Origin of the sequence: Streptomyces carminius, assembly GCF_002794255.1 — a bacterium.
GTDB classification, from domain to species: domain Bacteria; phylum Actinomycetota; class Actinomycetes; order Streptomycetales; family Streptomycetaceae; genus Streptomyces; species Streptomyces carminius.
The window spans coordinates 1-57,084 of sequence record NZ_PGGW01000049.1; the positions used below are offsets into that span (position 1 = coordinate 1).

The following is a 57,084-nucleotide window of genomic DNA, read 5'->3' on the forward strand; positions in this document are numbered from 1 at the left end:
GGCATGAGCCCACTCGCCGGACCAGAACCAGCGAGACCCGCGCTGTTCGCCGAGCAGATCGAGCGGGACTCGGTCACTTCCACTGGGAAAGGACATCTGAGCTGCGGATTCGGCTTGACTTCAACCCGGAAACTTGATTGAATTAGCAGTGTTGGAAGGGGGCGGGAATCCCCGACCGGCGCCCGGGCCCACGGGTCCACACCGATCAACCTCAACGAAGAAGGAATTGCGATGACCAGCACGCCACGACTCGACCGCATCACGGCCGGCGGGACCAACGAGGTCTTCGACCGCATCCGTCTGGCCGACGGTCACACGCTCAGCCTCAAGACCCGTCCCGGCGCTGACACGGCCGACGAGGTCTTTCTCTTTCCAGGCCTGACCGTCCCCAACACGGAGGCCTGGGAGAACGAGGACCAGTGGGAGGGGTGGCTGACCGGCGGCGACCTCGGCGGGGAACCGCTGTACCTGGACGTCCCGATCGACGCCGTGCGCGACCTGATCCTCCAGCACGGCGGCGAGCACGAGGACCAGGAGAGCGAGGAGCCCGCGCCGGGCACCGAGGAGGCTGCGCCGGACCTGCTGCCTCAGATCGCCTACCTGCACGGCCGGTTCAAGGACGGTTACACCCCCGACGACGTTCGGAACGTCTTCGAATGCATCTACACGGCGGGCGGCCCGTACCTGGTCTGCGTGTGGGACTACGCCGACGAATACGGCTTCGGCGGCGACTCGCAGTTCTACGCCGAGGACGAGGACGGCGACCTCTTCGAGGTCCAGCCCGACATCCATCAGTGGCTCAGCGGCCAGCAGGAGACGCCCGGCCGGATGGACACCTGGGTGTGCGCGCCCGTCACCGAGCCGACGGAGTTCCCCGTCGGCGACGACTTCCACAACTACGCCCGACTCGACCGAACCGGCGGCTGACCGGCCGTCGCTGGCCGGGGGAGCGGGGCGGGAATCCCGCTCCCCCGGCCGGGGCCTCCCAGCCACACCGATCAACCTCAACGATCAAGGACAGGGCATGGAAGACACCTGTATGCGAAGCGGTGCCGACGGCGCTGCGGCGGATGGACAGGGGCGTCCGTACGCGAACGGGTTCCAGCCGGCCGTCTTCGAGTGGGACGGGTGGACGTGCGCCGACTGCGCCGTGTGCGGCACGGGCGCGGCGTGCGAGGACTGCGCTCAGTGCACCGCGTTCGCCGCACCGTACCCGCCGCACTGGGCGCGGGACTGGCAGGAGGGCGAGCCGGAGCGCGGCGTGGAGATCTTCGGCGGCCCCGGCGGCATGTCCGCCGGGCGGGGCCTGGTGGACGGCGGCGGCGACTGGGTGCTCATCGAGTGGAACCGGGACGCCGCGGCGACGGCGCGGGCGGCCGGTCACTGGGTGGTGGAGGCGGATGTCAGGACGCTCGACCCCCGCCACCCCGCCTTGCGCTGCACTCGCCGGTTCCACGGCTCTCCGCCGTGCCAGACCCTCTCCGGCGCGGGCAAGCGCGCAGGGTGGAACGCCGCCGAGATCTCCGAGCTCCAGTCGGTCATGTGGCAGGCGAGCGAGGCCTTCGGCTTCCTGGAAGTGGACGATCTGTGCAGCCTCTACGGCGGCCCGCACCACTACTTCGGCGACGTCATCAACGGCATGGAGGACCACCCCGACGCCGACGGCTGGGGCGAGTTCTGCGGCAGCGGCCACCTGCCTCCCTGTATGACCCCCGCGGACTTCCGCAAGTGGGCGGCGAGCGTGGTCTCCGACGACCGTACGGCGCTGATGGCCGAGATGCTGGTCTGGCCGATGTGCCTGGTGCAGATCGGCGCCCCGCTGGTGTCCATCACCATGGAGCAGAGCGCGAACCTGCTCAGGCAGAGCCCGGCCTTGGCCGAAGCCATTCAGTCCGAGATCACCAGCGTGGAAGGGTTCGGCTGGTCCTGGTGCTCGTGGCAGGTGGCGGACGCGGCCGACTACGGCGCGGCCACGCACCGCGAGCGCGCCTGGATGGTCGCCACCCGCTACGAGGAGCCCCGCTACGCGGACCACGTGGACGGCGACGAGGCGGCCCGCGCGATGTGGGCGCACGTCCTCAAGCGCACCGGCCGACTGCCGGACTGGGCGCCGGAACTCGACCGGAGGATCGAGCCCTACCAGGGGCGCCCCGTCCTGCCGACGGTGACCGTCGCGGCCGCGCTCGACCTCCCGGCGGACTGGTGGGCCGACACCCGCGGCAAGCGCGGGGTGAACCCCGCCACCGGCAAGCCCCTGGGCGGCGGGTCCTTCCCGCTCAACGAGGTCGGGCAGTGCGTCACCGCACCCTGGTACGGCATCAAATTCCGTCCCGCCGACGTTCCCCAGGGCGAAGGCACCGCCAAGATCACTCTGCCCGATCTCGGCGCGCTCGTTGGCTTCCGCCGCGACTACCCGTGGACCTACATCCCCACCCGCGCGGGCGCCCGGGGCGTGCGGAACATCGCACAGATGATCGCCGACGCGGTGAGTCCGTTCATGGGCGCGGCCGTCTCCTCCGCCGTCCAGGGCGAGGACTGGTACCGGCCGGTGGCCGCCTACCAGGCAGCGCTCTACCGGCTGGACACGCCAGGCCAGAAACCGAGCGACCGCCCCGCCGACGGCGGCCGCCCAGCCCCGCCCGCCCTGCGCACCGCGCGCCGGGAGGTCGAGCAGCTGGAGCTGTTCCCCGCGGCCTGACCGACGCCCACGGCGAAGCCCCGGCGGGCCGCTGATCTCCAGCGGCCCGCCGGGGCTTTCGGTCTCCTTCGGGTACTCGATTCAGTGACCGGTACTCCCGGATGCTCACGCACCGGTACCGTCCTGAGTGCGACGTCAGAACGGAGACCATCATGGCGTACGACGCTGAACATGGCCCGCGCACGTTCGGCCAGCGGGTCCGGCAGGCACGCGAGCGGCAGGGGAAAACGCGGCCGGTGCTCGCCGGTCTGGTGGGCCGCAGTAGCGAGTGGGTCAAGTCGATCGAGAACGACCGTCTGGCTATGCCGCGCCTGCCGCTCCTGCTGCGTCTGGCGGAGGCCCTCGGCGTGGGCGATCTCTCCGAACTCACTGGTGACGAGCGGCTGGCGGCCACCACCTACACCAAGGCGGCACATCCCTCGCTGCTGCGGGTGAAGGAGGCGCTGACCGACTACGAGTTGCTGGCCCGCGATGAGGAGCCCGCGCCGGCGGCAGCGCTGGCGGCCCGGGTCCGGCAGGCCTGGCAGGCCTGGCACGGTTTCGGTGACCACCGCAGCCGTGTGGCCGACATCCTCCCGGCCCTGCTGGCAGATCTCCGGCACGCCGCCCGCACACACGAGGGAGTCGAGCGCCGACGGGTCCAGGTGAGTCTCGCGCAGGCCTACCACCTGGCCCAGCTCTACCTCAGCTACCAGCCCGCGCCGGAGCTGGTGATGCTCACCGGCGACCGGTCCATGACGGCCGCCCAGGACGCCGACAGCCCGCACGCCATCGCCGCCTCGGCGTGGTACCTCAACCACGTCTACCGCGACGCCGGAGAACGCCACGAGGCCCGCGTGGAACTGGCGATGGACTCCCTCCAGCTGCTCGACGCGGACCGCGGGCACGAGGACATCGCGCTGGGCGGGCTGCTGCACCTGGCCGCCGCCCTGTCGTACGCGAAGGTGGGGCAGAAGGGCAGCGCCGAGCGGCACTGGGACAAGGCGGATGAGGCCGCCCGCCGTCTCGGCGACGGCTACGCGCACCCGTGGCTGATCTTCGGCCGGGGCATGGTCGACGCGTACGCGATCACGATGAACACAGATCTGGTCCGGTCCGGCGCGGCCGTCGACGCGGCCACGCACATCGACCTCGGCGCCATGCAGTCAGCCACCCGCCGCAGCTTCCACCTCGTCGAGACGGCCCGCGCGTACAGCCTGGAGGGCGAGCCCGTCGCGGTCGTGCACCTGTTGAGGAAGGCCTACGAGGTCAGCCCGGAGACGGCGCGCTTCAACCTGTTCGCCCGGGGCACGGCCGCCGAGTTGGTGGACAGCGGCGGAGCCCTGGTGCGCGACGACGCGCGTGACCTGGCGCGTCAACTCGGCGTTGCCGCATAGGGGTACAAGCTGTACCCCTTCGAGGGGTACAGCTTGTACCCCTCCCGCAGGGGGTAGCGACTGTACCTGTCGCTGCCCCCTACGGCATTTACGGTCGTGGCTTCGATCCACCACCGACCCGAGGTCTGGCGATGCCCGGCATGACCGCAGTACGGCCCCGCAGAACGGGGCACCCCGGCTACAACGTGACCAAGACGCGCACCCCGCAGACGGCCCAGGACGCCCGCCGCCTGGCGCGCGTGGCGCTGTGCGCATGGGGGCTGGAGAACGCGGCGGAGACGGCGGCGCTGCTGCTGTCGGAACTGATCGCCAACGCGGTCCGGCACGCCTGCGGCCCGTCGATCCGCATCGTCATCGACCGCCCCGCGCAGGACCGGGTCTATGTGGCCGTGGTCGACCGGGCGCCCCGGCAGGTGCCGGAGGTGCGCGCGCCCGGGCCGGAGGCGGTCAGCGGGCGCGGCCTGGTCCTGGTCGAGGAGCTGGCCGACCGGTGGGGCTGCGAGGTGCTGGGCCCCGTACGGCGGCCGTGGGGCAAACGCGTATGGGCTGAGATGACGGTGAGCCGATGAGCGGGCACGAGGACCTGCCGAGGGTGGGTGATGAGGTGCTGGAGAACCAGGTCCGCGCGATCGTCACCGACATCCGCAGCGGTGTGATCTGGCTGCGCGCCGCCGGGCGGGAAGAGTGGCCGGCGGAGGACCCGGGGAAGCTGCGGGTGAGGAGAACCCGCACCGAACTGATCGCCGCGGGGGAGTTGTGAGCACCTGCCGCCGCAGCGGGCCGTAGCCCGCCTCGAACCCCGTTGCCCGTGCCGCCCCCGTCACGGGCAACGGCTGGAAGCGGTGCCCCGGGACCACCCCGTGATGGGTCCCGGGGCACCGCCGCGCCCCAGAGACTTCCCGGCCTTCCAACCCCCCACCGGGCGGCAGCCGCACAACCCACCCCGGCGGGTGGCGGGCCCAGGGGCGCCGACCCTTTTTCCTCCCTCCCCGTCAAGGCCCTTTCCCAGGCCGGGGGACGGAGTGTCAAGGTGGAGCGCCCGCACCGCAGACGCGTCGCGAGGAACGAGCGACGCGGCGAGGAGCGGACGTACGACCTTGACACGGAGGAGACCGGCCGGACACTGAATCGGCCGGGGAGGGAAGTCACCAGATGCCAAAGGGGCCCCGCGAAGCGGGGCCCCTTCTCTGCGTCTTGTTGCTGTCAGTCGGACAGGTTCCCGGCGGCCGCGGCCACAGGGCCGCCGGTGTTCTCCTGGGCGGGAATGGCCGGAGCCGGGGCAGTGGTCGCCGAAGTCGCGGCGGCCGCCTTCCTCGTTCCGGAGCGCCGGGTGCGCGGCCGCCCCTTCGGGCGCTTGGCCGGTTCGTCCGCGCCGAGCGCCTTCAACTCCTCCGCACTCCAGCCCGCCGCTTCCGCGGCCGCGAAGGCCTTGCCGTACGGCTCATCCAGGGCGGCCAGCTTCCGCTGGAGCTCGCCGCGTTCCTCCAGGATCTGAGCCAGAGGCTCGATGGCCTTTGCCCGGGCCGCCTGGATCTCTTCCATCCGTCGCAGGATCTCGTCTGCACTCGCCATGCCGGGCATGGTAGCCGCCCCGGCTCTGGGGCAGGCATTGCGGGATGCCCAATCGCCGCAGCTCACGAGGGTTTTGACCATCGTCCAGGAACACCCGGCACTTTGATCAGATGCAGTAACCGCCGGAAGCGAGTTAGTGCCTAATGGAACATTAGGCATCGTCATGCGGCGGATCTTGACGCTACGCTGTCCGCCGCATGACGGGGTCCGAGCACGGACCGGAGGCGAGAAGCTACGGGGGTTTTGGTGGCTGCCAAGCAGCGTCCGCGGCGCCGGGAGAGACAAGAAGAGGCGCCACGGAAGCGGCGCGTGAACCTGGCGTTCAACGACGCTGAGCTCGCGATCGTGCAGGAGGCTGCAAGCCGAGAGAACATGGCGCCCGCCGCATGGGCGGCACGCGCAGCGCTGGCTGTGGCTGCGGAGACTGTGGTGCCGGTGTCAGTCGACGCCAAGGAGGTACTTCAGGAGTTGATCCAGTCACGCGGTCAGCTGCGGCGTATCGGCAACAACCTCAACCAGGTCGCCCACGTTCTGAATGCCGAGGGTGAGATGACCGACGAGCAGGTACAGGCGGTCCTGGCGCGTGTCCAGGCGGCGGTGCGGCGGGTGGATGAGGCCACCGTGCAGCTGATGCGTGAGCGGCGGCCGCGGCTGTGATGCCGAAGAAGGCCCGGGACGGCAACGACACCTCCGGCCTGCTGCACTACCTGTACGGGCCGGGTAAGCGGGACGAGCACGTGGATCCGCACATGGTAGCCGCCTGGGATCCCTACATCGAGGACCCGGCACGCTCCCCGAACATGACGATCACCGACCTCGCGCTGGTCCTGGACGCGCCCGTGCACGCACTGCTGGGCAAGAAGCCCGCCAAGCACGTCTACCACGTGGCGGTGCGCAATCCGCCGGAAGACCGGCAGCTGACGGACCAGGAGTGGGCGCGGGTGGCGTGCGAGCTGATGCACGCCGCCGGCGTCGACCCGCACGGCGACGGCCACGGGTGCAGGTGGGTGGCGGTCCGGCACGCCGAGGACCACATTCACATCGTGGCGACGAAGGCCAGGCAGGACGGACGGCAACCCAACCTGCGGCAGGACATCGTGCGGATGCACGAGGTTGCGCGCCGCTTCGAGGTGGAGCTGGGGCTGCGCCGCCTGATTCACGGCGACAAGACCGCGCGGAAGTGGCCCAAGACCGGAGAGGCGGAGAAGGCGGCCCGGCGTGGACTGCCGGAGACCGCTCGCGAGGTGTTGCAGCGCACCGTTCGGGAGGCGGCCGCGGCCGCCGCGAGCGATGCCGACTTCTTCGCCCGGCTGAGTGCGGGCGGGGTCCGGGTGAAGCAGAGAATCGCGCCGGACGGCAACCTCACCGGCTACGCGGTCGCCCTGCCCGGAGACCGCGACGGGCAGCAGGAACCCGTGTGGTTTTCCGGGGCCCGGCTGGCAGCGGACCTGTCGCTGCCCCGGGTCCGCGAGCGGTGGCAGCACCCCGTCTCGCCGCCGACCGCCGCGCCGACGGAAGCGTGGCAGGCAGCGGAGGAGAAGGTGCGGCGGGCGGCCGAGCAGCTGGGCGCTGGAGGGCTGCACCAGGGCGCCGGGGACGTGGCCGCGCTCGGGGACCTGGTGGTGGTTGCGGCCGTGGTCTCCCCGCGCCTGGTGCGCGACCGGATCCGTGAGGCGGCGCGCGAGTTCGAGCGTGCCTCGCGGGCACCGACCGCCCGCAGTCTGGAGGGCCAGGCGCGCGGGCTGTACCGCGATTCGTCGCACCTGCTGTCGCAGTCCGCGGCCGCGGGCCGCCCCAGCACGGCGGCCGTGCTGGGACTGCTGCTCGCTTTGGTGACGGCCGTGGAGGCCTCCCGACGCTGGCACGAGGCGCAGGAGTACCGCGCCCAGGCGCACGCCGCCGGACGGGCCGGGAAGCTGCTGCGGGAGGCGGTAGAGGTGACCGCCGGAGCGGCAGCGGCTCGGGAGTACAGGCCCAGCCCGAAGAAGAAGGCACCGGCCCGGTCGGGCACCGGGCAGCGGCTGGCGGCCGCAGCGGGCGGGCGGCCGATGGCGGGCGCCGTCCAGCAGGCCGTCCCCGCTCACGCCCGGGCCGTTTTGGCGGATCCGGCCTGGCCCGCCCTGCGCACGCGCCTGGTGGAGATCGAGCGGTCGGGCGAGGACCCGGCCGAGGTGCTGGCCACGGTCGCCGCCCGGCGGGAACTGGGCTCAGCGGACTCGGTGGCGGAGGTGCTTTCATGGCGCCTGGACGGATGGCGCAGGCAGCGCGGTGCGGCCGCGGCCGCCACCGGCCCGCGCCCGTCGGCGACGTCCGCGGGCGGCACCGGGCGCGGCGGCCCGGCCCGCACGACAGGGGCGCCCGCGCCGACTCGGCGCACGCCCGGCGACGAGCAGCGCAAGGGCCCAGGCCGGGCCCGTTGACGAGGGGAGAGCACGATGGCGACACCCACGGGAGATCCGGTCGGCGACGCGGCAGGCGAGGCGGTGCAGACGTCCATCATGGCGGTGCGTCTGGCCCTGGCCATTGCTGATGCGGTGCGGCGGCAGCAGCAGCGGAAGCAGGACGCGGAGGAGGAGTTGCCGCCTGCCGAGCAGGCGGTGAACGAGACGGCCGCCGAGGTGAAGACCCTCGTCCCGCCGGACATCTCCGCCGCGCTGATGACGGGAGCGGACTGGCCGCAGATGGCGCAGCAGCTGGCAGGGCTGCGCCGCGCGGGCGTGGACCTGGGCGAGTTCCTGCCGCGCGTCGGGGAGATCGCGGTGACGGTGCGGGACGCGGTCGCCGCGAACACCGCCCGGGTGGCCGAGGAGGGCACCAGGGAGTGGGAGCGCATGCTGCGCGAGACACTGCCGGCGGGGCCGGTACGCGAGGCGATCTTGTCCTCCCCGACGTGGCCGGACATCGCGGCGACGATGGCACGGCTGGACGAACGCGGTGCCGACGTCAGGTCGATCCTCGCCTCCGCACACGACGAGGGGGTCGGTGTCGACACCGCGGTGGCGCGGGTGCTCGCGGCGGATGCGGCACCGGCCACGAGCCGGGACGCGATGCTGTCGTACGGGCCGCTGACGACCGGGCTGGACATCCCCAAAGATCTGGACCTGGGCAACCGGGCGCGGGCGCTGCGGCAGCTGGCCATCTCCCCGGCGGAGAACGAACGCTACGGGCGGTGGATCCGCGAGGCGATGCCGGGACGCGAGCGGGAGGCCGACCTGCTGCTGTCGGCCCGGCAGTGGCCGCTGGTCGCCGCGCGGATGGCTCACATGGAGTCCAACGACGTGCCGGTGCGCGAGCACCTGAACCGCCTGATGCAGGACACCTCCTGGGAGCAGGGGCCCAAACCGCAGCTGGGTTCACGGCTGGTGCAGGCCGCCAACGACGCACTGCGCCGGCCGCTGGGAGATGCGGCCGCCTCGCGGGTGACGGTGAACACGGCGGCGGCCCGGGCGCAGTCGGCGACGCTGGACCCTACTAAGCACCAGGCGGCCAAGGGCACAACGCCTGCGGAGGCCGGAGTCACCCCGCACCGGCAGCAGGCCGGACCCGCGCCGACGCGCGGCAAAACCCGGTAGCCCCCGGGCCCGGAAGAGACGAGCGCCGCAGACCCGGCCCGGGGCTGCGGCGCTCGCCGCTTAGCGGACCGCTTCGCTCAGCTCGAACATCTGCTGGGTCATGCCGCGCATGTCCTCGCCGGTCGACAGCAGGGCGTGGACGAGGGCGAGCGTCGCGTTCACGCTGGCGCGCTGGCCCGGGTCGGTGATGCTCTCCAGGTCGTCGGCCGCCCGGTGTGCGTGGTCCAGGGCGCTGGTGTAGTGGCTGTCCTGCACGGGTTCCTCCTTGGTCGCGGCGGAGTTCAGGGGCGGGTGGCGCCGAAGTAGTCGCCCTCGGGCATGGCGGAGGTCAGGGGAGCGACCTTCACGTCCTGCCCGGTGCGCGGGGCGTGCACCACGTTGCCGTCCCCGGCGTAGAGGGCGACGTGGTAGATGCCGCCGGATCCGCCGTGGCTCCAGAACAGCAGGTCGCCCACTTTCAGGTTCTTGCGGGAGACGGGGCGGTCGGAGGTGGCGCCGTACTGGGCGGCCGCGACGCGCGGCAGTTTCAGGTCCGGCCAGTAGGCGTACTGCACGAGAGAGGAGCAGTCGAAGCCGACGGTGGAGGAGGCGGAGCACCGCCCGCCCTGGTAGCCGTTGGTGCCGTCGCAGAAGCCGGTGCTGGGGCCGCCCGGTCCGCCGCCGCCCCAGGCGTAGGGGGTGCCCAGCCGGGCGGCCGCCTTGCGCAGGGCGTCCGCGCCGTGTCCGGAGCCGGAGACCTCCAGCAGGCCCGGGCCCTGGAAGCGGGGCATGGTGGCCAGGATGGTCCGCACGTAGTGGTAGGTCTCGCCGCCCGCGAAGGACTTCGGCGGCACCCCGCGGAACTGTTCCACCCGCCCCCACCCGGCGTTGTATCCGGCCAGCGCGAGCGCCCGTGCGTCCCCGCCGTAGCCGGAGGCCTTGGCCTGCTTGAGCAGGGAGCACATCATGCGGCCCTGCGCCATGACGGCGTCGCCGATGTCCCAGGGGGAGGCCTCGCCGTTGCCGTCGGCGTCCCGTCCCCAGGTGGCCCAGGTGCCCGGCATGAACTGGGCCGGTCCCTGCGCGCCGGCGGAGCTGGTGGCCGCCTCGCGGCTGGTGGCGAACCGGGACTCCTGCCAGAGCTGGGCGGCCAGCAGCGCCGGGGTCAGCTCGGGATGGCCGCACTCCTCGGAGGCCTTGAGGATCCAGGGCCGGAACTCCGCCGGGACCCCTTGCAGTCCGCCGCCCCCGTCGGAGGTCTCGATGGCTTCGGCGTCGCCGTCGACGAGCACCATCGCCACCAGGCCGACGGCCGCCAGTAAGAGCAGGGCGGCGCCGCCCGCGGCGGCTCGGATGAGTACCTTCACGCGTCCCCCCGCGGCTGCGGTCTTCTTCGCCGGTGTGCCTGCGCTGCTGCTGCGACTTTCTGTCGTACTAGATCACGGGATGCCTGCTGTGCGCTCACCCATTGGGTGAGCGTCAGCCCGTACGCGGCTGCCCAGGCGGCCGCCGAGCGCACGCCGGTCACGCCGCGTTCGACCTGGGAGACCATCTGCCGGACCACGCCGATACGGGCGGCCATCTCAGCCTGGGTCAGTCCGAGGCGGCGCCGGGCGTCGCGTAGGGTCTGGGAGGGCCCACTGGGAGTGAGTTCGCTGAGCGGCACGGCCAGGGCCCGGGCGAGGGCGACGGCGACACGGGGGCGCGGCTGGTGAGTGCCGGATTCGGCGGAGCGGACGGTGTTCGGGCTCACCCCGGCGGCGGTGGCCAGGTCCTCGATGCGGATGCGGGCTTTGAGACGCAGGGCCCGGGCCCGCGCACCGTCGTACGACGTCACCTCTTGCTCGACCTTTCACCACGCAGAAAATGCCACTCAGATTTGCCAGCGGATCACGCTAGCCTCAGTAGTCCCACAGCCCAAGATCTTCGCTGACAAATGCAGGCAGACAGGGGGGAGTTGTGGCGATCACCCAGCCGGGGACAGCGGTCCCGCCGGCCGGTGCGGGGGTTGACCTCCGCTACGCACTGATCCCGGTCCACGGATACGGCATCGCAGGGGCGACGGTGGCCCGGATGCTCGACCCCGAGGGGAGGGGCGCGGCCCGCTTATTGCACCCTGGCGAGCCCGTCCCGTCCGGGGCGTGGCCGGTGCTGCTGGCCGATACCACCGTGTACGGCGCGACGTGCGTGGAGCACGTGCTGCGCAGCTGGCCCGCCGAACTGCCGCGCCCGTGGCTGGTGCTGGTCTCCGACGCGCCCGCCGCGCCGGTGCCCGCCGCGCGCTACCGCATCCGGGCCCTGGGGGGCCGACTGGCAGGCGCCGCGACAGTGCCCTACCTGCCGGTCCTGCGCACGGTCGAGGGGGCTGATGAGGCCCTGGAGCACAAGGACGTACGGGTCGCGGCCGAGAAGCTGCGGCGTCAGATGGAGGGCAAATGATGATGGACATGGCCGTGGAGCTGGTCACGCTGGCTGACGGCATCCCCGGGGCCAAGCCCACGGAGATTCCCGGGCTGAGCGGGCCGGTGTCCAAGTTGTTCGGCTACGGCCTGTGGCTGCTGATCCTGGCGGGCGCCGGGGGCACGGGGTTCGGCGTCTACAAGCTGGCGGTGGCGGACAAGTCCCGCCACGGCGGCGGATCCGAGCCGTTCAAGTGGATGGGGGGAGGAGTGGCCACGATCCTCCTGGCCGGTTCGCTGATCACCATTCTCAACGGCATCGCGGGCTGAGGCGGCGGAGATGTCACGGACCAGGGGAACGTGGAACACCAAGGGCATCTGGCTGGTGGGCGCGGCGCTGGCGGCGGTGCTCGCCCTGACGGGCTACGTGCTGCTCGGCGGAGACGAGGACGGCTCGGACACCTCGGGCAAGGGCGGCGCGAGCCCGTCCGGGTCCGCCAGTGCCGCGCCGACCTACAAGGCGCCGGAGCAGTGGACCGAGCCGGAGCGCTGGACGGCGCTGCCCCGAGGAGAGCGCACCGACGACCGCGGCAGCGCCGTTGGTTTCCCGCGCACCACCGAGGGCGCGGTGGCGATGGCGGCGGCCGCCAACACCACCACCGTCGAGGCCGATCGCAGCAACGTCGACGAGCAGCTGCGGATCTACCACTCCTACCTCTCCGAGGCCGACCGGACCGGTGAGAACGCCGAGGCCGTCGAGCTGAACGCGTTGCAGACCGACAAGATGCTGCGCAAGCAGATGGGGGTCGGCGCCGGGCAGCCGCTGCCGTCCGGCGCCTATGTGCGCAACTACGTCGTCGGCTACCAGGTCGTCACCGAGACGGACGGCGAGGTCGGCGTGTGGCTGCTGACCCGGGTGACGCAGAAGACCGGCGAGCTGGAGAAGGAGAGCAGCTCCTACACCCGCACGCTGGCCGGCGTGGTGTGGGAGGGCGGCGACTGGAAGCTGTCCGCCGCGGCCACCGAGCGCGCCCAGCACCAGGCCCAGACCCAGGGTGAGCCGGAGATGGTGGCCCCCGGCGACGCGGAGTTCAACGCGGCCGGGTGGACGGCCATCCGGGAGGCGTCGTGAGGCGTCGGCTGGCAGCGCTCCTCCTGGCGCTCTTGGCGGTGCTGGGCCCGTCGGCGGTGCCCGCGGCCGCCGACGACGGGCCGGTCGACAAAGGCATCGAGGTTGCGTGCCGGATCGGGACGGGCCCGGTCCTGGGCACCATCATGCGGGGCGCCACCAAGGCCACCGGTTCGGAAGTGTGCGCGGCGATCGGCGAGGTCGGCGAGGAGAAGATCAAGCAGGAGTGGAAAGGCGTCTGGGAGAGCGTCCTGGGCGATGTCATCAACACCTCCGCCGACGTGGTGAAGTGGACCATCAAGAAGGTTCTGACCGTCGCCCTGCTGGGGCCCAGCCTGGATCTGAAAGCCACCGGGCTGTTCGGAAGGGACGCCACGCTGGCGGGCATGATGACCTGGCTCGGGCTGGTGGTCGCCACCGCCGGGGCGATGTGGCAGATCGGCAAGATGGCCCTCACCGGGCAGAGCAAGCACGTCGGGCGGGCGATGCTGGGCTGGGTGGAGAACACCGTCCTGTCCGTGGCCGGTGTCGCCATGATCGCGCTGCTGCTGGCTGCCGGAGACGCCCTGGCCGCCGGTCTGGTCGAGGCCACGTTCAAGGACGACGGGAAGGCCTACGAGCGGATCGTGGCGGTGATGGTGCCCACCGCGGTCTCCAACCCCATCACCATGCTGGGCATCGTCGCGGTGCTGCTGCTGGTCGGCTTCATTCAGCTGATTCTGGTGTTCTTGCGGCAGAGCGCCATCCCGATCCAGTGCCTGCTGCTGCCGGTGGCCGGCGGCGGCCGGGTCGGCGGTGACGCCACCCGCCAGTGGGCACCCCGCCTGATCACCTCCATCTGCGTGGTGATCGCCTACAAGCCGATCCTCGCGCTGATCATCTGCACCGGGTTCGCCGAGTTCGGCCGGGCCCAGACCCTGGCCGAATGGCTGCGCGGGTGCGCCACCCTCATCCTGGGAATCCTCGCGCCCGGCCCTCTGACCAAAATCTTCGCCCCGTTCGGCGAGGCCGTCGGAGCGGGGATGACCTCCGGTGGCATCAGCGGGGCGTTCGCCGGGGCCGCGGGCTACTTCACCGGCAAGCACCGCAGTGACAGCGGCGGCGACGGCGCCCGTCCCATGACCCCCATGGAGTACGCCCGGTACGTGGAGCAGTCCATGGGCAGCCAGGGAGGCCGGGACGGAGCCGCGGGGGAGAGCGGCGGCGAGGCGGGCCGCGACGCCCAGACCCAGGCAGCCCGCAACGAGTCCGGCCGGGTGCCCCGGCAGCCCGCCCCCGGCGAGGGCCCGGCCGCAGGCACCGGGACCGCGGCGGCCGGCGGCCAGAGCGCAGGCGCCGGAACACCCGCAGCCGCAGCCGGTGCCGGGAGCGCGGGCGCGGGCGGTGCGGGAATGGCCATCCAGGTCCTGGACGGCGTGAACAACACCGTCCAGGGCGCGAGCGGACAGATCGGAAGTGGGGGGCAGTCGCAGTGACCAGCCAGCACGAGGTACCCGGCGCCCTCATGGTCGACGGGTTCCGCACCCGCCGGAGCTTCGGCTTCGGCGGGCTGTCCAAGACCGCCACGATGGTCGGGGCCGCGGCCCTGGTGGCGGAGGGCATCGTCGGCACCCAGGCGCCGGTCACCTTGCTGGTCACCGTCCCGGTCACCCTCGCGGTCCTCGCGCTGGCCGCCTCCCGCCGCCACGGCATGTCCGCGCTGGCCTACTACTGGGCCAAGCTGTCGTGGCGGCGGGCCGCCCGCATCGATGCGACTTCCTACCGGCGGGTGCTGCTGCCGCACCCGTACGCGCTGGACCTGCCCGGCGTCGGCGCCTCCTCCACCCTGATCCGGGCCTACGACCCCACCACCGGCAAGCGCGTGGGCGTCGTCCACGACCGCGCCAGCGGCCACATGACCATCACCACACTGCTCGCCCCCGGCGGCAGCCTGATGGCCCCCACCGGCGCCGTGCAGAGTTCGCTGCGCACCTGGTCGAGCGTGCTGGACGCCATGTCCACCGACGACCAGGTCAAGGGGGCGAGCGTGACCATCCAGATCACCCCGGGTGCGGGGGAGGCCCTCGGGGACGACGTGCAGGCCCGCCAGGACCCGGACGCCCCCCGGCTGGCCAAACGCATCGTCAGTGAACTGGTGCGCACCACCCCGCACGCCACCGCCTCGGTGGCGCCGTGGATGTCGGTCACCGTCGACCCCGCCGCGTCGGCCAACGCGCCGACCGAGCTGTCCGACCAGGTCGCCGAGGCGCTGAAAGTCGTGGACTCGCTGGACCTGTCCGGCACCGGCACCGACATCGAGCGCCGCGCGACCGACGTCGACCTGCGCCGCCTGGTCCGTGCCGCCTACGACCCGGCGGTCTTCAACGCCCGCGACCAGGAGTTCGAGGACCTGTCCTGGTCGGAGTGCGGGCCGATCGCTGCCGACGACGGATGGGAGGAGTACGCGCACGACGGCGGGGTGTCCATCAGCTGGGTGCTGCGGGAGATGCCGCGCCGCCCCATCGCCTACAGCGTGCTGCTGCCGCTGCTGGCCCCGGGCCGCTTCCAGCGCCGCATCACCTTGGCCTACCGCGTGCTGGACCCGCACGAGGGTGAGGCGGTGCTGGAGCGGGAGATCAGCCACGCCCACCAGCGTGCGCAGGCCACCGCCGAGGTCAAGGGCCGCGCGAAGTGGTCCCAGCGGGCCGATGCCCAGCGCGCCGAGCAGGCCGCCGCCCAGATGGCCGGAGGCTCCCAGGTGGCGGACTGGACGCTGATGGTGACCGTCACCGCCCGCAGCACCGCCGAGTTGCCCGCTGCCCGCCAGGAACTGGAGCGGGCGGTGAAGGCCACCCGCGGCATCCGCATGCGTCCCGCCTACGGCGCCCAGGCCGCCGCCTTCGCGGCCGGGCTGCCGCTGGGCTACAACCCGCTCGTGAAGGACTGACCATGGCAGCACGCAAGTCCCGGCCGCCGGCGGTGACCACGCCCAAGCGGCTGGTCCGGCAGATCGAGCAGGCCCCCACCCGCGAGGAACGCCGCGAGCAGCGGCGGCTGCGGGGCCGGTTCGCTCCCCGGCTGGGGTGGGGCGGCCGGTTCGGCGGCCGCGCGGCGGTCGAGGACCCCGGCACCGTCTACACCGGCCCCACCAGCCAGGCCGGCGGCATCTACCCCTTCCTGCTCGGGTCCGGCCTGCCGCCGCGCGGCGTGCCGGTCGGGCGGGACGTGCTCACCGGGGAACTGGTGTGCATCGACCCCTCGGGCTGGACGGGGAAGCTGACGACCAACCCGGGCGTGTGGGTGATGTCCCAGCCCGGCGCGGGCAAGAGCGCGCTGGTCAAGCGGATCTGCCTGGTGTACTGCGCCTACGGGCATATGGTCGTGGTCCCCGGCGACGTCAAGGGCGAGTACACCGAGCTGGTCCGCGAACTGGGCGGCTCGGTGGTGCGGATCGGCGACGGCACCGGCCGGATCAACCCGCTGGACTCCGGCCCCCTCAAGGGCCGGGTGCAGTCCCTGCCCGTCGAGCGGCGCGAGGCCCTGCTGGACGTCCTCAACGGCCGCCGCCTGGAGACGCTGGTCGCTCTGCTGTCCACCAAGCACGGACTGGGCCGCAGCCCCAACGAAGTCGAGCGCAGCGCGCTGGACACGGCCGTCCAGGTCGCCTCCGCCGCCCAGGAATCGGGCAGCGACCCCGTCGTCAAGGACGTCGTCGACGTCCTGCGGGCCGCCCCGGAGGTACTGCGCACCAAGCTCGCCGCCGAGGGCGAGCGCTACCAGGACCTGACCCGGTCGGTCATCGCCGGACTCGACAACCTCATCGGCGGCCCCCTAAAGGGCCTGTTCGACGGGCCGACGACCACCCCGCTGGACATCAACGCCCCCGCGGTCTCCGTGGACATCTCCGCCCTGCGGGCCCGCGGCAACGACGTCGTGTCCGCCGGGATGATCGCCACGTGGGCGTACACGTATTCGAGTATCGACTCCGCCCGCAGCATCGGGCTGATGGACCGCAAGTTGGTGCTGCCCATGGACGAGATGTGGCGGGCCCTGCGCAGCGGCCCCGGGCTCGTGGACGCGATGGACGCGATCAGCCGCCTGAACCGCACCACCGACGATGTGACGATCTACGTCACCCACAGCTTGCTGGATGTCGAGGCCCTGCCCACCGAGATGGACCGGGCCAAGGCGCGCGGGCTGATGGACCGGTGCGACACCTGGGTGCTGGGCGCCTCCACCGCCGAGGAACTCGGGCGGGTGACCGGCAAGAGGATGCTGACCGAGCAGGAGGTCATGATGGTCAGTTCCTGGGCGTCGGCGACGTCCACCGGGCTGGACATCGACCCCACCACCTACGACGGCGAGGACGGGGCCCGCCCGGCGGAGGAGGAGGCCGCCCGGCACCCGGGCCGCGGCAAGTATCTGATCAAGCTGGGCACCCGGCCGGGCATCGCGGCCGCGCTCGACCTCACCGCGACCGAGCAGCGGCTGTACCGCACGGACACCAACCGGCGCCGGGTGACCACCACGGGGGGCGGCAGCCGATGATGATGACCGAGTCCGACCGCGCATGGGCCCTGGGCGGCATCGTCTTCGGCAGTGCGGTCACCTTGTCCGCCGCCAGCTGGGCCGGGGCCGCCGCCGGTGCGGTGCTCACTGGCGCCGAGGTCGCCCCTGCCTCCCCGCTGACCGTCTACCGCATGGCCGCCGACTGGTCCGCGGTGTGGCCGCACTCCTCCACCGCCTCCGCGGTTGGCGCCGTGCTGGTGGACGTGGTCGCCGTCGCCCTCCTGGCGTGGGGGCTGCGCTGGGCGTTCCGCTGGTTCCGGAACCCTTCCCACCTGGCCACGCTGCACCAGGTGCGCGAGCTCACCCCCAAGCACGCCGCGCGCACCGCGACTCGGCTGCGGGCCTCCCTCAAGGGGGCCGACCCCAAGAAGATCCCTGCCCGCGACCGGGGGGTGCTGCTGGGGGACCACCTGCCTTCCAGGGTGGAGCTGCGCGGAAGCGACGAGGACACCTACGTCGCCATCATGGCGCCCCGCGCGGGCAAGTCGACCTCGTTGGCCATCCCCGTGGCCGAGGAGGCCCCGGCGAGCCTGCTGATGACCTCCAACAAGCCGGACGTCTACGCCGCCACCCTCGCCTCCCGCTCCCGGGTTGGGCACGCCTGGATCCTGGACACCCAGGGGGTCGCCCAGGCCGAACGCGAGATGTGGTGGGACATGGTCGCCCAGGCCGAGACGCTGGAAGGCGCCGAGCGCCTGGCCTCCCATTTCGTCGTCCAGATCACTTCCGAGCAGGCCGACCCGTTCTGGTCCCAGGCCGCAGGTGACCTCCTGGTCGGCCTGTTCCGGGCCGCGTGGTGGGACGGCGGCAGCGCCCGGGACGTCATGAAGTGGCTGTCCGACCCCAACGAGAAGGCGCCCATGCGGGTGCTCTACAACCACGAGCCGGTACTGGCCGAACAGGTCGAGTCCTCCGTCAACATCGCGGAGGAGACGCAGAGCGGCATCTATCAAAACGCCCGTACCGCGGTGTCCGCGCTGCGCGACGAGAAGGTCCTCGCCTGGGTGACGCCGGACAAGCACCGGCCCCGCTTTTCCCCCGAGGCCTTCGCCACCTCCCGCGACACCCTGTACCTGCTGAGCAAGAAAGGCGGGCCCGCGAGCGCGGTCATCGCCGCCCTCGCGGACGCGGTCTTCACCGCCGGCACCGAGGCGGGCGAGCGCCACGGCGGCCGCCTGCCCGAGCCGATGCGCGCCGTCCTGGACGAGGCCGCCAACATCTGCCGCATCGCCGACCTGCCCGACCTCTACAGCCACCTCGGCTCCCGGGGCATCACCCCGTTCGTCATCCTCCAGTCCTACCGCCAGGGCGTGAAGGCGTGGGGCGAGGTCGGCATGGACGCCATGTGGTCGGCCGCCACGAAGAAACTCATCGGCGTCGGCCTGGACGACGCCAGGTTCGCCAGCGACGTCTCCACCCTCACCGGCGCCCACTACGTCGGCCGCAGCTCGTACTCCAAGAGCAAAGAGGGCTACTCCTACAGCGTCGGCGAGCAGCGCGAGCAGGTCATGGACCCCGCCGAGATCCGCGCCATGAAGAAGGGCACGGCCCTGCTGATGTCCACCGGCATGCCCGTCGCCCAGATCGCCCTGCGGCCCTGGTACGCGGAGAAGGTCATGGCCCACATCGGTGAGCAGATGAAGACCGAGGAGCAGGCCATCACCAAGCGGGCCGTCGCGGCGTATGAGGAGAGGAGGGCAGCGCGCGGTGGCCGATGAGCCGGACGGGGTGCCGGAGCTGAACGTGCCGGTCGGCATGTTCGAGGACATCGAAGACCTCAAGACCCAGCTCACGGCCCTGACCGCCCAGGTCAGGACACTCACCGGGGACGCCGGGGCCGACCCGGGCGAGGCCTTGGCTGACGAGGAGGCAGCGGCCGGTGGGGAAGCCGCCGACGCGGAAGAGGAGTGGCAGTACCCGCCGTTCATCCTGCTGCTCGACCCTCCCCAGTACGACGACGAGCTGCGCGCCCTGATCGAGTGGGTGGAGGGCGTCCTGGTGCCCGGCTACCTCGCCGAACCCTCGGCCGATGCCCGCTGGTGCCACCTGTGGTTCGAGCACCCCGTCGCCATCGCCCGCCTGCACGCGTGCTGGCTCGCCTGGCAGGAGCTGACCGACCCCGCCACCTGCGGCTACACCGGGCCCAGCGTGTGGCACCGTGACCACCTGGACCCCTGCATGCGCGAGCTGCGCGCCTCCACCGGCCCCTTCGCCGGGTGCACCAAGGGTGAGCACCAGATCGACCACCGCATGCCCGGCACCGTGCCCAGCGCCTGGCGGCACGGTGACGACTGACCGGGCCTCGGAAGCTCCCACACAGAGGCGCCGCCTGACTTGCCATTCTGGCCAGATAACCCATGGGCCCCGGCTCCCTGTTCAGCAGGGAGCCGGGGCCCATGTCACTCACCCAGCATGTTCACCCGTTCTCAGGGCAGGGCCAGTGGGTTTCAGGTGTCGGCACGGTCGGCGGGCGTCATGCCGAGGACGCGGGTGGTGGTCTCCTCCACCGCGGCGTGGATGGCGGCCACCAGCTCGGTGCGGGCGTCCTCGGTGAGGTCGGGATGGGTGGCGACCTGCACGGCGACCTCGTAGCCGCAGGTGGTGGAGCGGACCGCGAACGGTTCATGCGGCTGGAGTCCGGCGGCGCCGAGGCGGACGGCCCAGGCGGAGGTGTCGGAGGCCTTGCGGGCCAGCTCGAAAACCTCCTCCCGGGCCTCCTCGTAGGCGGTGAGGTCGGCCCAGTCGTCTTCCTCGTCGTCGTCGAGGAGTTCGTTCCACGTGGCGGGGGCGCCGGCCGCGACGGTGGACGGCACGGTGCGGTCGGCCATCAGGTCGCCGAAGTCGGCGAAGTCGGTGTTGCGGGCGATGGCCTGGCGTAAGCCAGTGGCCGCGTCCACGAGGTCGGCGTCGGTGTAGGCGCGGGTGTTCATGGCGTGATCTCCTTGGGTGTTGTGGGGCGGCCCGCCTGGTTGGGTCAGGCAGGCCGCTCCCGGCTTCCGTGGCGGATCAAGCGGGGGTGTCGTAGCCCCGGCGGGGCCCGTCGGGCACGGACTCGGTGCACGGCTCGCCCTCGCTGATTCCGGCGGGGCTGGTCACAGGCTGGCGGCCACCAGGCGGCGGATCATCTCGGCGCGCGGGATTCCCTCGGCCTTGGCTCGCTCGTCCAGGGCCGCAAGCACGTCGTCCGGGAGCCGGGTTTCGACCTTGGTGCCCACCGCCGGGCGTCCGCCGAGGTTCGGACCAGCCTCCTCCTCCAGCTCGCCGAACCACTGCTCGACCGCGTCGTCCTCGTCGTTGCGCAGCAGCCAGTCCTTCGCGGTTGCATCATCCACGAACTCGTACTTGCCCTCCGAGCCCTCCCACTGGGACCAGGTGTTGAGGACCCAGCGGCCACCCTTGGTGCGGTAAAGGGCCTGGTGGCCGAACTGTCCAACAGGGTTGACGGAGACGTTGTTGTTCCCGTCCCACCGAGTCCCCTCGTCGTACTTGATGGCGGAGTCGGGGTTGAACCAGCCGACAAGCTGGGGGCCGTCTTGGCCGTATTCGCTGATCGGGTAGGCGAAGACGTTGACGCGCGGCATACTTCCTCCCTTGCTGCGGAATTTCCGCATGCCTAAACCATTGCATAGGTTCCAGCATGCGTCAACCAAGTCTAGTTTTCCGCATGCGCATTCAGGAGTGAGGGCGCGAGGCTCCTCGGCGGGTGCGTCGAACAGGGGGTGGGTCCGCCGCCTGCCGTCTGACGGCGCGATGGAGGTCGGCTGGGCACTGGAAGCCGGTCGCCGGGAAGGGCTTGCAACCTTGCATCACGTGATGCATAGTTGTGGCTGTGAGGCAGAGGGAACAGCCCGAAGCCACGGAGAAGGAGCCTCCGATGATCACCCTTGTCAAGTCCGACGTCACCGGCCAGACCGCCACCTTCCACCGGTTCGAGGGCGGCGCGCTCTACAAGTTCACCGACGCCGACGAGACCATTCACGTCCAGCCCACCTACCTCGGGCAGCCGGAGCGGGAGGCGGTCACCATCAGCCTCGGCTCTCCGACGGACCGGAGCGGCTACCGCCTTACCGGGCTGAGCGTGGGTGACTACCTTCTGACCGGTGTGGTCATGTGTGCTGGCCCCGGGCTGACCCCCTGCCCGCACCCGCAGGCCCCGACCGACTACCCGCTCCCCGACATCCAGGACGAGGCCACCCGCGCCGACGCCGCCGACCTTCTGTGCGAGATCGCCCAGCACTTCTACTCTCTCGCCCGGTAACCCCCTACCTCCACCCATGCGAGCGGCCCGCCACCGGATGCCCCCCGGCGGCGGGCCGCTCCGGCACGAGAAGGAGCCCCGCACCATGACCGACGATAACGGCCGCGAGTGGTGGACGATCGCCCAGGTCGCCGCCTACCTCGGCGTCAAAGAGGCGTCCGCCCGCGGGCAGGCATCCCGCTGGGGCATCACCCGCGCCCATGTCACCGGTGCCAGCGGGCGCGCCGAGGCCCGCTACGACGCTGCCGAAATCCGTGAAGCGCATGCCGCCCGGCCCGGCCGCGGCGCTCGCACCGACAGGCGCCCCCGACAGGGCTGACCACGCAACCACGACGGCGCCCCCGCGTCTCCATCACAGCGCGGGGGCACCGCCGTGTCCCAGGGCATAGCCCTTGTGGCCGACTACTCCATCCGCGCCGCTTCCGGTGCTCCCATATCAGCGGGTGCGCCTTCGCTGCGGGGATTGCTGCCCTGCCGGGAGGTGCGCCGGGCGGTTTTCGGACTGCGGGGCTGTTCGGCGCTGGTCGGACACGGTGGTGGACCTGGAGCGGGCCGCGGCCGCTGAAACCCTGACGCTTGCCCCCTCGGCGGCGGCAGGAGGAGGCGGGGGGGTCGGCGCATGCTGGACGGCCGCGTCGAGCCGAGCGCGGAGCATCTCGGCGCCGCTGCCGTGCGCGATCGTCACCAGCTGGTCGGCAGCTTTTTGAGCGGCCCGAGCGGTGGGCGTATACGTGTCGGTGAGCGCGTTGAGCTGTTGCACGGTGGGCGGGTAGAACCGGCCGTGCGTCTCGCCCACATGGAGCGGACGGCGGTCGATGTCGTGGGTCACGAGCCCTCCCGCGACGTGCTGCACGTGGTGAGGGCCCGCTTCGGCGAGGGCCCGACCGGTGGCCGGCAGCCGGTAGAGGCCAGTGAGCAGAGGTTCCAGCCCGCCGACCTCATCGAGCATCGCCGCTACGTCCCGGGCGGCTCGGGGACCGTTCTCCGGCAGCCAGTCGGATCCGTAGAGGAACCGGCCGATCCGCACTGCCATGGCGTGCGCGTCGGCGGTGACCGGATGCGGCTGAGTGCGCGGCAGCAACCCGGCACGCCCCAGCCGCTTCACGTCGTAGGCGTAGCGGGGCAGGGACGGATGCTCGCGGGGATCAGCGGTGTCCACGAACCAGCGCCAGGCCTGGGCGGTGTGCTGCCACGCCTGCGCGGCGGTGCGGAGCCGGGCCGCACCGTCGCCCAGCGCGGCGGCCACCGGCTCGGTATGCGCGGCGCCCATCTCCAGCAGGACGCGCCCGGCCAGCAGATGCCCCATCGCCATGGACCGGGCGATCTGCTGGAGGTCGGAGCCGCTGAAAGGCCGTTCCTGCCGGGAGGCCTGGAAGGCGGCGCGGACGAGCCTGTCCCCGTCCTCGGCGAGCCCGTCGAGAACGGGGGTGGTGTCCAGCTGATACTGGCGGGGCGTCAGAGCAGGCGCGAAGGGCAGAGCCGCCATCTCCGCGGGGGCATCCTGATTGGCCTGGCGGCCGAACACCGCGGCCCGGTCGAGGGCATCGCGCGTCCCCTCCAGCGCCGCACGGACCGTCGACGGCGAAGTCCGGGAGGCCAGCTGGTCCGCGTACCGCCCCGCCGCCCACGCCACATCGGCGACCCGGCGCAGCACATAGCGCTGTGCGCGGGCCTGGGCGATCACCACCACGTACGGGGTGGTCGGGCGGCCGTCGGGATCACGGTGGCTGCGCAGCAGATCCCGGCTGATGGCCAGGCGTTGCCCCGCGGCCTCCAGAGAGCCGGAAGGGGAGAAGGGGACGACAGGCCCCCCGCTCAGCTCAGCCGCTTGCGCCACCCGCTCCGCAGCGGTACTCAGGTAGGCCCGCAGGTCCGCACTCGTCTCCGACATGACCGTGTGGACCGCGCCGGACGCACGCGGCAGGTGTCCGGGGTCACGGGCGTACTGCTGCGGGTACGCCCTGAGCTGATCCACCAGCTCGCGCAGCGAGGACACCAGGGCGCCCAACTGCTCGGGCGCGAGGACAGGCGGAAGCGTGCGGGCAGCGGATTGGACCTCTTCTGCGGCCGCGTCGAAGGTCTCGCCGAGCGTGAGAGGCATCAGGCCGCCCGCGCGGTCCGCAGGCAGCGCGCCGCACCGACGGCGCGAGCGGCCGCCGCCCGCAGCGCCTCAGCGTCTTCCCCGCCGCCTTCGGCCAGCGCGGCCAGACACCGCCCGGCCTTCTCCAGGACGCCGACGCACTCCGGCAGAGCCGCCTCATGGTCGAGCAGGGCCACCGGCCGGCCGGCGGGCAGCGGCAGCAACGCCCGGCCCGCCGTCGCGGCCTCAGCGGCAGCCAGAACCTGGAGCTCGTCGTACCCCGGCTGCCAGGCCACCGCGTCGGCGACCTGCTGCCCGGCGTCGAACGCATCCCACGAGGCTGCCAACACCGCGAGGCGGTCCCCGCCATCCAGCGCGGCGGCGACATCAGCGAGTGAGGATGTACCGGTAGACACTGTGCTCCCCCTAATCGATCCGGTTGCTGCCTGCATGCTTACACGCGCCCGGGACGCCCGGCAGGAGGGTTTGCGGCCCTGTGGATGAAACCGGGGCTGTGGACAATGCCCCGGAGGTGGCGGCCAAAGCCCGGACCGCGCGAAGTCGGGCCAGCGGCTGGCCCGATGCCTCTGCCAGGCAGGGAGAGGTCCGGTGTGCCGTATAATGGGCCCTCAGGCCTGTGGCCTGTCCGCCGGTTACGGCATCCGGGGCACTTCGCCGGGACGCTTAAAAAAAAGCCCTACCGGTGTGACCCGAATCACGGCAAAGTACAAAAAGACCTGATGGCCGCCTACGTAGGGCTTACTACTCGTCGAGTCGAGGCCCCGGCTGTAGCAGCGCACGCCAACCAGGTGGGGCCTCACGGATCAAAGGCCCTCAGTTGAACCTGCACATCGACCCCGTGAACGGCCTGCTCGTCGCCGTCGGCTGCATCGTTGGGTACCTCGTGCACCGCCGCCCCACCAGAGGAGCGGCCTTGCAGACGCCGCAGCGACCGGACGGGGATTTTGTCGGCAGCGCCACCGCAGCACTGACCACGATCCTCATCCTCGCTTTCTTGTTCGGGCTTGGAAACGGCGAAGGCAACCATGTCCAGGACGTCAGCCCGCGCCCCGCGCCGACGGCCTACGAGACACCCACTGTCGAGCAGTCCCAGACTTCTCTCCCCGCTCCTTGAATCACTGGACTGCTGGTGGGCGCGGCGCCTCGACCGTCACGCCCGCCAGCAGTCCAAGACGGCATTTGCCCTGCTGTTCCATCCTGCCCGAAACTCGATACCGCCCTACCGCTGAAACTCACCTCTTAAGAGGTGAGTTTCAGTTAGAGTCGGGCTATGCCCACAGAAGCCATCGCCGTCACCCCCGAGCCCTCACCCGCCCTGTCACTGGAGGTCGTGCCCGATCCGCCCGCCGGATCCGTTGCTGAGATCGCCGCCGGGGTCACCGGCGCCCTGGTAGGGGCCTGGAACGCGATCCGCGCCCAGCACCCGGACGTTCCTGAAGCCGTTATCACCATGGCCACCGGCGGCCGGGAGAGTGCAAGGAAACTCGCCCACTTCGAACCCCGGCGGTGGCGCCTGCGTGAAGGCGACGACGTCCACCACGAGGTTTTCGTCACCGCTGAGTCACTCCAAGGCGGAGCGGAGGAAGTCTTCAGTCATCTGCTGCACGAGGCCGTGCACGCGGTCTGCGAAGCCCGCGGCGTCGACGACTGTTCGGCCAGCCAGTACCACAACAAAAAGTTCCGCGACGCGGCCGCCGAGCTGGGGCTCAGGCAGAAGGGCGACGTCAGCGCGTACTTCAAGAAGAAGTACGGCTTCGCCGGTACGGAGCCGACGGAGGAGACCGCCGCGGCGTATGCCGAGCAGGTCATGGCGCTGGACGAGGCGATTCGAGCCACTCGCGTGCCCTCCTTCTTCGCCACTCGCACCCGCGGGGATGGTGCCGGGGGAGGGGTGGCAGGCGACGACAACGCCGCCAGCGACTACGACGACCAGGACGAGGACGAAATCCCGACGGTGAAGGAGAAGGAGGACCGCAACTACGCCAAGGCAACTTGCGGCTGCACACCGCCCACCGTCATCCGGGTGTCACCGCGGACGCTGAGCCGGAAGAACATCATGTGTGCCGACTGCACCACCGTCTTCACGCGAGACGACACTGCCTGATTGGCAATTCTGGCCAGATAACCCGTGGGCCCCGGCGATCCCCTCGCAGAAGGGAAGTCGGGGCCCACGTTGTTATGCGGCTGTACCACTGTGGTGCACCGGGAACGGCGCCTACGGCATGACGTTCCCCTGTTCAGCGATCCGTAGTGAGGTCCGGGAGGCTCAGGCGAAGTGGCGCGCGGCGGCCGCGACGAACCGGTCCGCAGCGGTCACGGCGCCCTCGCGAAGGGTGTCGAGCGTCTGCTGGTCGGGGGCGCCGCGCAGTGCGAACACCGCGCGGGTCGCCTCCTCGGCGGCTGCGGCGAGCGACGGCACCAGGATCGACACCTGGACCCTCGGCGCCTCGATGGCGGACCGGGTGGCGTGCGACTCGGCGCAGGCCGCAGCCACGGCCTCCGGGTCGGCTCCGGACAGCCGGAGCCCTTCCCGTACAGCCATGGCGCGGAGGTGGCCGGCGACGGCGGAGGCGAAGGCAGTAACGGCCTCCAACTTCCGGTCGCGCCGGTAGTCGTCCCGGGCCTCGCTGCGGATGGTGCGGGCGGTGCGGTGCTGGATGAGCCCGGCGACGACCGCACCGAGCAGCGTGCCGACGACCGCGATGAGGGTGCTCAGCACGAGCCCTCCCCGGCGGGCGGCTGCGAGAGCACGGTGTCGCGGCGGGCGTCCCAGCCGACGCAGTGCGTCGTCTCCCGGCCGTCCTGGTCGTAGCGTACGGTGATGTCCCACACGGGCCAGACGCCGAGCGGGCGCGGGCCCCGCTCGATCGCGAGGACCTCGTACGCGCTCGCGGCGTCGCCGTGGTTGTACCGGCCGCCGACGACGCGGGGACCGACCTGGGTGGCGATCCACTCCTCCCAGGTCATCTCGAACCCCTCCTCGCGGTCGCCCAGCAGCTCAGCGGGCATCGCGCCGTCGCACTCGTTGCAGGTGCTGTATCCGGAGGGGTTCACGGTGCCGCAGGTCGCGCACGTCCACGACGGACGGCCGCAGTCGTGGCAGGCGTCGTACGTCGCCGGGTTGTCGCCCCCGCACGTGCAGCCCCACGCCGTGCGCGAGCGCTTCGCGGCCGCGAGGTCGGTCTCATAGGTACCCATAGGTCTCCTTCTCGTACGGGCCGGGGGTCCCGGCTCTGATCGTTGTCTATCTGGCCAGATAAATCGCGCCTACATGGCCCGCAGGCGGCGCGGGGAGCGGGCCGGGGGCGGGTTGCGCGGGTTGGGCCAGTCGTCGGCGGAGAGGCCGTACGAGGGCGGCTTCCAGCTCGCCGGGGCGTAGTGCCGGTAGACGTCCTCCCACGGCGCCTTGAAGTACGCGGGCAGGAGGCCGCCGCGGTTCGGGATCGGCTCGGGCGCCGCCGCGTTCTGCTCGCGGACCTGCTCGGCGACGCGCTCGGCGTGGTCGACGTGCCGCTTGCAGAACCAGTGCGCGAGCACCCAGCCGGTCCGCGGGTCCAGCTCCAGCACCCTGTGGTGGGAGTCGGCGCCGCAGATCTGCCGCTCGTTGCGGAAGTCGACCGGCGGGACGTAGCCCGGGCCGACGTGCACGACCGGGGCGGGCGGGCGCCGCAGCGGCACCGCGGCCGCCTCGTCCCCGCTTGTGGCGGGTCGGCGCGGCCGGTAGACGTACGGCCGCAGGCGCGGTGCCTCGCAGCCCGGAGCCTGCCCGGGGCCCCAGTCGGCGGCCGCGCGGGGCGGCTCGTAGCGGGGCGCGTCGTCGGCGACCAGGGCGTCGAACCGGGGGCGGCCGGTCGACGGGTTCCAGCCCAGGGCCCGGGCGGCGGTGTTCAGCACGCGCCCGGGGTCGCCGGGGGCGACGAACAGGGCGTAGGCCACGGCCAGCAGCAGCTCCCGCGCCGGCGGGGTGGCCCGACGGTCGCCGTAGATCCGGTGCACGGTCTGCGCGTACGTCTCCGCCCGGTCCAGCCGGGGCGGTTCGTCCGGCGCGCTCACTCCGGCTCCCCGTCGGCGGGCCGGGCGACGAACGGCAGTCGCGCGGCGCGCTCGGCGTCGCTCTCCTCGGGCGCGCTCACGCGAACACCTCCACCAGCCGGACCGTCACCGCGTCCTCGTGCAGCCGCTGCCGCTTCAGGTAGTGGTTCCAGGTGCGGTTGTCGCAGCGCTGCGGCACGCCGTCGCCCGGGTCGAAGTCGACCAGGCAGTCGAGGTGCACGTCGCGGGTCAGGACGGCGGCCAGGGCGTCGGCGTCGTACATCGGCTCCAGGCCGTGGAAGACGCGCTGCCGGTCGACCCGGACGCGGGTCGCAGCGGTGCGCACTTCCATGGCGAGCGGGGAGAGCGCGGCCCACTCCAGCAGCACGTCGCCGTGGCACGGCTCGCCGGGCTCGCACGGGCAGGCCAGGTCCATGCCGCGCAGCTCCGGCAGCCGGGTGAGGATCTTCTCCCGCCGCCGGTCGCTCTCGTCGGCGGTCCAGTTGGCGCGGCTTCCGCGCAGCCACGGACGGAACTCGGCGATCACCGTCGCGCGGGCCTCCGGCTCCTGGTAGCCGATGTCCACGAGCTGCGCGACGGTGAACGGGTTGCCGAAGTCGGACGTGCGGTCCACGATCATGCACCGCTCGGGCTTGCGCCAACCGCGGTTGCGGCGGCGCTGGATGCGGGTGCAGGTACGCATAGGATGCGATCCTTTCTTGCTGGTCAGAGGGCGGTCGGCCGCGCGTGGATCGGGATGTGGACCTCCCCGCCCCCGCAGTCGAAGTCAGACCACTGGTACTCGGGGTCGAGCCTCCATCCGTTGTCCGTCGCCGCGCGCACGGCCTCCCGGATCGCCTCGGATTTGCTGGCGTAGGAGTCCCCGAGAGCCACGGACGCGAGCGGCAGCGCAAGGTCGGAGGTGTAGGTGTCCACCGAGGCCACCCAGCCCCCGCACTCCAGGATCAGGAGGTGCGTTGCCACCAGCCCGGCGCGGGCGGCGAGTTCGAGGTACCGGGCGTGATCGGTCTGCATCACCAGCCCCTCGTACTCCGGAAAGTACCCGGCGAGGTCTCGGTGCGCGGTCTGGTCGCCTTCCTGCGCCTTCCGCAGTACGGCGACGGCATCCGCGATCCGCTCGGGGGCAAGGACATCGTTGGACACGGTGGCTCCTGTCGGGGCGGGTTCGATGTGGTGCACGGCGGTGAAGCCCTCCCGGAGCAGGGCGTCCGCGGTGGTCTCTCGCGTGAGGTCGTGCTGCCAGCGCAGCGTGTCGTCGGGGACGCGCCGGTTGGTCGGCCGCAGCCCGTTCCGGGTCAGGCAGGTGCCGAGGTCGGGCAGAAAGCGCAGGGCGACGACGGGGCGCCCGTGCCGGCGGGCCCGCTCCACGAGCTGCGCCCGCACGTGGGGCTCCACGTTCGTGCTGTCGAGGAAGACCGTCGCCCCGGCGCTCAGGTGCTGCTCCAGGAGGGCGTTCTGCCGCTCCACGGCGGCCGGGGTGACGGACTGGTCGCCCGCGTCCCCGCCGATCTCGCGCCGCAGGGAGTCGAGGCAGACCACGACGTCGACCGCCGCGGTGTCGGCGTACGTCGACTTGCCCGAGGCCCCGGGGCCGACCGCGACCAGCAGCGTGCCGGGCGCCAGGTCGAGGGCAGGGATGACCAGGAAGTCCGTGGGCGCCGTCATCCCTGCCTCCCGGTCATCCGTTCCACGGCGGCGGCGAGTTCACCGCGCTCGGCGGCCTCCTCCGCCTCGGTCAGCCGCCGCAGGGCGTCCGCGACGGTGGCCTTCGGGTCGACGCGCGCGGCCTCCGTGAGCAGCTGGTTCAGCGCCTCGTAGCCGGCGGTGTAGCCCTCGTGGTAGCGGCAGAGCTGGTCCGCGACCTCGCCGCAGGCCGGGCAGTCCTCCCAGTCGGCGGCGTCGTACGGCTCGATCTCCATGGGCACGTCACCGGTGGGAGGCAGCTCCAGCGCGGCGTGCGGCCGGGCCAGGCCGAGGACGCGCTGCGACCAGTCCTCGGGCAGCGCGCGTACCTGCATGGCGAGCGCGGCGGCCACGGCGGGCTGGTGCTCGATGAGGTGCTGCCACAGCGTGTCCGCCGTGGTCAGTGGGTCGGGCGATAACGTCATGTCGTCTCCTTCTGGACGGAGTTGGCGATGACCATGCGGGCGATGGCGGACCGGAAGACCGGCACGTTCTCGCGGCTCATCTCGTAGGCGATGGCCTTCTGCCACGAGGGGTTGTCCGGGTCGTACACCACGGTGATGGGCGCCGCGGTGCCCTCCGGCCACCAGCCCGCCTTCACCCCGCGCGGGATGGCGCGGGATAGGGCGACCGTCGGTCCGTTGAGCTTGCCGAGGACGCTGCGCAGCTGCTCGGCGTCGATGTAGCCGTCGCCGTCGACCACGACCATCTCGGCGAACCGGCGGGCGCCGGCGGGCAGCGAACGGAGGTAGCGTTCAGCCCGCTCGACCGTCCACTCGGTGTCCGCTGCGACGGTCAGCTCGTGGCGGTGCTCGGCGAGCAGATCGAGCAGTTTTCGCTCGAACTCCGGTGAGGCACCTTCAATGGTGATCTTCATTAGGCCTTCCGACAGATACTTGCCCGGTTCTCCGGGGCCTGCATGGCGAGTGTGGCCCGCTGAACCCCCTTCCGTCTAGACCCGGGAGAATTTGGCGAGATTTCTGCACTCGTTCGGGTGATGTGGTGGCACGGCGCGTATCACCTCGGATAATGTGCCATATCCGAGGCGATAAACCGGACATGACGCCAGGTCAGCGAACCGGTCCGCCGACCCGAAAGGAGTCGCATGCCCGTTCGACGCAGCGACGCGGTGCCGATCGCCACCCTCCACCGGTGGCAGAGCAACGGACAGCGGCAGCTCGCCGCCTTCCTCACGCACGGCGCGAAGACCGACCTCCCGCCCCTCATGTGGACGCTCGCCCAGACCGGCGCCCTCACCGGCGAGGCCGACGGTCTCGAATACACCCCGGAGGGACAGCGCGCCGCGGTCACGCAGTGGGCCGCCCACGTCGGCGCCATCGTGACCAGCCGGACGACCAGCGACGGCCGTGAGGAGCTGTACGCCGGGTGGAAGATCGGCAAGGGCATGGAAGAGGTCGGCGGCTGCTTCCGCGCCACCATCTTCCTGGACGACGAGGCCCCGCAGCCGGGGAACCGGTGAACGCGCCGGCGGCGGAGGCAACTTCTCTGTGCCCGGGGCAGCTTGAACTGTTCCGCGTGCGGACCCGCCCGCACCTCACCATCGACTACGCCCGCCCCGACGGCGGCCCGCTCACCGGCGCCGACTTCGAGCACCTTGCCCGGATCGCCCGGGCCGCCACCACACGAAAGGGTGACTGACCGCATGCCGTTGTCCGTACCGCTCCTCCTCGTACCGGGAGAGCCGGACCGCCACTACACCGTCCATCTGCACCGCGTGCGCTCGGACGCCGACGCCGGGCCGCTCACCGCGTACCACCTCACGGAGCTGGAGGTGAAGGCCCAGCAGGGCCTGCGGATGGTCTCCGAGTGCATCGCCGCCGAGCTGGAGGCCGCCGACGTCGAGGTCACCGAGCACCCCGACGGCTCCGCCGAGGCCGTGGCCCGCGTGCTGTGCACCGAGGACGACTGCGCCGCCGTCGCCGAGCGCTACCGCCGCGACACCGACGAGGACGTCGAGGCGGAGGCTGCCCGGAAGTGGGCCGCCACCCAGCTCCAGGACCAGACCGTGGAACTCCTCCAACTCCGCGCCGAGCTGGAGAAGACCACCCCCGGCAAGACAGCCACGGACATGCTCGCCGTCCTGCTGGCTGTCCAGCAGGAGCGCACCGGCGGCCAGGGCGACCGCGCGGACGGGAAGTGACCGCCATGATGCTCACCTCCGTCACCCTGCCCGACGGCACCGCCGCCGTGGTGCACACCGCCACTCTCGGGTGGGGCGAAGACCTCATCGAGGAGCGCGGACTGCCCGCCCTCTACCGGATCGTGCTGGACGAGCTGAACGAGGCCGCTACCTGCACGGCCGTACGGGAGCACGACGGCGGTGTGCTGGTGGAGTCGCTGCACGGCGGACCGGGTGTGCTCGCGTACGCGCTGGCCCTGTGCACCGCCCCGGAGTGCCGCGCGGCCGCCGAATCCTACGAGAAGGAGATCGGCGGCCCGCACCCGGGCATGGACTTCGAGCGTGCCTGGGCCAGCAAGCAGGCCGTCGGCGACCAGGACGACCAGGAGATGCTCCAGGAGTACCTGTCCGCCGAGATTCAGGACGTCAACCTCCACTGGCTCCAGCAGACTGACCCCGACGCGGCCCGGATCTTCCGGCCCGGCTGTTTCACCGACAGTCTGCTCGACCTCGCCCACCCGGTGCACGGCCACGCCGCATTCGACCTGGGGCGGGCCCTGGAGCAGTACGCGGCCGCCAAGCGCGACGAGGGCCGAATGGACCGCTACGGCGCCCTGTTCGCCGGGACCGCCGACTACCAGTGGGACGCCTTCCTCCCCGCCGGCGCGACGACGGAGGCCGCCCGATGAGCAGTTCCGACGCCATCGCCGCCCACCTGGAGTGGCAGCCGTTCGCCCACCGGGCGGACTGCGCCAAGCCCGTCTGGGAGGTCGACCAGCAGAACGAGAACGACAAGCGGCGCCTGCGCCGGGCGGGGCCGGAGCACTCCTGCCCCAACGAGGAGTGCGGCCACCGCGGCCACTACGACCGGATTACCCTGCGGGTGCTGTGCCGGTCCTGCGGCACGGTCCACCTGATCAGCGGTGAGGAGTACACCACCCAAACGACCACCACGGTGCGCACCGGGTACGGGCAGCCTCCGAAGCGGGTGGCCGGGCTGTGGCTCTACCCCGGCCCGCCCATGCTCGACCTGCGGGGGTACGACTCGCCCGGCGCCTACCTCTGCTCCCGCCAGAAGGTCGACCGGCTGTCGGAGGCCGACATCGTCGGTGTCGTCACCGAGGGCCGGGGCAAGCGCGGCGGCACGGTCTGGCACGCGGCCGTCGGGCCCGACTTCTTCCCGCCCTCCCGTGGCTTCTCGGGCTACGCGACGTGGGCGAAGAACAGCGGCGAGAAGCCGTTCACGTCCGTCGCCGCGGCGGCGAAGTGGGTGGCGGCGGAGCTGGACGCGGCCGCCGCCGAGACCAAGGAGGACCAGGAGCAGTGAGCGCCACCGAGCAGGTCGACGGCGCGGCCGTCGTCGCCACGTACTTCGAGGACCAGATCACGGAGGCGGAGAAGGAGGTCGAGGCGGCCCGAGCGGCGCTCGCCGCGGCTGAAGCCAAGGTCGAGCAGCGGCAGGCCGAGCGGGACACGTTCGTCCGGGACGGCTCGCTGCCCCCGGCCGCGTACAACAGCTCCACCGGCCAGCCGGAGTGGGCTCTGTGCCAGTGGGCGCAGAACCGCATCGCCCACGTGGCCTTCGAGGACCTGTACGCCGATGACAGCGCCGTCTACAACCGGCTGCGCGCCGAGGAGAGCGCGGCCCATGAGTGGCTGCGAGAGAACGGCCACACCGTCCCCGAACCGTTCGGAAGGAAGGCATGAAGGAGGAGCGCACCGAGTCGATCGCGGCTGCCGCAGGGCAGCGGGCCGCCGAAGCGGAGGCTACGGAATGACTGCTGTTGAGGAGGCGTACGGGACCGCGCTGGAGCCGGTGGAGGTGGTCGACGCCGAGCTGGTGGAGGACGACGCCTCCGGCGCCGACGCGGTCGCCGTGCCCGATCCGGTGGCAGCCGTCCTGGCGGCCCTGGACACGGACGCCAAGGCTCACCTGGACGACATCCGGCCGAAGAAGACTAAGGACGGTTACGCGCGGGACTGGGAGATCTGGGGGGAGTTTCACGACTGGCTCGCTGAGCGGACCGGCACCCGCCTGCCGCTCAGCAAGGTCACCGTGGGCACCTTCGTGTCGTTCGTGACGTACCTGGACCAGGTGGTCGAGGCGCCGCCGAACACGATCGAGCGCAGGATCACGGGCGTCACCTCGGAGGCCCGCAGGTTCGGCTACAGCGTGCCCAAGGAGGCCACCGAGGCGGCCCGCCGGGCGCTGAAACCGCTCAAGCTGGACGAGAAGCGGATGAAGCGCGGTCGCGGCAAGGCGGCCGCCGTCACCCCGGCGGATCTGCGGAAGATGGCCAACGCTCCGCGCGAGCGCCAGCCGCAGCCGACCGCCCGGCGCCGCCGCGTCTTCCATGTGTCGGAGCTGGCCCGGCTGCGGGACCAGGCCCTGCACGCCTTGAAGTTCGCCGTGGCCGGGCGCAACGAGGAGATGTCCATCATGGACGACGTGCACGTTCGGCCCGTGGAGGAGGGGCTGATGGTGCACGTGCCCAGTGTGAAGGGCCGCCCGGCCCGGGACGTGCCTGTCACTTACGGAGAGGACCGTGCCACCTGTCCGGTGCGCTGCTGGCAGGCGTGGCAGGAGGCCAAGCTGGCCGCTGGTGCCGAACCCGGCGGCCCAGCGTTCCTGCCGGTCGACCAGTGGGGCCACCTGGGCACCGCGCGGCTGTCGCCCGACGGCGTCGGCCGCGCGCTCGCCCGCAGCGCGCAGTACGCGGGTCTGACCGGGCGCCGGATCACCGGCCACTCCGCCCGGCGCGGGCTGGTCACCACCGGCCGCAAGAAGGGCAAGCGCGTCGAGAAGCTGCGCCGTCAGGGCGGCTGGTCCGCCAACAGCCCGGTGTTCTGGGAGTACGTGGACGAGGGCGAGGCCTTCGAAGACGCCCCGACCGAGGGCATCGGCCTTTGATCGAGACGGTCACTCACGGCGGTGGCCGACGGGATTCCCGTCGGCCACCGCCGTTTCGGGTGGCTCTTGGTGCGTTCTCAGCGCCGCTGTCAGCCCCGGCCGCTACCGTGTTGAGCACGGCCCGCGCACGGGCCCAAGCCCGCCTCAGCCCATGACTGGGAGCACTGAGGCGAAGGTGCCAGGACTTCGATCCCAGCGCATCAGTGCGTACCGCACCACCTCGCCGCCCGGCGGCGAGCACCGAATGCCCGCGCAGCTTCACGTTCTCGCTCGCGTGCATCGGGTCATGGGTAACCGCTGCACGCTCCAGAGGAGAACTGCTGTGGTCAAGGGACATGGGAAGAAGCAGCGCGCCAAGAAGAGGGCCGCGCGCACCGGAGCCTCCCACGCATCGGCGGCCGCCGGCACCACACACAACCACCCCACGCCCGACACGGACCTCTTCACCGGGATGCTTCCGCACGTCGACGGCTGGGAAGCCAATCACGACCTGGCCACCCGGCTGGTCAGCGCTGCCTGGGCCGGGTGCCACCCCTGCCAGGCCTCGCTGTCGAGGAAGGTCCTGGCGGACCGGGCCACGCTCGCCGGTCTGGCGGGCGCCTGCTACCTGAACCCGCTGGGGGCCGGTGTCCAGCACTCGGCTGCGGTCAGCCCTGTCACCCGCGCGTGGGCCGCGAAAGCGCACGGCAAGGCGTTCTCCGCGGACGCCGAAGCGGCGTTGCGGGCCGTCGCCGAGATGAGCGAGGACGAGGCCAAAGAGCTGCTGGAGGACACGCTCGACCACTGGGCAGGGGTGTCTCTGGCAGCGCTCGGGCTGGGGGACCGCCTCACCGACGCCCCGCCGAGCCAGCCGCCGGGCGAGGCGATGGACCGCTTCCGCGAAGCCGGAATCAACGTCATCACACTCGACGACCTGGACCTCGAACTGCCCGACGACATCGACGGCGTGGCGCACTACTCGGTGCTGCTGGCCCGCACTGTGCTGCCGGACGGGCGGCCGTTCCCCATGCTGAGCCTGGAGTGCGAGACGGCCGGGGCCGGGATCGAGGACCTGCGCCGCCGCACCGACTGGCAGAGCTGGGACGGGCGCAAGATGCCCGCGCTGGACATCACCTGGCGGGTACGCGCGGACATCGCGACCCGCTCGCTGCGCTGCCTGGCTCAGGTCGACACCGAGGGCTGGGACATCGAGCCCCGCCTGTGGGACGCCAACGAGACCGTGTCCCTGCCCGAGCACTGGTGGGATCTGCTCGACCGCGCCCAGCACGTCCTGGTGGCCGGACCACTCAAGGGCGCACCTGACGAGAGCGGGCTGACCCGGGCGGCGGACTCCGGCGAGCTGCTGGCCGTCATCGCCCGCGTGTCCTTCTCCTGACCCTCCCCCACCCGTCCAGCCGAGGCAGACACGGCCCCGGTGCCGTCCGGCGCGCACGCACCTGCACCACGGGAGCGCTGTCCGCGCCGGGCGGTGCCGGGGGAGCGGGGGTCTGGGGGCCGGCGAAGGCCCCCAGCGCCCACCGGCCCCGGCACCCGACTCTTTGACGAGCAGACAGGAGGATCCCTTGACCCACCCCGACGAGGACGAGGTGAACCTCGCCCAGATCGCCCGTACGGCCGTCGCCAACTGGCGCCGGGCCCTTCCCGCCACGACCGAGACGACGGAGGTACAGGCATGACGGACGCCGCGATCGAGACCCCGCAGACTACGGCCCCGACTTCCCGGCAGGAGCCGCCCCTGCCCGAGGCTCTGGGCGCCCGGCGGATCGCGCTTCTGCTGGCTGAGCACACCGGCGAACAGGTCACCGCCGCCGATGTCGAGGAGCTGGTCGACCAGGAGCACCTCGTCGCGATCGACTCCTACAAGGGCTGGCCGATGTACTCGACCGCGGCCGCGCTCGACCTCGGCGCCGACCTGGTGCGGTCGGTGGTCGCCGAACGAGTGGCGTGGGAGGCGGCGAGCCTGCCCCGCGACGCCGCGGCGGAGCGAATCGGCTGGCACTGGAGCGACCTGGACCGCATGGGACGGGAGGGCCGCATCACCACCGGGCGCGGCGGGCGGTACCTGATCGCCGACCTGGACAAGCTCACCGAGGAAGCCGACGGCGAGCAGTACGTCACCGCGCAGGTCGCAGCCACGGACGTGCTGGAGATCCGGGCGAGTGACTGGAGGTACGTCGAGGCCGCCGGGTGGATTCGGCCGGCGGACGTCTACGAGAAGGAGGTGGGACGGCACCGCACGGTCACTGTCTCCCTCTACCGGCTTGGTGACGTCCGCGCGCTGCGGGACCTGCCCGGCGTCGACTGGGAGGCAGTCCGGGGCCTGCCGAAGGGGGCACCGTCCCCGCTGCGTGAGTACGCCAGGTTGGCCCCGACCCGGGCGGCCGCCGTCCGCGGCTTCGCTCAGGGTCTCGCCGACCGGCACGGCGTGACCGTCTGGGCTTGGAACAGCCCGTACTCCGGCCGCTGGGAGCTGGACTGGGAACGGACGGAGGACACACCCACCGAGGCCACCGTGCGCCGGGAGCTGGCCAAGGACCCGGTGGTGGGCGCCTACGCGGGCGAAATCCAGCTGTGTCCGGAGTGGGGCAAGATCGCTCGGGAGGCCCGGCAGTTGTTGGAACCGGGCCGCGCGGTCGTGCTCGATACCGAGACGACCGACCTGTACGGCCGCACCGTCGAAATCGCCGTGATCGACGCGGCCACCGGTAAGAAGCTGATGGACACCCTGGTCAACCCCGGGGACACCGAGATCAGCGACGGGGCCCGCTGGGTGCACGGCATCACGAGCGAGATGGTCGCCGATGCCCGTCCGTTCGAGAAGGTGCTCCCCCGGCTCCGCAAGGTCACCAGGGGGCGGACGATCCTCGCCTACAACGCCGAGTTCGACCGGGCCGTGGTCCTGGGCGACGTCGCCCGGGTTGGGAAGAAGCCGATGCACCTGGAGCCCTGGGGCAACTGGTACTGCCTGATGCAGGCGTACGCGGACTGGATCGGCTCCCGCCGCTGGCTCCGGCTCGGTGGCAGTCACCGCGCCGCCGGCGACTGCGAGTCGGCTCGGCAGGTACTGATCAAGATGGCGCAGGGCCGGGGCACGGCGTTCACCCCGGCGCCGCCCGTACCGGGTGACCCGGTCAGCGAGCCGCCGTCGGGGACGGTCCTAGCCGCGACCGCCGTGCCGACCGCCTGACACACCGCGCGTCCGCCACGAAAGCCGGGCCCATCCTCCTCGTACGCGACACGAGAAGGATGGGCCCGGCGTGTCCTCAAACCAACAAGGGACGGAAGAGACTATCCCGGCCCCGGGACTGGTAGGGGCATACGCGGGGTGGCTTGGGAGTCGGCGCTGGTTGCGGCTCGGTGGCGGGCACCGAGCCGCTGGCGGCTGTGAGGCCGCCCGGGAAGTGTTGATCAAGATGTCCGAGAGGTGGGGCAGCGCCTCCACCTCTCGGACGTCCGGCAGACATGGCGGCCGCCGCGTCCACCGGACGCGGCCCGACCGCGCGCCGGGGGCTACGGTTCACCGATGACTGCCGCCGTATTCCTTGCCGCAGCCTCTCCGGCAGCGGCCCCTGCCTGGGTTTCCTACGTCGGACTGGCGGTCGCCGGCCTGTCCGCGCTGGGGGTTGTCTCCAACTTCCTTTCGACTCACCACCGCGAACAGCGCAAGCAGCGCGAACGCTATGCGGAACACATCTCCGCCTGGACCGGGCCCCGCGTCCCCGAGGTAGCGCGCCCCGGCAAGGAGGACAGCGCGGAGTCCTGGGGGCACCGGTTCCGCACCATCATCGTGAACAACGGCTCGGAGCAGCCCGTCTACAACACCGTCGTAGCCGTCCCGACGCCGGAGGCGGAACTCCTTCCCGAGGAGGAACCGCTGCTGTACTGCGCTGTCGGGCTGATCCCGCCGGGAGAGAAGATCGAGGTGGACATTGGGGAGGCTGGTCAGTTCTGTCCCCAGTTCGCCGCACCGTTGCAGGTGTATTTCACCGACGCCCAGCGAATCCCGTGGTACCGCGACGAGGACGGGAAGTTGCACCGTAACCGCGCCAGGCCAGACGACGAAAGCCTGGGTGCAGGGGAGGGAACAGGGTTCGGCCGGAGGGTGAAACGCCTGACCCGCTGGCGCCGCACCCACGGCGCCACCCTGCCTCGAACTCAATAGACAGCTGTCCCACAACTGTGAGACAGTTAGGTGTCCGCACGGAAGCGGCCGGTCGGAGAAGCGACCTCCGACCGGCCTGCGCCCACAGGGAGGAGACCCCCATGAGCGTCACCACCGTACAGGTGATCCCCTGTACCAGCAGCGACGAGCTGTACCGCCGCTATCCCAGCCAGGGCGAGGCCCAGCCGGTGTACCTCCAGCTCGGGCTGGAGGACGGCATCCTGCACGCCAGCTACGACGCGCTGATCGGCAACGGCGCACCGCCGGAGGTGTTCCATGGCCGGGAGCGCCGCTACTACCTGCCGACCGTCCTCACCGGCGACGGCGCGAACAAGCTGATGCACGAGCTCGCGCCCCTGGCCCAGCGCGTGGTCGACGGCGGCGAGGTGCGGTGGAACGGAAACAACTTCGTCGGCGTGCTGAACGAGGACGCCCGGGCCGCCGAGGACGAGATCCAGGAGCAGATCGGCGCCATCGAGACCGCGGCCGAGTGCAACGAGGACGTGCTGCCGGTGTGGGACGTCGACGGCGTGTGCGGCGGCGACGAGGTCGAGGAGCACGGCATCACCGCCGCCACCACCGACGAGGAGCTGGAGGAGATCGCGGCCAGGATCCTCAAGGACCACCGCGAGGGCATGAAGCAGCCCTGCGCGATCGTCGACGGCCTGGAGGAGTACCTGCGCGACCTGCGCGACCAGCTCGCCGAGTCCGAGAACGACTGACCGGCTCCCGCTCTCGCCCGGGAGGGGGCCGTTCCCGCGCCGTCTGGAGCGGCCCCCTCCCGGCCTTCTCCCTCCCATTTCCATCTCTGCATCCGACTGGAGCCGTGCCGTGCCCTCCCCGAAGATCGACTTCCGCGCCGTGCCCCCGCTCGACAGGCTGATCGAGCAGCGCCGGGACTTCCCCGACACCCGCAACGCCCCCCTGGCCAGCGCCCCGGACGAGCCCTACCAGGAGGCCCGGCCCGGCGCCGTGGCCGCCCGCGACCTGTACGCCTACTACCAGCTCACCACCGCCGAGCTGGAGGACGCCGCCCGCGAGCTGACCCACGACCAGGTGCTGGCCATCATGGAGGCCCTCCACGGCATCAGCCTGGATGTCACCTGGCTGACCAGCGCCCCAGCCCTGCTGTCCGAGGAGATCGCCGACGGCTACGGCGACGACGAAGACGGGCCGGACAAGGAGCGGCAGGACCTGGCGGACACGGTCGCCGCCTGGCCGCGGCTGCGGGCCCTGGCCGTGGTGGAAGCGGCCGTCGCCGCCCGCACCCGGATGCGCGGCGGCCAGAACCTGGACGCCGCACTGGCCGCGGTCGGCCTGCTGCGCACCCGGAAGCACAAGGCCTGACTTCCTTGCCCGTCCGACGGCCGGGGCATCCGAAGTCGGCTGCCCCGGCCGTCTCCCGTCTCCGCCTCCCCGGCACAGGCCGGGAGCCCGCCCCGTACGAAGGAGTGCAGATGCCGCGCCATGCTCAGCCAGCCGGACGGACCGCCGCGGTTCCCCCGCCGCGCTCGGGGCCGGGCGAGCTGGCCCTGCGGCCCTACCAGGTCGAGGCTGTGGACCGGATTACCGAAGGCCTCGCCGATGGCGGCCGCGGGCAGCTGCACGCCGCCTGCGGAGCGGGCAAGACGCTCATCAGCGTGCTGGCGGGGCGGCGCCTGGTCCCGGCCGGCGGGCTGGTGGTGGTGCTGGTGCCGTCCCTGACGCTGGTTGCGCAGACCCTTGACGCATGGCGCGGTCACGGGCAGGCGGCGGCGCTGCTGGCGGTGTGCAGCGACGACACCCTCGCCGACGCCCCGACCCGCACCGCCGACCTGGGGGTGGAGGTGTCCACCGACCCGGCGCGGATCGGCGCGTGGCTGACCGCCCAGGGCGCCGGGCGCCGGGTTGTGGTGGGCACCTACCAGTCGGCCGGGCGTCTGGCCCAGGCGCTGCGCGCAAGCGAGCTGGCCGCGGACCTGGCCGTCATGGACGAGGCCCACCGTCTGGCCGGGCGGCCGGACTTCACCACCCGCCGGGTGCTGGAGGACGCCTACCTGCCCGCCCGCCGGCGGCTGTTCATGACCGCCACCCCCCGCATCGACGACGTGCGCACCGAGACCGTCGGCGCGCTGTCCATGGACGACGCCGTGGTGTACGGACCGGTGCTGTACCACTACCCGTGGGCGCGGGCGATCTCCGAGGGCTACCTGGAGGACTACCGCATCGTGGTGATGGGCGCCACCGAGGCCCAGGCGATGGAACTGCTGCGGGACGAGGAGCACCACTACACCGACCGGCCCGGCGCCCCGGACCTGCGGATGCTGGCCGCCCAGGCGGTCATCACCCAGGCCGCCCAGCGCTACGGGCTGCGCCGCATCCTGGCCTTCTGCCCCCGCCTGGCGGCGGCCCGGGAGTTCGCCGCCACCCTGCCGGGCACGGTGCGCCGTCTCCCGCCCGTCTCCCGCCCCGAGGGCGAGCTGTACGCGGGCCGGATCGAAGGAGCGATGAGCGACCGGCAGCGGCAGGTCGAGCTGGACCGGCTGCGCCAGCCACCGGGGCAGTGGACCGTCCTGGCCAACGTGCGCTGCCTCTCGGAAGGCGTGGACATCCCCGCCGTCGACGCGGTCGCCTTCGTCCACCCCAAGCGCTCTCAGGTCGACATCGTCCAGGCCGTCGGCCGGGCCCTGCGCCGTTCACCCGGCGGCACCGGCACCGCCACCATCATCGTGCCCATCGTGATCCCCGACTCCGCCGAAGAGGTCGGCGACCTCGACCCCGGCGAGTACGCCACGCTGTGGCGGGTGGTGCGCGCCCTGCGCGCCCACGACGAGACCCTCGGGATCGAACTGGACGACCAGCGCTCCCACGGCCACACCAGCAACCCCCAGCTTCCATCGAAGATCACCGTGGAGTTGCCGCCGGGCACCAGCGCCCGCGTCCTGGCCTCGCTGACAGCCCTCACCGTCCGGCAGGCGACGTCCCCGTGGTGGACCGGCTACGGCCACGCCCGCACCTACTACCAGCAGCACGGCCACCTCAACGTCCCCTTCGAGCACACCATCGCGGACGGAGACTTCCGGCTGGGCCAGTGGATCGTCAACGCCCGCCAGCAACGCCGCAAGGGCTGGCTGAGCCCGGACCGGATCGACGCCCTGAACAAGATCGGCATGATCTGGGAGACCAGAGCCCGCCCCTGGAAGGCCTTCCTGGACGAACTGGCCGCCTTCCGCGAAAGGTTCGGCCACACCCTCGTGCCGCAGGACTACACCGCCCCCAGCGGCTACCGGCTCGGCTCGAAGGTGAACGCCACCCGCTCCCGGTCTCACCAGGTGCCCGAGTACGTCCGCCGGGCCCTGGACGACCTCGGCATGGTGTGGAACATCCGCGAGCTGCGCTGGCAGCAGCTCTACACCGCCTGCTGCCACTACCGGCAGGCCCACGGCCACCTGGACGTGCCCGTCGGCTACATCACGCCCGACGGCTACCGGCTCGGCGCCGCCCTCAAGCGCCGCCGCCGGGCCTGGCGGCATGGCCGCCTCGACCCGGCCGAACAGGCCTCCCTGGAGGAACTGGGAATGGTCTTCTCCGAGGACACGGCCGCCTGGAACGCGCTGCTGGCCGCCTGCGACCGCTACGTCGCCGAACACGGCAGCCTCGCCGGCATCCGCAAGGACTACACCGGCCCCGACGGCTACCAGCTCGGCGCCCGCATCTCCTACTACCGCACCCTGCACAACGGGACCAAAGGCGCTTCCAGGCTGCCCGCAGCCCGCAAGGCCGCCCTCGATGAGCGCGGCATGGTCTGGCGCGTCGCCCCCGCCCGCGACATCACCCCCGGCGAGACCCGCACCCTCCAGGCCCTGACCGGCACCGACCGGGCCCGCGAGATCGTGCGCCTGATCGACGAGCACGGCGTCACCCAGTCCAGCATCGCCGACGCCCTGGACACCCACCGCTCCTACCTCAACACCAAGCTCAAGCAGTACCGGAACACCGGCTGCTGGGCCGAACGGCCGCGGCGCCCCGCTCAGTGAGAACGGCGCGAGGAAGGGCGGCTGGCAGGGGCGGTGAGCAGGGTCCACTGGCCGTGCCCGGCTCGCCCGCAGGCTATCCCCCAGTCCGTACCGAGCCGCTGGTGCAGCTGCCGGGGGGCGACGTACAGCGGGGTGCCGGGCCCGAAAGCGGTGCACCACAGCACCTGTCCGCCGGGAGCGATGACGCGCTGCACCTCGGGCGGATGGAAAACGCCGTTGAGGGCGACAATCAGGGGGACGGTGTGATCCGCGTAGGGCAGGGCCCGCACATCGGCGGTGCGCCACCGTACGCCGGGCAGGTCGTCGCAGTGGGCGAGCATGCCCGCGTGGAGGTCGGTGGCGACCACGACGGGCACCGCCGCAGCCAGCGCCGCGGTGGCCTCGCCGGTGCCGCAGCACAGCTCCAGCGCCCAGGGGGCCGGGCGGGCGCGGGCCAGCCCGGCGCGCACCGGCCAGTCGTATCCGTGCTGGGCGCTGGACCATTCCCTCCAGGTGGGTGCCTGCTCGGCGTAGGTGGCGGCCAGGGTGCGCCAGGCGTCGGCGTCCTTCGGGGAGGCCAGGATGCGCTGCTGGGCCAGGCGGCTGGAGTGCGCCGCGGCGTCCAGGTCGGGGGCCTGGTCGGCGGGCAGCACCGTGTCAATGTCGCCGGGGGCGGGGCCGGCGGAGGAGGTGGAGGGAGGCATGGCAGTGCTCTCCTGATAGGCGTGGTCGGAAGGGTGGAGGCGGGAGACTGCGCGGGCCGGATGGCAGGAAGGCGGCCCGCGGCGGAAGGGGAGTTTCGGGGCGCTGGTGGCCGCATCTGACACGCCAGGTGCGGCCACCAGCGGAGCGGAGGCCACGCGAAGTGGCCTCCGGCGGTCTCCGTGGGCTATGCCGTCACCTGTGGCAGTCGGGGTCCTCCGGGATGCACGTCCGCACGTGCTTCTCGACGTAGCGGGTCGCGACCCAGCCGGACTTGTTCCGGTTGGCGCCCTCGCTGACCTTCAGGTACGACCACGAGCCTTTGGTGCAGTACACCCGGACATCGGTGCTGCGGGAGAGCAGGCCCTTGGAGGTGTAGCTGGTGCTCGGGCCGCTGCGGAGGTGCACGGCCGACGCGGTGGTGTAGCCGTTGTAGTCGGTGACGTTCTTGGTGCAGGCCGAGGAGCCGACGGCGGCGGCCGACGGCGCCATGGCAACGGCGCCTCCGGTGAGCAGCGCCAGGGTGGCGGCGCCGGTGGCGACGCGGCGCGCGATGGTACGACGCATGGGTGGCTATCTCCGTCTGGTGTGGATGGATGGACCTCTGGAGCGGCCTGCGTGGTTGGCGACCGGGTGGCCTTCTCCAGCGGTGTGCAGCAAGCGCGGCACCGTGGGCTTGATCTCAGGGAGCAGTCAGCCCTGGTGCCGCAGGCGCCAGGAGGCGCCCGCTGCCGTTGCCCGTCGCGGAGAGCGGGAGACATGGGAGAATCAGCGCTCCGTCTCGTCACGCACGGGATGGATGGGCCTGGGGCGGCTTCTGCGTGGTTTGGCGACCGGGTGGCCGCCCCAGGCGGTCTGTGGAGATAACGCGCAAGGCGGCTTCGGGTGTCGCCGGGCAAACGGCCAAGACGCCGTCACCGGCGGCAGGGTCGCAAAAGCAGGCGCAGGCATGATTTCCCCCGTGGAATCAACGGCTACCGCCCTAGGCGGCGCGGTCTTCCAAGGACGCTAGACACAAGACCGCCCCGTGCGCACTGTGCAGCGTGCACTGCTGGGGTGTGCACCGCGTGCATGCCCGAAATGCCCTGTGCAAGGCGCTGCATATGCCGACAGCATGTTGTGCAGCATGCACTATCGCATCGGTGCGTGATCACACGGTTGCTTTCTGCGCCGGAGAGTTCGGATGCGACTGAGGGCCTGACCACCCGGAAGACGTCCGGATGGTCAGGCCCTCAAAGGGAGCCGGGGCTACGGCTTGCGGGCGACGAGCGCGTAGGCGTTGATCTTGTCGTTCTCCAGCAGCTCACCGGAGGTCTCCGGGCGCCAGCGGTGCACGGGCACGACTCCCGGGGCGACCAGCTCCAGCCCGTCCATGAACCCTTCGATGACCTCTCGGCTGCGGAGCTGGCCAGTGACGCTGCCCCGGCCCGCCGCGTTGTAGATCGCCTCCACTTCGGCCATCATCTCCGGAGCGAAGTCGTCCGTCGCGTGGGTGAGCACGACGACGCTGCCCGGCGCCAGGGCTGCCACGAGCCGGCGGACGATGCCCGCGGGATCCTGCTCGTCGCGGATCAGGTGCAGCAGTGCGCACAGATACAGCGCGACCGGCTGGCTCATGTCCAGCGTGTCCGCCAGCTCTGGCGAGGTGAGGATGGTGCCGGGGTCGGTGGCGTCGGCGTGGAGGTAGGCGGTGCGCCCCTCGGGAGTGCTGGTTAACAGCGCCTGGGCGTGGGCGAGCACCATGGGGTCGTTATCGGTGTAGAGCACCCGTGCGTCCGGGGCAGTCTCCTGCACGACCTGGTGGAGGTGGGGAGAGCGCGGGTCGGGGATGCCGGTGCCGATGTCGAGGAACTGGCGTATGCCGACCTCGGCTGTGAGCCAGCGCGCTGAGCGGCCGATGAAGGCCCGGTTGCTCAGTGCCGCCTCCCTGACCTCCGGCCAGATTCCCATGATGCGCTGGGCGATCTCCGTGTCGGTGGAGTAGTTGTCCTTGCCGCCGCCGAAAGCGTTGTACAGGCGTGCGCTGGAGGCCGAACGGTGGCCCTCGGCGCCGTGATCGTCGTCGTGCATGCGCCCTCCGTTGACTCGCTCCCCATCACCGGGGGGAGCTGCTGCAATTGCAAAGGGCGGCAGTGTATCGAGGAGGTGTTCCCCCGCGCGGTCGATCACCAGGGCCAGGAGTACGTCGTGCTGATCGCGGCCGGTCTCGGACAGAGTTCGGGAGAGCGCCGACGAGACCTCGGCCAAGGTCCGCGTCAGGGTGTTGCGGTGCCTGCCCAGGGCATCGGCGGCGTCCTGGAGACGGCCGTTGCACTCCGCCCAGGTCGTCAGCGCTCCCAGGTGCCCGGCGGGGTCCTCCAGCTCCGCCAGAGGGGCGAGCAGCTCGGTTACCCAGTCCCGCGCCCCGCTCTCGCCGAGAACCTCCCGCAGGGACGGGGAGGCGGTCCCGGGCGGCGGGGCGGGCAGTGCGTCCAGGTCCAGTGCCAGGTGCAGCACCGCGCGGTGGGCCAGCTGGGAGCGGTCGAGGCCGACGCGCTTCGTCAGGTCGGCGAGTCTGCGGCTGAGGGTGTTGCGGTGCAGCCGGGGCGACACGGCAAGATCCGTGCCGTCGAGGGCAAGGGGCGCGCAGGCGGTACCGGTTTCCTCCCTGTCCAGCAGTTCAGCGGCCCGGCTCGGTCCGTAGGACAGGGCCAGGCGGGCGCTGCCGACCAGCTCCCGCCGGTCCGCCTCGGGAAGGTCCCGTAGCGGGGCCAGCAGCCCGGCGGCCCAGGCTCGCGCCCGCAGGGACAGACGGTGTGCCAAGGGTGTGGCGCCCTCGTCCACCCAGGTGCGGCTCTCCTGTCGATGCGCTCTGATCAAGGCTTGCTTTGCCGCGGTGTGGGCGGACTCGATGTCTGTCCAGGGCACCGGCTGGCTGATGCCCGCGGCTCGCTGTCCGTGCGCGGCGATTACCGGGCGCAGCAGGTCTGCGGCCGCGGCTGCGTCCTTGCCGCGAGGGTGCAGTACGAGGACGTGCTGGTACTCCACCGGGCAGGCCACCAGCGCCCGCCGCTCCAGCGCCGCATCGCACGCCTCGGCGACGGCGGCCCGCTCCTCGCCTGGCCCGCACTCCACCACGCACACCTCGGCGACGTCCGCTCTGAACAGATCCGGCAACAGCGGCGCGGCCGTTCGTATGGCCTGCGGCACGTCGCCGGCCACGAGGTGCTGGATCACCGCGACCTTCACGGCCATCGCAGATTCCTTGAGCCGCCGCTCCTGGGCCCGCAGCGACAGAGGATGGCGCAGCAGCGCCACCTGGCTGGCCGCTTGAGCGACCAGTTCGCTCGCACGGCGCGGCCACGGGGTGTCCCGAACGGCCGCGAGGACCTGGCGTGGAACGGCAGCACCCATGGCGTGCAGGCGCATGTGGCGCCCCGCCACTGCTACGGCCGCGCTGTCCACCTGCCCGGCGAGCAGCTGCTCCAGCACCCGGCCGTGCTCGGCCAGGGCCGCCCACGTCCCGTCATCCCGGGTGATCACGGTGACAGTGCTGTCCGTCTGGTCGGCCAGCCACCGCAGCAGGGGCCCCGGCCCTTCGCCCTGCCGGTCCAGACGGCGTGTCTCCGCCAGCAGGTCAGCGGTCTGCCGGACCTGGGCCGTCAGAGCTTCGGCCAGCGCCTCCAGAACGAGGGCCTGGAGCTCCGGCACCGTGCACGGACGGGTGGCGACGAGCAGCGGCAGGCCACAACCGTGCGCGGCGGCCAGCAGCTCGGCAGTCGCCCACACCGGCGCCGGAGCACCAGCGTGCAGCGGCAGGGCCGGGTCTGCGACCGCGACCGCGACCGATCCCCTGCTCGCCAGGGCCCGCAACGCTGTCCGCGGAGCCGCCAGCACCCGCTCGTCGGCAGGCGGCGCGATGATCAGCCCATTACTCCCAGTGTCCTCGGGCGGGTACCAGTGCGGCCCGAGGGTTCTGACCGTCTCAACGGTCCGGTTCTCCGCGCGAGGATCCCCCGCCGCGTCCAGATGCCGGAGGATCGCTCCAGGCTCGGTACTCAGGTCGTAGGTGGTCAGCATCGGCTCCCCATAAGGGTGTTGGGGAATCGATCTTCACGCATAGACCCGTCGGCACCAAAAGGGTTGAAGCCGCGCGTACGGCAGTGGTCAGCCGCGCGAGTGCGGTCTTTCCTCTGAAGGTCAGACCCGGCACCCAAGACTCACCTCTTAAGAGGTGAGTCTTGGGTACGCAGGCAGAGCCCTCCGCCGCGTTTGCCTCTACGACGACAAAAGCCCCGACTGCACGGTTACGCCGAGGGCTCGCGGGTTATCTGGCCAGACTTACCAAAGAGGCCGGAACCGGCCGGACGCAGAAGACTGATGGTCGCCAAACGCCCAGCCAGAAGGCCAGTCAACGCGGGTTTGGTTTGCGGGCCTGCCGCTGCTCAACGCCATCGGGGCGCAGGTGTCCAGCTTGCTCAGCACCGTTGGCGGGCTTCTTCGCTCCCCGGTTAACAGTGGTAGACCGGCCTCGGGCGGCCGCCGTAGACACGCGTTTGGTGGCGCCTGGCATGGGCCGGGCCAATGCCTCCCCGAGGCGGCGCATCGATGGGATATCCACCGCGGCGGAGGCGGCATCCCGCGGCCCTGGCGGCGGCCCGCTGCGGCCCCCACCGGGGGAGGCGTAGGCGCTCGCGGCATCCGCGACGCCCCGCAGAGCGTCGGCGGCCGGTGCGTCCGAGCCGGTTCCCTCGCCCCGCCGCCGCAGGCGCCCCGCCGCCGCCTGCGCCCATCCGGCGACCTTCTCGCACGCGGTGATCGAGATCTTGCGGAAGAACTCGCCGACCCGGTGGTCCCCCATCAGCCGGTCGAAGTGCTCCCCGGCCCGCTCCTTCATCACACGGAACAGGTGGCCGAACGCGCCGCGCACCGTCTGGATCTTCTGCCATTCCGGAAAGTTCTGGAGCGCGGTGGCGTGCGTGTCGGCCTGCTGTAGGGCAGCGTTGACGTCGGCCGCCTGCTGCGGTGCGGACAGGGGCGCCGCCGCCTCCGCCGACTCGGCAGGGGTAGCAGCGTCCTGGTCCATGGCAGCGGGCGGTGCCGCCGGCGTGGCGGGGGCGACGGCCTCAGCGAAGGCCCGTTGCAGCGTCGCCAAGTCGGCGTCAAGGTTGGCGACCAGGTCCTGGGCGGTGCCGTTCCCCGGCGGCACGTGCTCCTCCCAGGCCTCCAGGACCGCATGGAACTCGGCGCGGACGTCCAGCGGCCCGGCCGGGGGTTCCGTCACCGCGGTGTCCGCGAGCGGGGCCTCTGTGCCGGTCCACAGCGGCAGCTCGCCAGGCTGCGCGGCGACTTCCGGCTGAGCTGCCTGGAGGGCATCTTCCAATGCCCGGCGGATGCCGTCGACGGCGGCATCGAGGGCCGGACCGCCGTCCTCGGGCGGTGCGGCGCCGTCCGGGCTCTCCGGACCCGGAGCAGCCGCAGGCTCCGCCGGTGCTGCCGAAGAATCCTCCCGTGCCGTCTCGCTGGTCTGTGAGTCCGGGACTTCGGAACTCTGGAACTGCGTGGATTCCTCGGGTGCCCCGGTGCCCGCCGGGGCGGGCGCGGGCTGCACCTCGGGCCCGGGCTCGGTGGGAGCAGCCTGTTCACGGACGGCGGCCCGCTCCGCCTGGACCGCGGCGAGCGTGGCTTGCACCTGGCCCTGTAGACGCCGGGAGTCGTACAGGAGAGAGGCCAGCGGGAAGGCCAGCTGACCGCGTACGGGATGGCCCGGGTCGACCGGCAGCGCACCGCCCCAGGCGTTGACGGCCCCCTGCACGGCGTCGAGGTGCTGCGTCATCTGCTGCGAGCCGTAGCCCTCGGACACCGCGGCCGCCAGGCCGTCGAGGGCACCGCCCAGCGCCCGGAAGTGCTCGTTCTGCTCGAAGTCGGAGTAGGCCCGGGCCGCGGCGAGGGCCACCGACTCACGGTGCTGTAGGGCGACGTCGCGCAGGGTGGCCCGCAGCACGTCCACCCGCTGTCGCGTCTCGTCGCCGACGGCCGCGCCCACCGGCGGGCCATAGGGGTCGCCGGTGAACGCGGAGTGCATGACCGCCGCGTGGGCGGCCGCTTCCTGCGGCTGATCTGCCAGGTAGGTGAAATCGGCAGGTTCGGCGGCCAGCTGTGCGAACCAGCCGCCGTCGCCGCCCGGCTGGAGCATGGCGACGACGAGGTCGTCCCGCAGTACCTCGCCGGAGTCGACCGGCTGGCCGTCCAGCCCGGACAGGCGCAGCCGGTAGCTGGAGTCGCCCGCGAGCGGGGCCGTCTCGAAGTAGCGCTGCGGTGCGGGCGGTTCCTCGGTGATCGGTTCGTCCGGGGCATGGGTGGGCTCCGGAATCGGCGGGGTGGTCATGGTCGGCTCCTCCGAAGCGTCTCGCGCCGTCTCGTCACTGGGGGCGTCCTCTCCCGCCGGGGTCGTCGGCGCGGCCGTCGTGTCGGTCTCGGGTGTCTGCTGGTCGCCGTCCGTCGTCTGGGGTCGGTCCTGCTCGAGGAACGACGCTTCGCGCCGTGCCTCGTGCATCCCCTTATCCGGGGCTGCGCCTGCGGGCTCCGGCGCGTCCTGGGGGAGGGGCACACGATCCGGCGCCGGATCGCTGTCCGTGGCGGTGTCGCCCGGAGCGTCGTCGACGGCGGCCGGCGGCTCCGGTACTTTCTGGGGGTCCGGCGCTGGGGCGTTGTCCGTGGCGCTCTCCGTCTCGGTGTCCGTCGCGGGCGGCGTGCCCGCGGGCGGTTCCCCGAGGCCTTCGGTGGCCGCTGCCGGTTCGTCGGGGCCTGGCTCGGTGCGGGTCTCCGGGGCGTCGTCGGCATCGGCGGGCGGTTGTTCGGCGGCCGCGCTCTCCGGGGTGGCGGTGTTCTGCTCCGCCGAGCTCGCGGTGAGGGCGGCCAACTCCGCCTCGAAGGCGGCGACCGTCGCTCGCGAGCGGGAGGCCAGGAGGCGGGCGGCCTCCCGGACCTGTCCCAGTGGGCCGCGCAGGTCGTCGCTGACGACCGCCTCCAGGGCGCCACTCCAGGCCGCCACCGTGTGGACCTGGCGCACCAGGTCGTCCGGCGAGCCCACCGGGCCCTCCCGCAAGGTCCGCTCGGCGTCCTGGTAGGCCGCCGCCAGCTGGGCGATGGGGTTGGTCGGATCACCGTCGCCGTCGGGGCGCTGCTGCCGGTCCGCTTCGTGGAAGCGCTGGACGACGGGCAGGGCGGCCCACCGTGCGAATGCCTCCCCCAACCGGTCGATGTCCGCCTGTGCCTCCGCGTCGGTGGTGTACGGCTCGGCAGGATCAAGCGACGGCACGTCCATGTCCAGGAGCACCACGTCCAGCTCCGGCAGTTCAGCAGCCGCTGCCGACGTCTCCGGGTGGTGGGCCTGGTGGTGCGCCTGAGCCAGTGCCTCACCGGCGGGGGCGCGGCCGGCGTACTCGGCGACATCGGCGCGCTCGGTCCAGCTGCACACACACCACGCCTCGACCCACGTCCTGCCCGGGCCGCCGAGGGTGACGGCCGTCGCGTGCGGGGCACCGTCAGCAACCGCCGTGGCGTGGAGGCGGAGTCGTTCGAGCATTGGCGCCCACGCGGACATGTAGCTGTCGACGGCGGTGCAGGATGCGATCAAGGTCCCCGCTTGGTCCTCGATCAGGAGCGGCGCCAGGTCACCGGAAGCGGTGCGGCCTTGCCACTCCCGGCGGACTGTGTAGAGGGCGCCGGTCTCGGCGGTGATCGTCCACGAGCCGTCAGGGTTGTACTGGATTGCCTCCGACTCCCCGACTTCCGGCAGTATCCACAGTCCGGCGTCATAGTTCATGCGGCGGGCGACGGTGAACCCGGCGGCCAAGTCCCCGCCAGTCTCGGCCGCATGCTCAGCGACGGCCGCCAGGGCCGCGCTTCTGCCCTTGCCGGAACCGATGCTGATCACGTCCCACCGGCCCGACGGTTCTACACCGTGCCAGGTCGCCCGCCACATGATCCCCTGCGCGCCCTTGCCCTGGTTGTCGTGGGAGATCTCGTACTTGCCGACGGTCAGCCCGGGGCCGGTGACGGTGAACTCATACGGGGACGGCCCGCCGTTGCGGCCCTTCGGGCTGACGGTCAGCGTGTTGACGTCGACGACCTCGGGCGCCGCCTCCTCAGCAGGCTCCGGCGCCGCGTCGCTGCCCTCCGCCCCCCAGCCGGCGAGTTCGAGGACTGCGAGGGCCACGCGGTCGGCCTCGTTCGCCGCTTCCACGCGGGGCGTGCCACGCCGGGCGACCAGCGCGACCCGGTCCTGGCGTGCTGCGGCCACTTCCGCCGCCGCCCGCTTCTGTGCCGCCGCGTCCCCGCCCGCAGCCTTCACCTCCGCTCGCGCTTCCCGCATGGCGCGGTCGTCACCGGCTTCGCACGCCTCGGTGAGGAGCTGACTCGTCAGAGCCTGGGCGGGCCAGGGGGCGGTCTCTCCGGCATCCAGTGCGGCCGACAGCATCTGTCCAGCAAGCTCAGCGATTCGGTCGGGCCACTGCTTCCAGTGCAGGTCGACCACCTTCGGATCACCTTTGGCCAGGCTCTCAACCAGGCTCTCCACGTCGTGGTAACTGATGCGCCTGTCCTCATCGTCCAGGAGCCGACGAGACAGGCACCGCGCGCACATGGTGTAGCAGCCAAGCTCGCTGCCCTGGTCGTCGACGACGGCGACCGTGTACCGGGCGCCCGAGCGCTTCGCACTGCACTTGCCGACGTACGGCGCCGACGCATCGCAGTACGCGTCCGGTGTGTCGGCCATGTCATCCGTGAGCTGGGCCACGACGTGTAGCCGCGCGTTCGGAATGGCGGCCCGGGCTGAGTGCCAGATCTTCCACTCGGCGACGTACTGCCGGTTATCCGGGCCCTTCCGGGACCAGTCCTCACCGGTGCGGCCCTGCGCGCCGTCCGGGTCGGTCAGGTGCTCCCAGCCCCACCGGCACGACGCGATAAGGCCGACACTGCCGAACCGGCGGACCAGGTACACGTCCTCTTCGAGCTGGACGCGGTCCGTGGTCGTCTCGAACTGGGGGGTCTGCGCCGTCAGGTGCCCGTACCGGGCCCACAGGGAAGCGAACCGGGTACGAGTCGCCGAGTCCTCACGGATTCGCTCCAGCACGGTGGTAAGGGGCCGGTCCTCCACGTTCGCGTCCCACCAGTAGGAGCCGTCAGCGTCGTGACCGGCCTCCCACTTGTCCTCACCTGGACGGGAGTACGGCACAGGGCGTAGCCGGAATGTGTGCCCGCCCGCCGTCGTCAGGACCCAGCCCGCCGCCGGTTCGCGCCAGTCGGTGAACGACACGGGGGCGATCGTCTCGCCCTCGACGAGCGCCGCCCGAAGCTGTGCCTCTCGCCCGTCGTCGGCCATTACCAGCTGGGCAGGCGGTTCATCATCAGGAACGGTCCCGCTGCCCGTGGTCGTCTCCGGCTCCACCGGGCCCTCTGCCGGGTCCTGTGCCGGATCGCCGAACAACCCGAGCTGTTCTGTCCCTGCGCCGGGCGCGGCCGCGCTCCCCTTTCTCCGGGCGCGAGTTCGGTCGGGGGCGGGTGTTGGCGTGGGCTGCTCGACGTCGGCTGGCGCCGCCACGAACGGGTCGGGCCGCCAGGCTCGGGGATCGTCCGGGCGGATGGCCGCCAGCAGGACGGCCAGTTCCTCAGCCGCCCGGGTCAGGTAGGGCGCGGACGTGTCGGCGAAGTCGGCAGCCCAGAGTAGATCGTCATGCACCAGCGCCAGGTCATCCGCGAGGTCCGTGCTGGTGAGCTGTCCAGCACTCAGGTTCTCCACGACCTGCCGCAGGGCCGACAGGCGTGCGGCGGCTTCCTGGTCCTCGCCCGGGTAGCTGGGGGAGAGGCGGATCGTGCCGAGCGCGGCGGTGAGCGTCCAGGCGGTGTCCGCGTCGATGGCCTCCCGGGGCACGGGCATCTGGAGGGCGCGGGCCACCAGTTCCGCCACCGCCGCCTGGCTGTCTTCGAGCAGAGCCGATACGGAGTCCCTGTGGCCGAAGGGGGGCCGACTCTCGAAGCGGGGCCCGGGCGCCTGCCGCATCTCGGCAGGCCGCGACTGGTCATGTGCCGCCCCCACTGTCTGGTTGAGGTCCGTGATGTAGCCGATCAGTCGACCGTCGAGCCAGACGGTGGAGGACGACTCGCTCGTCGGGATGATGTCCGCCCGGCCCGCGTACTGGGCCAGCTGCTCGGGGCCGCCGAACCGCTGCTCGGACTGTTGGAGGGGCTCCGGGGTGTCCGACGAGGACGTCGGCGGGGTGGCCAAGATGACGGAGGGCTCAGGAGGCGCGGGCGGGGTGCCTTCCGGGCCGGCGGGCGCGGCTTCGGTCTGCGCCTCTTCCACGGTCATCTGCCCGTCCGGGACGCCGTCGGTCTCCTCCCCTTCCGCGTCCGTCTCCGGCTCATCCTGCGGGGCCGGGTTCGGGACGCGTTCCGGCGGCACGAGGCCGAACTCCTCGTACAGGTTGGCCGTCCCGTGCCCGTCGCTGTCTTGCTCCGGGGTCGGCTCGGTCGGCTGCTGGCTGGTGTTCCGCTGTTCGGCCGTCGGCGGGGATGCCTCGCTGTCCGCCGGTTCCGTGTCCAGCTTGTGCAGTTCACGCAAGGCGTCATAGTGCCTGCTGGTGCCGTGCTCCGGCTCGCGCACCATGTAGTTGCCGTTCCGGGTGTAGCTGATCACGGTGCCGATGAACTCAGGCTGCGGCACGTAGGTCTTGCTCCACGTGTCGTAGTTCATGGGGGTTACGCGGACCTGCTCGCCGGGTGCGTACAGGGTGGTTACGTCTTCGACGGCGGACGATTCCACCTCTGCTGACTCCGCCTCGCGAGTGGCAGCCTCCGCTGCCTTTGCCTCGGGGTCTACCTGCCGCACCCGAGCCTGAGACAGGGCACGCCGGTAGTCGGTCAGCGTCACGTATCCGGGCAGAAGGCGGCCGCCAATCTCCGCCCCGGAGCGCTCAGTGTCGAACGTCCAGCGCTTAGCGCCTTCCGCCTGAGTCCACATCAAGGACAGAACGGCGAGCGACTCCCCACCTTGGTAGTTGTCGTGTGTCGTGCCAGAGGCCTCGCACTCCCACACACCGAGCAATGATTCCTCGTCCCCAACGACGATGGATCCGGCGCGCAGCGCCACGGCCCATCCCGCCGCCTCCGCCTTAGACGCGAACTCGATCATGGCGGACGGAACGCCCTTACGTCCCACGTTGGACGTATCCCACTGGCCGTAGGCACCCACCCACCAGGAGCGGTCGATCGCCGTGCCCGCTGGGCGCGTGATCCGGGCGACAAAACCAGGCTCGGGCCGCTCCTCTGTCCCGGGGCCGGGCTCGTCCTGTGTTGCCGGGGCCGGGGCGCGGTCGGGCTGCGCGAGGTCGAACTCCTCGTCGCCGGACGGCTCACTGGTCCGTGAGTCCGGAACTTCGGGAGTCTGGGACTCCGTGGGTTCCTCGGTGCTGCTGCCGTCCTCTGGCTCCGGCGGGGCCTGCTCCGGCGGTGCTTGGGCCCCGTCCGCGGGACGAGTGCCGGAGCTGCCGGTGGGCCTGGCGGCCGTTTCGTCGGGCGCAGGCGCAGGCGTGAGTGCCGGATTCGGCGCCGGCGCGGGGGCGGCCGTGGGAAGCTCGGGGGCGGGGGTCGTCGCGTCGAACGCGGCGAGGGCGGCCGCCGCCTGGTCGACCTTCGCCTGATGGGGTGCGCGCTGCTCGGCACGCTCCGCGATGGCCTTCTTACGGCTCTCGGGAGTGCGGTACCTCTCCGGGTCGAGCATGGACTCGGTCAGCTCCGGGAGCTTGTCCCGCTCGGTGATCGCGCCGACCACGGCATCCAACAGCTCCACGCGGCGCCGGGCGTGCTCGATGGCCGGGCCGTAGTCGACCGAGGCCTGCTGCGCGGTGAGCAGCGTGATCTCGGCTTCCAGCACCGGAAGGCGCTCGCGGTCCATGAGCTGGTGGTCTTCGGCCTTCTCCAGCGCGGTCGCCAGGCGGCCGATGATGGTGGCGCCGAACTTCGGGTTGGCCAGGTCGCCGATGGAGCAGACGGATTCGCTGTGCCGCAGGTTGGGGAAGCCGACGTGGGCGCGGATCTCGCCGCCGTCCAGGATCTCCGGCTGTACCGCGAAGTCGAGCCCGCCGAAGGTGCCGATCGTCGTCCACGGCCCCATTCCGAGGCTGCTGTGGCCGCGCAGGGCGTCGGCGACGGCCTGGCGTACGACCGGACCGGCCTTGCCGCGCTTGTCGAAGTCGCGGCCGCCGACCCGGATCTGGAAGGCGTCGCCGCGGATCGTGGCGGTGACCTTCGGCAGGGCGGCGTCCCGGAGGGCGATGGCGCGCTGGGTGCTGGCGAGTTCGTTCTCCTTGGCGAGCAGCAGCTCCGCCTGGCGGACGCGGTCGGCGGCCGCGTTGCGCCGGTCGGCCTCCAGGCCCTGGAGGTGGACCTTGGCCTCCATGAACTGCCGCATGAAGGGGTTGCCGCCGATCTCGGCGGCCATCGTGGCGTAGTCCCAGTCGCTCGCGCCGATCTCTTCGACGGTGTCGTTGTCGTCGTCGCCCTCGCCGGGCGGACGCTGGATGTCGCGCAGCCCTTCCGCCTTGGAGGTGAGCAGTCCGACCTGCCAGGCGTCCATGCTGCCCTTGGTGGCCAGGAAGTAGATGTTCACCTCCTCGTGCTGGTTGCCGGGGCGGATGACGCGGCCGTTGCGCTGGATCATGCTGGCCGGGGTCCAGTCCTGATCCAGGTGCATCAGGGCGTAGGCCCGGTTCTGGCCGTTGAAGCCGGTGCCGAGGACTTCGGTGGAGCCCATGAGGACCGCGATGCCGCCGTTGTTGGCGGCCTCCGACATCGCGGCCTTCTTCTCCGGGGTGGCGTTGTCCTGCGCGAACTGGACCATGTCGCGGGGCACCCCGCGGGCGGCGAGCAGGTCGCGCAGCTCGGCGTAGGCGTCGAAGCCGCCCTTGTTGTTGCCGCCGGGGGTGCCGCTGTTGCAGAAGACGAAGAACAGCCCGCCGGGGATCGGGTGCGGGGTGTCGTCGCGGCTGGAGACGGCGTAGGTGCGGTCCTTGTGGGCGTGGTAGCCCGCCGCGATGATGTCGGCCGCCGTCACCAGCTTGTTCGCCGCGGGAGCGCCTGCGTCCACCAGCCGGGGGTCGAGCGCGACCGCGCGGCCCTCGCCGGAGACGGCCAGCATGTTGTCCTCATCGCGGGTGACGTCACCGGCGTGGATCGCCTGGCCGCGGGCCACCAGGGTCTGGAGCCGGGCGCGCTGGTCGGCGGTCGACTCCACCAGCACCAGTTCCGGGGCGCCGCCGGCGAGCTTGGGCCGCTCGATCCCGACGTCGTCGCCGGTCTTGGTGTCGGTGGCCAGTCCCCACATCGTCTTCATCGTGGACTTCGACACGAACCGGGAGAAGCGTTCGACGATCGTCAGGCCACTGCCGTCCGGCGCCATCTCGATGCGCTGGACCTTCTGTCCGAAGGTCTCCGACCACAGGTCCGGGCCGTGCACCCCGAACTGGTCCAACAGCCACGGCGTCGCCAGTTCGAGCACTGAGTACTGCTCGAAGATGGAGTTCTCCATCGGCGTGCCGGTGCCGAGGGTGACGGTGGGGCGGCCGCCGTGGACCTCCGCCACCTGGTGGTGCCACCTGAGCTTCTGGTGCAGGTCCACTGCGCGGACGCTCGCGGTCTCGCCGCCGGCCTCTTTGGAGCGGAAGCCCACGGCGGTGAAGCGGTGCGCTTCGTCGACGAGCGCGTAGTCGAACCCCAGGTCCTCCCAGTACACCTCGCCCGGGGTGCGCATCGGCGCGTCGTTGCGCC

At 71.8% G+C, this 57,084-nt stretch carries 52 protein-coding genes (1 of these 52 only partly in view); 33 read left to right on the forward strand and 19 right to left on the reverse strand.

The window, feature by feature from the left end:
- Positions 1–231 precede the first annotated feature (231 nt).
- The 5 genes from CUT44_RS14005 (at position 232) to CUT44_RS14025 (ending at position 4,834) form a co-directional block, all read left to right on the forward strand.
- Positions 232–927 carry a hypothetical protein gene (locus tag CUT44_RS14005; protein ID WP_100202296.1) on the forward strand — a complete coding sequence of 232 codons (696 nt, stop codon included), beginning with the start codon at positions 232–234 and terminating at the stop codon, positions 925–927.
- Between the two features lie 97 nt (positions 928–1,024).
- Complete coding sequence (locus CUT44_RS14010; RefSeq protein ID WP_100202297.1) at positions 1,025–2,698, forward strand: DNA cytosine methyltransferase; 1,674 nt, start codon at positions 1,025–1,027, stop codon at positions 2,696–2,698.
- Between the two features lie 152 nt (positions 2,699–2,850).
- Positions 2,851–4,074: a helix-turn-helix domain-containing protein gene (locus tag CUT44_RS14015; protein ID WP_100202298.1), complete on the forward strand. Its 1,224-nt coding sequence runs from the start codon at positions 2,851–2,853 to the stop codon at positions 4,072–4,074.
- 140 nt (positions 4,075–4,214) lie between these two features.
- The gene (locus CUT44_RS14020) at positions 4,215–4,643 is read left to right on the forward strand and encodes an ATP-binding protein (RefSeq protein WP_233221401.1); all 429 of its coding nucleotides are present in this window, start codon (positions 4,215–4,217) and stop codon (positions 4,641–4,643) included.
- Positions 4,640–4,834 carry a hypothetical protein gene (locus CUT44_RS14025; protein WP_100202300.1) on the forward strand — a complete coding sequence of 65 codons (195 nt, stop codon included), beginning with the start codon at positions 4,640–4,642 and terminating at the stop codon, positions 4,832–4,834. Before CUT44_RS14020 ends, CUT44_RS14025 begins: the two co-directional genes overlap by 4 nt.
- A gap of 443 nt (positions 4,835–5,277) precedes the next feature.
- Here the strand turns inward: CUT44_RS14025 and CUT44_RS14030 are convergent, their stop codons facing one another.
- Positions 5,278–5,646, reverse strand: a complete 369-nt coding sequence (locus CUT44_RS14030; protein WP_146252225.1) for a hypothetical protein — start codon at positions 5,644–5,646, stop codon at positions 5,278–5,280.
- 246 nt (positions 5,647–5,892) lie between these two features.
- Here CUT44_RS14030 and mobC point away from each other — a divergent pair, with 246 nt between their 5' ends.
- Genes mobC through CUT44_RS14045 form a run of 3 tightly spaced genes read left to right on the forward strand, consistent with a single transcriptional unit; the run spans position 5,893 to position 9,218 of the window.
- Positions 5,893–6,303 (forward strand): plasmid mobilization relaxosome protein MobC, encoded by a 411-nt coding sequence (mobC, locus tag CUT44_RS14035; RefSeq protein WP_100202302.1) that lies wholly within the window; start codon positions 5,893–5,895, stop codon positions 6,301–6,303.
- Complete coding sequence (locus tag CUT44_RS14040; RefSeq protein WP_100202303.1) at positions 6,303–8,066, forward strand: relaxase/mobilization nuclease domain-containing protein; 1,764 nt, start codon at positions 6,303–6,305, stop codon at positions 8,064–8,066. The genes mobC and CUT44_RS14040 overlap by 1 nt, the downstream gene beginning before the upstream one ends.
- 15 nt (positions 8,067–8,081) lie before the next feature.
- The gene (locus CUT44_RS14045) at positions 8,082–9,218 is read left to right on the forward strand and encodes a hypothetical protein (protein ID WP_100202304.1); all 1,137 of its coding nucleotides are present in this window, start codon (positions 8,082–8,084) and stop codon (positions 9,216–9,218) included.
- 60 nt (positions 9,219–9,278) lie between these two features.
- On the opposite strand, the gene CUT44_RS14050 is transcribed toward CUT44_RS14045, so the two are convergent.
- The 3 genes from CUT44_RS14050 to CUT44_RS14060 are packed head-to-tail and all read right to left on the reverse strand — an operon-like array spanning position 9,279 to position 11,034.
- Positions 9,279–9,473, reverse strand: a complete 195-nt coding sequence (locus tag CUT44_RS14050; RefSeq protein ID WP_100202305.1) for a hypothetical protein — start codon at positions 9,471–9,473, stop codon at positions 9,279–9,281.
- 26 nt (positions 9,474–9,499) lie between these two features.
- Positions 9,500–10,564 (reverse strand): C40 family peptidase, encoded by a 1,065-nt coding sequence (locus CUT44_RS14055; protein ID WP_100202306.1) that lies wholly within the window; start codon positions 10,562–10,564, stop codon positions 9,500–9,502.
- Positions 10,561–11,034, reverse strand: coding sequence for a helix-turn-helix transcriptional regulator (locus tag CUT44_RS14060; protein WP_100202307.1), 474 nt, complete (start codon positions 11,032–11,034; stop codon positions 10,561–10,563). The genes CUT44_RS14055 and CUT44_RS14060 overlap by 4 nt, the downstream gene beginning before the upstream one ends.
- Positions 11,035–11,345: 311 nt before the next feature.
- On the opposite strand from CUT44_RS14060, the gene CUT44_RS33115 reads away from it, so the two are divergent.
- Genes CUT44_RS33115 through CUT44_RS14100 form a run of 8 tightly spaced genes read left to right on the forward strand, consistent with a single transcriptional unit; the run spans position 11,346 to position 19,568 of the window.
- Positions 11,346–11,636, forward strand: coding sequence for a hypothetical protein (locus tag CUT44_RS33115; RefSeq protein WP_158239612.1), 291 nt, complete (start codon positions 11,346–11,348; stop codon positions 11,634–11,636).
- The gene (locus CUT44_RS14070; RefSeq protein ID WP_233221403.1) at positions 11,633–11,926 is read left to right on the forward strand and encodes a hypothetical protein; all 294 of its coding nucleotides are present in this window, start codon (positions 11,633–11,635) and stop codon (positions 11,924–11,926) included. The genes CUT44_RS33115 and CUT44_RS14070 overlap by 4 nt, the downstream gene beginning before the upstream one ends.
- A gap of 10 nt (positions 11,927–11,936) precedes the next feature.
- Positions 11,937–12,728 carry a hypothetical protein gene (locus tag CUT44_RS14075; protein ID WP_100202310.1) on the forward strand — a complete coding sequence of 264 codons (792 nt, stop codon included), beginning with the start codon at positions 11,937–11,939 and terminating at the stop codon, positions 12,726–12,728.
- A complete protein-coding gene (locus CUT44_RS14080) occupies positions 12,725–14,200 on the forward strand; it encodes a hypothetical protein (protein ID WP_146252226.1) in 1,476 nt (491 codons plus the stop codon). Before CUT44_RS14075 ends, CUT44_RS14080 begins: the two co-directional genes overlap by 4 nt.
- Positions 14,197–15,651 carry an SCO6880 family protein gene (locus tag CUT44_RS14085; RefSeq protein ID WP_233221404.1) on the forward strand — a complete coding sequence of 485 codons (1,455 nt, stop codon included), beginning with the start codon at positions 14,197–14,199 and terminating at the stop codon, positions 15,649–15,651. Before CUT44_RS14080 ends, CUT44_RS14085 begins: the two co-directional genes overlap by 4 nt.
- Before the next feature lie 2 nt (positions 15,652–15,653).
- Positions 15,654–17,252 carry an ATP-binding protein gene (locus CUT44_RS14090; protein WP_100202312.1) on the forward strand — a complete coding sequence of 533 codons (1,599 nt, stop codon included), beginning with the start codon at positions 15,654–15,656 and terminating at the stop codon, positions 17,250–17,252.
- A complete protein-coding gene (locus tag CUT44_RS14095) occupies positions 17,249–18,991 on the forward strand; it encodes a type IV secretory system conjugative DNA transfer family protein (protein ID WP_233221405.1) in 1,743 nt (580 codons plus the stop codon). The genes CUT44_RS14090 and CUT44_RS14095 overlap by 4 nt, the downstream gene beginning before the upstream one ends.
- Complete coding sequence (locus tag CUT44_RS14100) at positions 18,981–19,568, forward strand: DUF4913 domain-containing protein (RefSeq protein WP_233221406.1); 588 nt, start codon at positions 18,981–18,983, stop codon at positions 19,566–19,568. The genes CUT44_RS14095 and CUT44_RS14100 overlap by 11 nt, the downstream gene beginning before the upstream one ends.
- 152 nt (positions 19,569–19,720) lie before the next feature.
- Here CUT44_RS14100 and CUT44_RS14105 read toward each other — a convergent pair whose 3' ends face one another.
- Both CUT44_RS14105 and CUT44_RS14110 read right to left on the reverse strand, forming a co-directional pair.
- Positions 19,721–20,203 carry a hypothetical protein gene (locus CUT44_RS14105; protein WP_100202314.1) on the reverse strand — a complete coding sequence of 161 codons (483 nt, stop codon included), beginning with the start codon at positions 20,201–20,203 and terminating at the stop codon, positions 19,721–19,723.
- A 162-nt stretch (positions 20,204–20,365) separates the two neighbouring features.
- On the reverse strand, positions 20,366–20,884 hold the full coding sequence (locus CUT44_RS14110; RefSeq protein ID WP_199185706.1) for a ribbon-helix-helix domain-containing protein: 519 nt from the start codon (positions 20,882–20,884) through the stop codon (positions 20,366–20,368).
- A 263-nt stretch (positions 20,885–21,147) separates the two neighbouring features.
- Between CUT44_RS14110 and CUT44_RS14115 the strand changes: the two genes are divergently transcribed.
- Both CUT44_RS14115 and CUT44_RS14120 read left to right on the forward strand, forming a co-directional pair.
- The gene (locus CUT44_RS14115; protein WP_100202316.1) at positions 21,148–21,531 is read left to right on the forward strand and encodes a hypothetical protein; all 384 of its coding nucleotides are present in this window, start codon (positions 21,148–21,150) and stop codon (positions 21,529–21,531) included.
- Between the two features lie 85 nt (positions 21,532–21,616).
- Positions 21,617–21,850 (forward strand): hypothetical protein, encoded by a 234-nt coding sequence (locus CUT44_RS14120; protein WP_100202317.1) that lies wholly within the window; start codon positions 21,617–21,619, stop codon positions 21,848–21,850.
- Between the two features lie 117 nt (positions 21,851–21,967).
- On the opposite strand, the gene CUT44_RS14125 is transcribed toward CUT44_RS14120, so the two are convergent.
- Both CUT44_RS14125 and CUT44_RS14130 read right to left on the reverse strand, forming a co-directional pair.
- Positions 21,968–23,632 carry a hypothetical protein gene (locus tag CUT44_RS14125; protein ID WP_100202318.1) on the reverse strand — a complete coding sequence of 555 codons (1,665 nt, stop codon included), beginning with the start codon at positions 23,630–23,632 and terminating at the stop codon, positions 21,968–21,970.
- Positions 23,632–24,027, reverse strand: coding sequence for a hypothetical protein (locus CUT44_RS14130; RefSeq protein WP_100202319.1), 396 nt, complete (start codon positions 24,025–24,027; stop codon positions 23,632–23,634). Before CUT44_RS14130 ends, CUT44_RS14125 begins: the two co-directional genes overlap by 1 nt.
- Before the next feature lie 422 nt (positions 24,028–24,449).
- Between CUT44_RS14130 and CUT44_RS14135 the strand changes: the two genes are divergently transcribed.
- Positions 24,450–24,746 (forward strand): hypothetical protein, encoded by a 297-nt coding sequence (locus CUT44_RS14135; protein WP_100202320.1) that lies wholly within the window; start codon positions 24,450–24,452, stop codon positions 24,744–24,746.
- Between the two features lie 156 nt (positions 24,747–24,902).
- The gene (locus tag CUT44_RS14140; RefSeq protein ID WP_100202321.1) at positions 24,903–25,736 is read left to right on the forward strand and encodes a hypothetical protein; all 834 of its coding nucleotides are present in this window, start codon (positions 24,903–24,905) and stop codon (positions 25,734–25,736) included.
- A gap of 162 nt (positions 25,737–25,898) precedes the next feature.
- Here the strand turns inward: CUT44_RS14140 and CUT44_RS14145 are convergent, their stop codons facing one another.
- From CUT44_RS14145 to CUT44_RS14175, 7 genes are all read right to left on the reverse strand, one after another.
- Positions 25,899–26,351: a protein kilB gene (locus CUT44_RS14145; RefSeq protein WP_100202322.1), complete on the reverse strand. Its 453-nt coding sequence runs from the start codon at positions 26,349–26,351 to the stop codon at positions 25,899–25,901.
- Entirely contained in the window at positions 26,345–26,830 is a 486-nt protein-coding gene (locus CUT44_RS14150; protein WP_100202323.1) for a hypothetical protein, read from the reverse strand. Before CUT44_RS14150 ends, CUT44_RS14145 begins: the two co-directional genes overlap by 7 nt.
- 69 nt (positions 26,831–26,899) lie before the next feature.
- Positions 26,900–27,685, reverse strand: coding sequence for a hypothetical protein (locus CUT44_RS14155; protein WP_100202324.1), 786 nt, complete (start codon positions 27,683–27,685; stop codon positions 26,900–26,902).
- Positions 27,686–27,761: 76 nt separating this feature from the next.
- Complete coding sequence (locus CUT44_RS14160) at positions 27,762–28,367, reverse strand: DUF4326 domain-containing protein (protein ID WP_100202325.1); 606 nt, start codon at positions 28,365–28,367, stop codon at positions 27,762–27,764.
- 23 nt (positions 28,368–28,390) lie between these two features.
- Entirely contained in the window at positions 28,391–29,350 is a 960-nt protein-coding gene (locus CUT44_RS14165) for an ATP-binding protein (protein ID WP_100202326.1), read from the reverse strand.
- Entirely contained in the window at positions 29,347–29,793 is a 447-nt protein-coding gene (locus CUT44_RS14170) for a hypothetical protein (protein WP_100202327.1), read from the reverse strand. The genes CUT44_RS14165 and CUT44_RS14170 overlap by 4 nt, the downstream gene beginning before the upstream one ends.
- Entirely contained in the window at positions 29,790–30,245 is a 456-nt protein-coding gene (locus CUT44_RS14175; protein WP_100202328.1) for an EF-hand domain-containing protein, read from the reverse strand. Before CUT44_RS14175 ends, CUT44_RS14170 begins: the two co-directional genes overlap by 4 nt.
- Before the next feature lie 228 nt (positions 30,246–30,473).
- Between CUT44_RS14175 and CUT44_RS14180 the strand changes: the two genes are divergently transcribed.
- The 13 genes from CUT44_RS14180 to CUT44_RS14235 all read left to right on the forward strand — a co-directional run bounded on the left by CUT44_RS14180 (position 30,474) and on the right by CUT44_RS14235 (position 42,597).
- Positions 30,474–30,848: a hypothetical protein gene (locus tag CUT44_RS14180; protein ID WP_146252227.1), complete on the forward strand. Its 375-nt coding sequence runs from the start codon at positions 30,474–30,476 to the stop codon at positions 30,846–30,848.
- Between the two features lie 56 nt (positions 30,849–30,904).
- Complete coding sequence (locus tag CUT44_RS34515; protein ID WP_269846179.1) at positions 30,905–31,027, forward strand: hypothetical protein; 123 nt, start codon at positions 30,905–30,907, stop codon at positions 31,025–31,027.
- 4 nt (positions 31,028–31,031) lie between these two features.
- Complete coding sequence (locus CUT44_RS14185) at positions 31,032–31,529, forward strand: hypothetical protein (RefSeq protein ID WP_100202330.1); 498 nt, start codon at positions 31,032–31,034, stop codon at positions 31,527–31,529.
- A gap of 5 nt (positions 31,530–31,534) precedes the next feature.
- Positions 31,535–32,197: a hypothetical protein gene (locus tag CUT44_RS14190; protein WP_146252228.1), complete on the forward strand. Its 663-nt coding sequence runs from the start codon at positions 31,535–31,537 to the stop codon at positions 32,195–32,197.
- Positions 32,194–32,835 carry a hypothetical protein gene (locus CUT44_RS14195; RefSeq protein ID WP_100202332.1) on the forward strand — a complete coding sequence of 214 codons (642 nt, stop codon included), beginning with the start codon at positions 32,194–32,196 and terminating at the stop codon, positions 32,833–32,835. Before CUT44_RS14190 ends, CUT44_RS14195 begins: the two co-directional genes overlap by 4 nt.
- Entirely contained in the window at positions 32,832–33,215 is a 384-nt protein-coding gene (locus tag CUT44_RS14200) for a hypothetical protein (RefSeq protein WP_100202333.1), read from the forward strand. Before CUT44_RS14195 ends, CUT44_RS14200 begins: the two co-directional genes overlap by 4 nt.
- Before the next feature lie 67 nt (positions 33,216–33,282).
- A complete protein-coding gene (locus tag CUT44_RS14205) occupies positions 33,283–34,419 on the forward strand; it encodes a site-specific integrase (protein WP_100202334.1) in 1,137 nt (378 codons plus the stop codon).
- Between the two features lie 322 nt (positions 34,420–34,741).
- Positions 34,742–35,794, forward strand: coding sequence for a hypothetical protein (locus tag CUT44_RS14210; RefSeq protein WP_233221407.1), 1,053 nt, complete (start codon positions 34,742–34,744; stop codon positions 35,792–35,794).
- Positions 35,795–36,091: 297 nt separating this feature from the next.
- A complete protein-coding gene (locus tag CUT44_RS14215; RefSeq protein ID WP_100202336.1) occupies positions 36,092–37,606 on the forward strand; it encodes a 3'-5' exonuclease in 1,515 nt (504 codons plus the stop codon).
- A gap of 336 nt (positions 37,607–37,942) precedes the next feature.
- Entirely contained in the window at positions 37,943–38,581 is a 639-nt protein-coding gene (locus CUT44_RS14220; protein WP_100202337.1) for a hypothetical protein, read from the forward strand.
- Positions 38,582–38,682: 101 nt separating this feature from the next.
- Entirely contained in the window at positions 38,683–39,303 is a 621-nt protein-coding gene (locus CUT44_RS14225) for a hypothetical protein (RefSeq protein WP_100202338.1), read from the forward strand.
- A 109-nt stretch (positions 39,304–39,412) separates the two neighbouring features.
- Positions 39,413–39,928 carry a hypothetical protein gene (locus CUT44_RS14230; protein WP_100202339.1) on the forward strand — a complete coding sequence of 172 codons (516 nt, stop codon included), beginning with the start codon at positions 39,413–39,415 and terminating at the stop codon, positions 39,926–39,928.
- A 110-nt stretch (positions 39,929–40,038) separates the two neighbouring features.
- A complete protein-coding gene (locus CUT44_RS14235) occupies positions 40,039–42,597 on the forward strand; it encodes a DEAD/DEAH box helicase (protein ID WP_100202340.1) in 2,559 nt (852 codons plus the stop codon).
- Here CUT44_RS14235 and CUT44_RS14240 read toward each other — a convergent pair.
- From CUT44_RS14240 to CUT44_RS14255, 4 genes are all read right to left on the reverse strand, one after another.
- Positions 42,591–43,280 (reverse strand): class I SAM-dependent methyltransferase, encoded by a 690-nt coding sequence (locus CUT44_RS14240; protein ID WP_100202341.1) that lies wholly within the window; start codon positions 43,278–43,280, stop codon positions 42,591–42,593. The two genes, CUT44_RS14235 and CUT44_RS14240, sit on opposite strands and share 7 nt — an antisense overlap.
- A 193-nt stretch (positions 43,281–43,473) precedes the next feature.
- Positions 43,474–43,845: an SH3 domain-containing protein gene (locus CUT44_RS14245; protein WP_199185707.1), complete on the reverse strand. Its 372-nt coding sequence runs from the start codon at positions 43,843–43,845 to the stop codon at positions 43,474–43,476.
- A gap of 681 nt (positions 43,846–44,526) precedes the next feature.
- Entirely contained in the window at positions 44,527–47,337 is a 2,811-nt protein-coding gene (locus CUT44_RS14250) for an SAM-dependent methyltransferase (protein WP_100202342.1), read from the reverse strand.
- Positions 47,338–47,668: 331 nt separating this feature from the next.
- Positions 47,669–57,084, reverse strand: the 3' portion of a protein-coding gene (locus CUT44_RS14255) for a DEAD/DEAH box helicase family protein (RefSeq protein ID WP_100202343.1). Its footprint extends 5,326 nt past the window's final position; 9,416 of the gene's 14,742 nt are visible here — the last part of the coding sequence; its start codon lies off the right edge, out of view; its stop codon occupies positions 47,669–47,671.

Bases quoted from the DNA above. Each gene is read 5' to 3' on its own strand.
- CUT44_RS14005 (WP_100202296.1), top strand. From the start codon at position 232: ATGACCAGCACGCCACGACTCGACCGCATCACGGCCGGCGGGACCAAC.
- CUT44_RS14010 (WP_100202297.1), top strand. From the start codon at position 1,025: ATGGAAGACACCTGTATGCGAAGCGGTGCCGACGGCGCTGCGGCGGAT.
- CUT44_RS14015 (WP_100202298.1), top strand. From the start codon at position 2,851: ATGGCGTACGACGCTGAACATGGCCCGCGCACGTTCGGCCAGCGGGTC.
- CUT44_RS14020 (WP_233221401.1), top strand. From the start codon at position 4,215: ATGACCGCAGTACGGCCCCGCAGAACGGGGCACCCCGGCTACAACGTG.
- CUT44_RS14025 (WP_100202300.1), top strand. From the start codon at position 4,640: ATGAGCGGGCACGAGGACCTGCCGAGGGTGGGTGATGAGGTGCTGGAG.
- CUT44_RS14030 (WP_146252225.1), bottom strand. From the start codon at position 5,646: ATGGCGAGTGCAGACGAGATCCTGCGACGGATGGAAGAGATCCAGGCG.
- CUT44_RS14040 (WP_100202303.1), top strand. From the start codon at position 6,303: ATGCCGAAGAAGGCCCGGGACGGCAACGACACCTCCGGCCTGCTGCAC.
- CUT44_RS14045 (WP_100202304.1), top strand. From the start codon at position 8,082: ATGGCGACACCCACGGGAGATCCGGTCGGCGACGCGGCAGGCGAGGCG.
- CUT44_RS14070 (WP_233221403.1), top strand. From the start codon at position 11,633: ATGATGATGGACATGGCCGTGGAGCTGGTCACGCTGGCTGACGGCATC.
- CUT44_RS14075 (WP_100202310.1), top strand. From the start codon at position 11,937: ATGTCACGGACCAGGGGAACGTGGAACACCAAGGGCATCTGGCTGGTG.
- CUT44_RS14090 (WP_100202312.1), top strand. From the start codon at position 15,654: ATGGCAGCACGCAAGTCCCGGCCGCCGGCGGTGACCACGCCCAAGCGG.
- CUT44_RS14095 (WP_233221405.1), top strand. From the start codon at position 17,249: ATGATGATGACCGAGTCCGACCGCGCATGGGCCCTGGGCGGCATCGTC.
- CUT44_RS14105 (WP_100202314.1), bottom strand. From the start codon at position 20,203: ATGAACACCCGCGCCTACACCGACGCCGACCTCGTGGACGCGGCCACT.
- CUT44_RS14110 (WP_199185706.1), bottom strand. From the start codon at position 20,884: ATGCGGAAATTCCGCAGCAAGGGAGGAAGTATGCCGCGCGTCAACGTC.
- CUT44_RS14115 (WP_100202316.1), top strand. From the start codon at position 21,148: ATGATCACCCTTGTCAAGTCCGACGTCACCGGCCAGACCGCCACCTTC.
- CUT44_RS14120 (WP_100202317.1), top strand. From the start codon at position 21,617: ATGACCGACGATAACGGCCGCGAGTGGTGGACGATCGCCCAGGTCGCC.
- CUT44_RS14125 (WP_100202318.1), bottom strand. From the start codon at position 23,632: ATGCCTCTCACGCTCGGCGAGACCTTCGACGCGGCCGCAGAAGAGGTC.
- CUT44_RS14140 (WP_100202321.1), top strand. From the start codon at position 24,903: ATGCCCACAGAAGCCATCGCCGTCACCCCCGAGCCCTCACCCGCCCTG.
- CUT44_RS14150 (WP_100202323.1), bottom strand. From the start codon at position 26,830: ATGGGTACCTATGAGACCGACCTCGCGGCCGCGAAGCGCTCGCGCACG.
- CUT44_RS14160 (WP_100202325.1), bottom strand. From the start codon at position 28,367: ATGCGTACCTGCACCCGCATCCAGCGCCGCCGCAACCGCGGTTGGCGC.
- CUT44_RS14165 (WP_100202326.1), bottom strand. From the start codon at position 29,350: ATGACGGCGCCCACGGACTTCCTGGTCATCCCTGCCCTCGACCTGGCG.
- CUT44_RS14170 (WP_100202327.1), bottom strand. From the start codon at position 29,793: ATGACGTTATCGCCCGACCCACTGACCACGGCGGACACGCTGTGGCAG.
- CUT44_RS14175 (WP_100202328.1), bottom strand. From the start codon at position 30,245: ATGAAGATCACCATTGAAGGTGCCTCACCGGAGTTCGAGCGAAAACTG.
- CUT44_RS14180 (WP_146252227.1), top strand. From the start codon at position 30,474: ATGCCCGTTCGACGCAGCGACGCGGTGCCGATCGCCACCCTCCACCGG.
- CUT44_RS14185 (WP_100202330.1), top strand. From the start codon at position 31,032: ATGCCGTTGTCCGTACCGCTCCTCCTCGTACCGGGAGAGCCGGACCGC.
- CUT44_RS14190 (WP_146252228.1), top strand. From the start codon at position 31,535: ATGATGCTCACCTCCGTCACCCTGCCCGACGGCACCGCCGCCGTGGTG.
- CUT44_RS14195 (WP_100202332.1), top strand. From the start codon at position 32,194: ATGAGCAGTTCCGACGCCATCGCCGCCCACCTGGAGTGGCAGCCGTTC.
- CUT44_RS14205 (WP_100202334.1), top strand. From the start codon at position 33,283: ATGACTGCTGTTGAGGAGGCGTACGGGACCGCGCTGGAGCCGGTGGAG.
- CUT44_RS14215 (WP_100202336.1), top strand. From the start codon at position 36,092: ATGACGGACGCCGCGATCGAGACCCCGCAGACTACGGCCCCGACTTCC.
- CUT44_RS14220 (WP_100202337.1), top strand. From the start codon at position 37,943: ATGACTGCCGCCGTATTCCTTGCCGCAGCCTCTCCGGCAGCGGCCCCT.
- CUT44_RS14225 (WP_100202338.1), top strand. From the start codon at position 38,683: ATGAGCGTCACCACCGTACAGGTGATCCCCTGTACCAGCAGCGACGAG.
- CUT44_RS14235 (WP_100202340.1), top strand. From the start codon at position 40,039: ATGCCGCGCCATGCTCAGCCAGCCGGACGGACCGCCGCGGTTCCCCCG.
- CUT44_RS14240 (WP_100202341.1), bottom strand. From the start codon at position 43,280: ATGCCTCCCTCCACCTCCTCCGCCGGCCCCGCCCCCGGCGACATTGAC.
- CUT44_RS14245 (WP_199185707.1), bottom strand. From the start codon at position 43,845: ATGCGTCGTACCATCGCGCGCCGCGTCGCCACCGGCGCCGCCACCCTG.
- CUT44_RS14250 (WP_100202342.1), bottom strand. From the start codon at position 47,337: ATGCTGACCACCTACGACCTGAGTACCGAGCCTGGAGCGATCCTCCGG.